This window comes from Falsirhodobacter xinxiangensis, from assembly GCF_004959935.1.
Classification (GTDB): Bacteria; Pseudomonadota; Alphaproteobacteria; order Rhodobacterales; family Rhodobacteraceae; genus Falsirhodobacter; species Falsirhodobacter xinxiangensis.
In genome coordinates, this window is record NZ_SMYN01000005.1 from 1 (window position 1) to 55,543 (window position 55,543).

Below are 55,543 nucleotides of genomic sequence, written 5' to 3' on the forward strand. Positions count from 1 at the left end.
TCCGTCACTGTCCGATTTCAGGGGAGTAGCTCAATCATCACGGCACACAAAGAAAAAGCCCCTTGCCGAATATTTTTCGGGAACTAGCGCGCGGGCATCGTCGTTGAGACGGCAGAACCCGGGTGGGCACCGACACTGATACATGTGGCTGTGCTTCCTAACGTCAAGCGAGATGGCAACGACCATCGCGATGGCTCAAAAAACTGAGGGAGTGCCGGATGCCACTTGATGCTTTCAGCGACCAGACGATGTCCCGCAAGGCCATGAAGGCCGAATTGCTGGATGCCGAAACCGAGCTTCGCCTTGCCTATGCGTGGCGCGACCAACGCGACGAGGCGGCGCTGCATCGCCTCATCACCGCCTATATGCGACTTGCGATTTCCATGGCGTCGAAGTTCCGCCGCTATGGCGCGCCGATGAACGATCTGATCCAGGAGGCGAGCCTTGGGCTGATGAAGGCCGCCGACAAGTTCGACCCCGATCGCGGCGTGCGATTCTCGACCTATGCCGTATGGTGGATCAAGGCGTCGATCCAGGATTACGTCATGCGGAACTGGTCGATGGTCCGCACCGGGTCCACGTCCAGCCAGAAGGCGCTGTTCTTCAACCTGCGCCGCGTTCAGGCCAAGCTGGAGCGCGAGGCCGAGAGCCGGGGCGAGACGCTGGACGCACATCAGTTGCGCCACATGATCGCCACCGAAGTGGGCGTGCCGCTGGCCGATGTCGAGATGATGGAAGGCCGCCTTTCGGGCACCGACTTTTCGCTCAACGCGACGCAATCCGCCGAGGATGAAGGCCGCGAATGGATCGACGCGCTGGAAGACGACAGCGCGCAGGCCGCCGAGACGGTCGAAGGTGCCCATGACGCCGCGCATCTGCGCAACTGGTTGATCATCGCGATCCAGGGGCTGAATCAGCGCGAGCGGTTCATCGTGACCGAACGCAAACTGCGCGAGGCGCCCCGCACGCTGGAATCGCTGGGCGAGGAGCTTGGACTGTCAAAGGAACGCGTCCGCCAGTTGGAAGCCGCCGCCTTCGGCAAGATGCGCCGCAGCCTTGAAACCCAAAGCCGGGAGGTGCATCACTTCCTGTGATGCGCATCCTTGCCTTGCTCTTGCTGGCGACCCCGCTCCGGGCCGAGGAAATTGGGCCGGAGCGTTTGCATTCCCTGCCCGCCGCCGACGTGGTGATCCTGGGCGAGGTGCATGACAATCCCCTCCATCATCGGCATCAGGCCGCCGCCGTCGCGGCGATACAGCCCGCCGCGCTGGTGTTCGAGATGCTGACCCCCGCGCAGGCAGGGGCCTATGACGGCACATGGGACAGCCTTGGCTGGACATGGCCGAATTCCGACATGTATCGGCCAATCTTCGACGCCACCGATGCGCCGATCTTCGGCGGCGATCCGGGGCGCGAGGTGATCCGCCGCGCGATGACCGAAGGCGCCGCGTCCGTGTTCGGCGAAGATTCCGCGCGGTTCGGGCTTGCCCGCGCTTTGCCGGATCAGGCGGCGCTGGAGGCGGAACAGCAGGCTGCCCATTGCAACGCCCTGCCGGACGAGGCGTTGCCCGGCATGGTCGAGGCCCAGCGTCTGCGGGATGCGGAGCTTGCCCGCGCGGTGATCGCGGCCCATGTCGAAACGGGCGGGCCGGTGGTGCTGATTGCCGGGTCCGGCCATGCGCGGCTGGATGCGGTGCCGGCGGTTCTGGCCGAAGCCGCCCCCGATCTGCGCGTGCTGTCCGTCGGGCAGGTCGAAGGCGAGGGCGATCAGCCGTTCGATCTGTGGCTGACCGCGCCCGCGCCGGACCGCGAGGACCCCTGCGCCGCCTTTGGCGGTTGAAGCGCCGCGTCGCCACGCCTAAAGCTTGGGAAAACGAGAGGCTCCTATGCGCGGCAAACGTATCCTTCTGGTGATCGGCGGCGGCATCGCGGCCTTCAAGGCGCTGGACCTGATCCGGCGGCTGCGTGAACGTGGTGCATCCGTGACCCCGGTGCTGACCCGCGCGGCCGAGGAATTCGTGACCCCGCTTTCGGTGTCCGCACTGGCGGCGAACAAGGTTTACCGTGACCTGTTCGACCTGACGGACGAGGCCGAGATGGGCCATATCCAGCTTTCGCGTTCGGCGGACCTGATCGTGGTGGCCCCGGCCACGGCGGATCTGCTGGCTAGGATGGCGCAGGGGCGGGCGGACGACCTTGCCTCGACCCTGCTGCTTGCCACGGATACGCGGGTGCTGGTGGCCCCGGCCATGAACGTGCGGATGTGGAACCACCCTGCGACGCAGCGCAACCTCGCGGTGCTGCGCGGCGACGGCGTGCTGTTCACCGGCCCGAACGAAGGCGATATGGCCTGCGGCGAATACGGTCCGGGCCGCATGTCGGAACCGCTGGAGATCGTCGCAGCGGTGGAGGCGGCTTTCGCGGCGGGGCCGCTGGCGGGGCGGCATGTGCTTGTCACCTCCGGCCCGACGCATGAGCCGATCGACCCGGTGCGTTATATCGCCAACCGATCTTCGGGGGCGCAGGGGACGGCACTGGCGCGGGCGCTGCTGGCGCTGGGCGCGCGGGTGACCTTCGTGACCGGCCCCGCCACCGTGCCGCCGCCCGAGGGCGCGCATGTCGTGCGGGTGGAAACGGCGAGCCAGATGCTGGCCGCCGTGCAGGCGGCGCTGCCTGCGGATGCGGCGGTCTTTGCGGCGGCGGTGGCGGATTGGCATGTCGCCAATGCCAGCGAATCCAAGATGAAGAAGCAGGCGGGCAATGCCCCGGCGCTTGAATTTGCCGAAAACCCGGACATCCTCGCCACCATTTCCAAGGGGCCGCAGCGGCCCGCGCTGGTCGTCGGCTTCGCGGCCGAAACCGATGACGTGATCGCCCATGCCACGGCCAAGCTGGCCCGCAAGGGCTGCGACTGGATCGTGGCCAATGACGTCTCGCCCGCCACCGGGATCATGGGCGGGACCGAGAATGCCGTGACGATCATCCGGCAGGACGGGTCGGACACATGGCCGCGCATGACCAAGGATCTGGTCGCCCGCCGCCTTGCCGAAGAAATCGCAAAGACATTGTAAGGAGATGACGATGGCACCGCTTCTGCGCGTGATGTGGGACGAGGGCGCAGACCGCGCCATCCCGCTGCCCGAATATGCGACCCATGGCGCGGCGGGGGCGGATCTGCGCGCGAACCTTGCGCCCGAACTGCGCCATGGTGGCATCTTCCTTGCGCCGATGCAGCGCGCGCTGATCCCGACCGGGCTGCGGCTGGAAATTCCCGAAGGGTTCGAGGTGCAGATACGCCCGCGTTCCGGCCTTGCGCTGAAATACGGCATCAGCCTGCCGAACACGCCCGGCACGATCGACCATGACTATCGCGGCCTGCTTGGGGTGATCCTCATCAACCTTGGCTATGACCCCTATACCGTCGCGCATGGCGAGCGGATCGCGCAGATGATCGTTGCCCCCGTGGTGCAGGCCCGGTTCGAATTGGTGGACAGCCTGTCCGAAACGGTGCGCGGCGCGGGCGGCTTCGGGTCCACCGGCACGAAATGATCGCCGTCATCGCCCTTGCCGCGGCGCTTTGGGGGCTGGGCCGTCTGGTCGGGGCGCCGACTCGGCTGCGCTGGGCGATGGTGGGGGCGGTCTGGCTGGGGGCTGTGCTGCTGCATCTGGTGCTGCCGCCGGATGCGCCCTTGCGGCTGGCAACGGGGGGCGATGCGCGGGTCTGGCTGGCGCTGGGCGTGGTGGGCGCGGGCATCGCGGGGTATCGCGCACTGCTTCTGCGCCTGCGCGCGCGGGCGCGGCCTGCCGAGGCACCGCGCCGCGGGCTGTTTTCCGACACGGAGCTCGACCGTTATTCCCGCCATATCCTGCTGCGAGAGGTTGGCGGCCCCGGCCAGCGTGCGTTGAAACAGGCGAACGTGCTGGTGGTGGGCGCGGGAGGGCTTGGCGCGCCCGTGCTGCTTTACCTTGCGGGCGCGGGGGTGGGGCGGATCACCGTGATGGATGGCGACGCGGTGGAGAACTCCAATCTTCAGCGGCAGGTCATCCACGCCGATGCGCGGATCGGAATGAACAAGGCAGAGTCCGCGGCAATGGCGATGCGGGCGCTGAACCCGTTCGTCGCGGTCACGGCGCTGGCGCGGCATCTCGGGCCGCAGGATGACCTGTCCGCCTATGACCTGATCCTCGACGGGACCGACAACTTCGACACGCGATACCTTGTGAACCGGCTTGCGGCACAGGCGGGGCGTCCGTTGATCGCCGGTGCGATCACGCAATGGGAAGGGCAGATCGGGCTTTACGATCCTGCGCGGGGCACGGCCTGCTATGAATGCGTCTTTCCGGTCCGGCCCGCGCCCGGACTGGTGCCTTCCTGTGCCGAGGCGGGGGTCGCGGCCCCGCTTCCCGGCATCCTCGGTGCGATGATGGCGACCGAAGCGGTGAAGCACCTGACCGGCGCGGGGCAGGGGCTCGCGAACCGCCTGATCCTGCACGATGCGCTCTATGCCGAAACGCGGTCGATAACCGTGCGCTCACGCGCGGAATGTCCGATCTGCGGGGAACATGGGATGGTTTCGCGCAGTTGAGGGGCTGCAAGCAAGGAGCCCCCGATGACAGAAGTCTCCGTTCCCGAAGGTCTTGTTTACGTCGAAGACAGGATGCCGGGTATCCGACGAAAGCGGTCGGGGCGGGGATTCACCTATATCGGTCCGAACGGACGCCGCATCGATGACACGGAGCGCGCCCGCGTGCTCGCCCTTGCCGTTCCACCCGCCTATGAGCGCGTCTGGATCTGCCCTTTGCCCAACGGCCACCTTCAGGCGACGGGATACGATGTGCGCGGTCGCAAGCAGTATCGGTATCATCCCGACTGGGGCCTTTGGCGGTCGGGAGCGAAATACGACCATCTGCCGCAATTCGGGCAGGGGCTGGGCCGCCTGCGCCGCCGCGTGCTGCGCGATCTGAAGGGCGAGGCTGGCGATCTGGACTTCAGCCTTGCCGCGATGACGATGCTGATCGACCGCGCGTATCTTCGCATCGGCACCCCGGCCTATACGTTGGAAAACAAGACCTTCGGCGCAACGACGCTGCTGCCGCGCCATGTCTCGTTGTCCGATGGGGCGGTGCGGCTGAAATTCCGCGCCAAGGGCGGCAAGCCGGTCACGCAGATCCTGCGCGACAAACGGCTGCACCGGATCATGCAGGAGATCGGCGATCTGCCCGGCCGCCACCTTTTTTCGTGGATCGACGAGGAAGGCGAGCCGCGTCCGGTCTCCTCGCAGCATCTGAACAGCTATATCGCGGAAGGGTCGGGCGTGGTGGGGGCGACGGCGAAGACTTTCCGGACATGGGGCGGATCGCTGGCAGCGTTCGGCGCGGCACGGGCGGCGGAAGGGGCGCTACCGATCCGGATGATGGCGAATGCCGCCGCCGACGTTCTGGCCAATACCGCAGCCATCGCGCGCAAATCCTACATCCACCCCCGCATCCTTGCACTTTCGACGCTGACCCCCGAGGACCGCATCACCCTTTTGGAAGGCGTGACCCCCGAGGGCGATGCGGAATTGCGGGCCGAGGAACGGCGGATGCTGGGCTTTCTTACCTCTTGACGTGGTCGGGCTTGCCCTTGCGGCTGGTGGAGGCCATCTCCTCCAGCTCTTTTTCCGACATGGACTGCGCCATCTGCTTCGACGCGCCCTTCAACTCGCTTTTCTTGGTGTCGCCGCGTTTTGCCGACAGGGCGGCGCCAGCCGCCTTTTGCTGGGATTTCGATTTTGCGGGCATGATGCACTCCTTTCATCGCTGGACAACTGCGGACGGGGCGGGGTGTTCCGGGAACCCTCGCCCATGCCCGGCGTTGATCGGCAAAAGGGGAGAAGAACGATGAGCCAACCCGAATCCGACCTCGACCGCCAGAAAAGACGCCATGCGGGGCCGTTGATAGGCATCACGGCGGTTCTGATCTTCGTTGCGATCATCCTGACATGGTGGTTCGGCCAGGAGGCGACCGAGGGGAATGCCCCCGCCGGGGCCGAAACGCAGATCGACGGGCGCACCGGTGCCGAGGAGCCGCAGAGCGGCGGCACCGCAGGCGCGCCCCGGGTTACGCCCGAGGCCGAGGTGACGCGTCCGGAGACCAACTCTGCCGAACCCGCCGCGCCGAACGCCACGTCGCCGAACAGCCCGGCGGATGCCGATGCGCCGCCCGCAGGCAGCACCAGCCCATAGCGAAAGGCGCGCCCACAAGGGGCGCGCCATGCGTCAACCGTGGATGGGCGGGATCACCTCGCCCGGCTGGGGCAGGTTGGGGTCCTCGCCCGGTGGGATCGGGTCGGGGTCCGGCATCGGATCGGGATAGGTGTCGGGGTCCGGGCCGGGTGCCGGATCGCCGGGTTGGACGGGGTCGCGCGGGCCTGTCATTGGGGCCTCCTTTCCTTGCATGGATCAACGGAGTGCCCTGCCGCTATGTTCCCGGAACGGGCGGCTGAGGAAGGGCGAGCCTTTTTCGCCGAAGCGCCACGGGACGTCGACCGCGCGGGTGATGCCGATGCGGGGACCGGCGATCACGGCGCAGGGCAGGCCAGCATCGATGCACAGATCGCCGCCGTCATCATCCAGCCCGATGCCAAGCGCCTGACCGAGTTTTCCCGGCCCGGAACACAGCGCGCGCAAGGCATCCGTGCCGCGCCGCGCGGCCATTTCAGTCACCCCATGCGTTGGCTCCATCGCGCGGATCAGCACCGCCTCGCCGGCGCGGCAGACGACATTCAGGCACCAGTGGATACCATACGATCGGTAGACATAGGCGCGCCCAGGCGGCCCGAACATCGAACGGTTGCGAAGCCCCGGCCCGCGAAAGCTGTGCGAGGCAGGATCGGTCTGCGTATAGGCCTCCGTTTCCACGATGCGGCCGCCCGCACCGCGTAGGGTCAGCACCGCGCCCACAAGATCGCGGGCCACGGCGGGGGCGTCGCGGTCGAACCATTCGGGGAGAAGACAGGTCATCGGGCATCCTTTGCAACCGGGGGGAACAATGAAGGCGGCATCGTTGTTCCTTCGGCAGCGCAAGGAGGATGTGCCATGGCCCATATGCATGACCCCGAGGAAACGCCGCTTTACCGTGGCCAACGGCTTCGGACCGGCGGATACGACGATTTCGGCACCAGCCGTATTGCGGATTACGGCGACAGGCGGGCGGGCTATGGGGCCTATTACAACGACCGGGACGGCTTTGCCGCGCGCCATCCGCGAAAGGACCGGGGGATGATCCAAAGGGCTGCGGACGAGGTCGCGTCGTGGCTCGGCGATCACAATGCCGAATTGCGGCGGGTGGACGACATCTCGGCTCCAAGCGGCGCGCGGGATGCGGCGCTGCTGGATGCCGTTGCCGCGCGGTTGTCGGATGCGGACGGGATCGCGATCGGCGGAATAGAGATACGTGCCGACCGCGGCATCGTCACGCTGACCGGGCGGGTCGCGAGCCTTGCCGAACGCGAAAGGGCCGGGCGGCTGCTGGCAGAGATCCACGGGCTTCGTGCCTTGCGGAACGAGTTGACGATCGGGTCTTCGATCTGATGCGCGCGCTGCTGATCCTGCTGCTGACCACAGGCGCCGCATCTGCCGCGCAATGGCCCGAATCGGTAACGACGGCTCTTTTCTCGGACGCCGATTTCACCACCCTGCGCCCGGCTGAGGAGGTCGCGCAGAACTGGGCACTTCTGACCGAAGAAGACCGCGCCACCGTGCGCCGGGATTGCGCCGCCGATCCGACCGAAGGCACCCCCGGTCCCGAGGCGGTGCGGCAAGCCTGCGCGGCGTTGCCCGCCGAGTGATGTCCGAAATGGACGCCGGAATGTCGAGTTCCGGCACGTCGGCGCCATCCGGCAGCCTATCCTGATCCCATCCACCGCGGGCCTTTCGCGGCAGATGTCGCGTCCCGACCGGCAAATGTCGCCCCAAAGCGCAAGTCCCGATGCGGCGCGGATTATGTCAGGCGAAAGGCTTACGCCTGCTGCAACCCACTTCGGCCCTTGTGGCCTTCGGAGGCAAAGATGCTGGACGGACATGAGATGCTTTCGGCCCTGAACCGGCGCAAGCCGGCCCATGCGCTGGAACGGGATCTGTATTGCGATCCCGGCGTGTTCCAGCTGGACATGGAGAACCTGTGGTATCGTGAATGGCTGTTCGCCATTCCGGCCTGCGAAATCCCCAAGACCGGCAATTTCGTCACGCTTCAGGTCGGCGCCTATCCGGTGGTCATCACGCGCGGGTCGGACAAGCAGTTGCGCGCCTTCCACAACGTCTGCCGTCACCGCGGGCAACGGCTGTGTTCGAAACTGGTGGGATCAACGCCGAAGCTGGTCTGCCCCTATCACCAGTGGACCTATGAACATGACGGGCGGCTTTTGTTCGCCCGCGACATGGGGCCGGATTTCGATCCCTCCAAATACAGCCTGAAGCCGATCGCCCTGCGCGAAGTCAACGGGATGGTCTTCATCTGCCTGAACGAGACGCCGCCCGATTTCGACACCGTGGCAGGCAAGCTGACGGAATATGTCGCGCCCTCGGGTCTGGCGGATGCCAAGGTGGCGTTCTCGTCCACCATCGTGGAGAACGGCAACTGGAAGCTGGTGTTCGAGAACAACCGCGAATGCTACCACTGCGGCGGGGCGCATCCGTCGCTGTGCCGGACCTATTCCGACAACCCGAACATGACCGCGATGGAAGGCCCCGACAGTGCCAGCCCCGACATTCTGGAACATTGGCACCGCTGCGAAGCGGCGGGTCTGCCGTCGCGTTTCGTCAACGATCCGGGGTTCCAGTGGCGTCTGGCGCGCATTCCGCTGCTGAACAACGCCGAAAGCTATACCATGAGCACGAAGGCGGCGGTGAAGAAGCGCATGGGCGCGATGCCCTTCAACGACGCGGGCGCGCTGCTGTTCTATCACTATCCCAACACCTGGAACCACTTCCTTGGCGATCATGCCATCGTCTTCCGCATCGTGCCGCTGTCGCCCACCACGACCGAGGTGACAACGAAATGGCTGGTCCACAAGGACGCGGTCGAGGGCGTGGACTATGATCTGACGGATCTGACCACCGTCTGGTTGAACACCAATGACGAAGACCGGCTGGTGGTCGAGGAGAACCAGAAGGGCATCCTGTCGCCCGCCTATGAACCCGGCCCCTATTCCAAGCTGCAAGAGGAAGGCGTGATCCAGTTCATCGACTGGTATGCGAACACGATGACCGACCGTCTGACCCCGCGCACGGCGATGGCCGCAGAATGAACGCGACATTCGGCCCCGCCCGCACCGCCCCCTGGCGCGACAGCGAAGAAATTGAATGCGTGATGGTGGTGCCGGAGGCGCCGAACGTCGCGACCTTCGTCTTCCGCGCCCCTTCGGGGGCGTGGTTCGACTATCTTCCCGGCCAGTTCCTGACGTTGGAGATTCCGGCGGAATCGGGGACGGTCTGGCGGACCTACACGATCTCGTCCTCGCCCTCGCGCCCGCTGTCGATCTCGATCACGGCCAAGGCGCAGCCCAATACCAGCATCGGCACGCGCTGGATGCTGGACAATCTTGCGCCCGGCGTGCGGCTGAAGGCGGTGGGGCCGGGTGGGCTGTTTTCGACCGCCCATCACCCGTCGCCGAAATACCTGTTCATCAGCGCAGGGTCGGGCGTGACGCCGATGTATTCGATGTCCACCTTCCTGTGGGATCAGGGGACCGAGCCGGACATCGTCTTCATCAACGCGGCCAAGCGCCCGTCCGAGATCATCTTCCGCGAACAGCTTGAACATATGGCGACGCGGGTTCCCGGCTTCGTCGTCCGTTTCGTGGTCGAGGAACCCGACCGCTGGCGCGCATGGACCGGGTATCGCGGCTTCTTCAACCAGCTGATGCTGGGCCTGATGGCGCCAGACTATCTGGAACGCGAGGTGTTCTGCTGTGGCCCCGAGCCGTTCATGCAGGCCGTGCGCGACATGCTGAACGCGCTTGGCTATGACATGAGCCGGTATCACCAGGAAAGCTTCCAGGCCCCGATCGAGACGGACGGCGATTCGCCGCTTCTGGACGATGTGGTGCCCGATGCCGATACCAGCGCCGAGATCACGTTCAGCGCCTCGGGCAAGACGGTGTCCTGTGCGCAGACCGACACGGTGCTGGCGGTGGCGCGGGCCAGCGGGTTGAACATTCCGTCCGGCTGCACCTTTGGTTTGTGCGGCACCTGCAAGATCATGAAGACCGAAGGCGAGGTCCACATGGTCCATAACGGCGGGATTTCCGACGAGGATATCGAAGAAGGCTATATCCTCGCCTGTTGTTCCAACCCGATCGGGAAGGTCGTGGTCGAGGTCTAATCACTCGGCCGGGATGGCTTTGGGATGCAGGATGGCGGCGTATTTCACCGCCGTCATCCGCGCGATCGTGATACACAGCATCCAGTAGCACAGAAGCTCCAACGCTTCCTCGGTGCGTCCTGCGAACATGTCGATGTTCTGCGGCACCGCGACGCCCAGCGGTTCCAGCTTGCGGGCCAGACCGTCCAGCCCCTTGGCCAGAACGCCCGTCAGGAACGCACCAAGGATCAGGAACGCATCGGCATGTCCTTCGCGCAGCCGCACCCACCAGAAGGGCAGGTTGCGACGAAGCAGGCGATAGCTGGCCACCAGCACCAGAAGGATGATCGCGCCGCCCACCAGTTTGGTCATCATCGGCGCATCGCCGGTATAGGTGCGCAGCTTCAGCAGGCCCGCATCGGTGAAGCGTTTGTCGAAATCCAACTCGCGCGCGGCCATCAACGTCAAAAGTGCCGGGATCTGCCATTCGGACAGGGCATAGCGTCCAGCCAGCGTGAACCACAGCACCACGCCCACCGCCAGAAGCAGGACCGAGACGACTTCGATGGAATGGTCTTCCTTGAAGATCAGGGCGATGTCGTCCAGCCGCGACGCATCCCAGATCAGCAGGGCCAGCGGAAGGATGACGAGAAAGACGGCGAGCGACCGAAAGCTGGGGCGTGGCATGGCGACGATCCTGATGGTTGAGGACCTAAGATATATCCGAACGTTCGGACTGCAATTATTTTCGTTACATTTCCGTCGTGGTGTTGTCATCCTGCCACGGCTGGTATCGGCGCCCCGTGGCGCTATGGTTGCGGCATGAAGCGCGCACTCATCATCGCCCACGGGCAGCCCTCGGACCCCGGGCCCGCGGCGGCAGAGATCGCCCTGCTTGCGGGCAAGGTGCAGGACCATCTGACGGGGTGGGATGTCCGCTCGGTCACGCTGGCCGAAGGGGAGGCTTTGCGCGAAGCTGTCGCGGGGGCGGGGCTGGTCTATCCCCTGTTCATGGCGGGCGGCTGGTTCACGCAGGTCCATCTGCCGCAACGCCTTCGCGATGCCGGGGGCGAGGGATGGCGCATCCTGCCGCCCTTCGGCACCGATCCGGCGATCGAGGCGCTGACGCTGGATCTTGCCCGTGGCGCGGGGCGACCGATCCTTTTGGCTGCGCATGGGTCGTTCCGCAGCAAGGCCCCGTCGCAGATCGCCCATGACATCTGCGCCAAGATCGAGGCGATGGGCGTTCCCGCCCGCGCCGCCTTCATCGACCAGCAGCCGCAGATCGCCGAAGTGGCCGCCGCGATGCCGGACGCCGCCTGTCTGCCCTTCTTCGCCGCGCGGGGCGGTCATGTGATCGAGGATCTGCCCAAAGGACTGGCGGCGGGCGGCTTTCGCGGGCCGCTGCTGGACCCCGTCGGGCTGCACCCATCCGTGCCGGGCATCATCGCCGCGGCGCTAGACGGTGTGCAGGTATAGGTCGAAATCGAGTTCAGGGATCGTGCGCGACACGCGCGCCAGTTCCGCCGCCTTGATGGCGGTGAAGGTGCGGTGCAGATCATCGCCCAGCGCATCCTTCAGAAAGGCCGAGCCTTGGGCCGCCCGGATCGCCTCGCGCCAGTCGGTCGGCATGGTCGGATCGGGCGCGGCTTCATAGCCGTTGCCGACGGTTTCCGCCCCCGGATCGATCCGGTTCGCGATGCCGTGGCGAATGCCCGCCAGCACCGTCGCTGCCACCAGATAGGGGTTCGCGTCCACCCCGGCGGGCCGATGTTCGATCCGCCGGGCGCGCACGTCGCCCGCAGGAATACGCAGTGCGACGGATCGGTTGTTGACCCCCCATGTCGGCGAGACGGGGGCATAGCTTTGCGAAGCGAACCGGCGCCACGAATTTGCATGGGGCGCGAAGACCAGCATGGACTCCGCCATCGTCTCGCGCAGCCCGCCGATGGCATGACGGATCGTGTCGGACCAGCCTTTGCCTGTTTCGGCAAAGACGTTACCTCCATCGCCCTGAAGCGAGACGTGGAAATGCATCCCCGATCCCGCGAACTGTTCGAACGGTTTGGCCATGAAGCAGGCGGTCACGCCATGCGCCCGCGCCTGCGCCCGCACGATGCGTTTCAGCCGCACCAGATCGTCGGCAGACTGCATCACGTCGGTGCGGTAATGCAGCGTCAGCTCGTATTGCCCCGGCGCGAATTCCGAGATCATCGTCTCGGCCCTGATCCCCGCCTTGGCCGCCCCGGCATAGATGTCGTTAAACAGCGGCAGCATCCCGTGCAGGTGATCGACGGAATAGACTTCGGTCCGCGTCGTCGCGCGCCCGTCCAGCACGTCGCGGGCGGGCTGGATGCGGCCATGGGCGTCACGCTCGTTCGCCAGCAGAAAGAACTCCAGCTCGAACGCACCTGCGGGGCGCAAACCTTCGGCGGCGAAGGCATTCACCTGTCGTTGCAAGGCATGACGCGGGTCCGATCCGGCGGGGGTGCCGTCCAGCTCGTGCACCGACATCAGCACTTCGGCCCGGTTGGTGCCGTGCAGCGGAACAAGCGTGCCGGGAATGGGCCATGCGCGCTGATCGCCGTCGCCCTTGTCCCAGATCAGCCCCGTCTCGTGCACATCCTCGCCGCAGATATCGAGGCCCAGGATCGAGACCGGAAGATGCCGCCCCTGTTCGTAAAGCCCCGCCAGTTCGTGCCGCCGGATGATCTTGCCACGCCCGACGCCGTTCGCATCGTGCAGGACGATGTCGATGGCCTCGATATCGGGATGGGCGGCAAGGAAGGATTCGGCTTCGCTCATCTTGCGACGTCCTTGTGGATGATGACATCGGCCTGCGGATAGGCCAGCAGGATCGTGCGTTTCAGCCCCGCGCCGATCTCATGCGCCTCGCGCAGGGTCAGATCGCCGTCCAGCTCGATATGCAGATTGATGAATACGCGGCTTCCGGCAGTGCGGCTTTTCAGGTCGTGAAACCCGCGCACGCCGGGCCAGTTATCTGCCAGCGTGTGGATGCCGCGCAGCAGTTCGGGGTCGGCCTGACGGTCCATCAGCGCGTCGAACGCCCCGCGCCCGATCCGCAGCGCGCCGATGGCCAGCATCGCCGCCGCGCCAAGGGCCACCACGCTGTCGATCTGCGCAAGCCCAAGGCGGCTGGCCGCGAACAGCGACACGATGGCCCCGATATTCGGCACCAGATCGCCCAGATAATGCAGACGGTCGGCGGCCACGACCTTGCTGCCCGTGGCCCGCGCGATGCGCCCCTGCCACCAGACCAGCGCCAACGTCAGCAGGATCGACACGCCCATGACGGCCATGCCGCGCGCCTCGGATTGCAGCGGCGCCGGATCGTCGGACAAAAGCCGCAGCACTGCGGCGACCGCGATCACGGCGGCCGAGATCAGGATGAACACCGCCTGACCCAAAGCCGCAATATCCTCGGCCGAGGAATGGCCGAAGGCGTGATCGTCATCGGCGGGGCGGGCGGCATAGAAGATGGCCGCCATCGCGCCCAGCGACATCATCAGGTCCATCGCACTGTCGGCCAACGAGGCCGCGATCGACAGCGCCCCCGTCTCGCCCATCGCCCACAGCTTCAACCCCACCAGCGTGGAGGCGACCAGCAGCGAGGCAAGACCGGCCTGAAGGTTCAACTTGGTGCGCGATTCCATGGCGGCAGGTTACTCGACGATCTCGCCCGGATCGACACCCCAAAGCGCGGCCTTGCGGACCCAGCCGCGCGTGCCTTCGATGTTCAGGCGGCACCAGTCGGGATCGCATTCCATCAGCCGCGCCAGCACGTTGTGTTCGGCCTTCATCACCACCGGGGCATCGTCGCCGGGGCGGGAGTGCAACTCGGCCAGATCGACCGCGATCAGGACGGACCGAACGCCGGACAGCAGCGCGTAATGCATCCAGCCCCCCGCACCCTCGGCATCCTCGACCCGGCGCCAGTGGCCGTGTTCGGCGGTCAGCTTCAGCGGCATGCCGTCGCGCTTGAACACCCAGTCGATGCGGTGGGTCAGGCCGGGGCCGCGCCGGGCATTGCCCTCGTTCGTCTTCAGCGTGACATAGCGGGGCAGGGGCAGGTTGGTGACCGCGCCCCGGTTCGGGTCATGCTCGGCCCCTTCGGTGGGCGGGTCCTCGGCCCCGGTTTCCTGCGCCAGCGCCGCGCTGCCCATCAGCGCCGCCAGCGCCGCGATGCGAAGAAAGCGTTTCATCGGTCTGCCCTTTGCCTTCGCGGGTCTTATGCCCGCCTTTCGCGCGTAACTAATCACCCTGCGGGCGATCTTTCCAGATCAATACCCGCGCGTGCGATCCACCAGATGCAGGAATGGCTCGCCCGCCTCGCCGCGCCGGATGTTTTCGGCGATGCTGTGCGACACGCCGGACGCGCGGGTCGAGGCCGCGACATGCGGCGTCACGGTGACGTTCGGGTGGTGCCAATAAGGGTGCTCCGCTGGCAGGGGTTCCTGGCGGAACACATCCAGCGTCGCATGGGCGACCTGCCCGCTTTCCAGCGCCGCCAGCAGCGCGTCATCGTCGATCAGCGGGCCGCGACCGGGGTTGATGACGGCCGCACCGGGGGCAAGCCGTGCCAGCGTTTCGGCATTCAGCACGTTCTGCGTATCGGGCGTGTTCGGCAGAAGCAGGACGACGATCTGCGCGCCGTCCAGCGCATCGCCGACATCGCCCGACAGGCAACGGATGCCCGGCACATCGCGCGGGGTGCGAGACCAGCCTGTGACGGGAAAGTTCAGCCCGGCCAGCACCTGCCCGCAGGCCGCGCCCAGCTCGCCCATACCCAGCACTGCCACCGGACGCTCGCGTGCCAGCGGTGGGACATGTTGGTCCCAATGCGGCGCGCGGGCGATGAAACGGTCCAGCCCCAGATGGAACCGCAGCACTTGGCCCGTCACCCATTCAACCATCCCCTCGGTCAGCGAGGGGTCCACCATGCGGCACAACGGCTGCGTCAGGGTCGGGTTGCCGACGATCTTTTCCACTCCAGCCCAAAGGTTCAGCACCGCCTTGGCGCGGGTGAAGGGGGTGAAATCCTCGATATCGCCGCCGGGGGCGAAGATGATGTAATCCACCGCCGCGGGATCGGGTGCCTCGGTCACGATGGTCGCGCCGGTGCCCGCCAGCGCCTTTGTCAGCGGGGCTTCATATTCGGGCCACGCCTTGGCCCCTGCTGCGAAGTAAACGATCATCTCGGCCTGTGGACATGGGCGCTCTGCACGATGCCGAACGCGGTCAGAAGCACCATCATGGCCGATCCGCCATAGCTTACAAGCGGCAGCGGCACGCCCACGACCGGGGCAAAGCCCATCACCATCAGCATGTTCACCGCAAACAGGAAGAAGAAGCTGGCCGCGATGCCCAGCGTCACGAGCGAGGCGAAACGGTCCTTGTTCTGGATCGCGGACGAGATGCAGAAGGCGATGATCAGCGCATAAAGCACCAGAAGCGAGCAGGCACCGACGAAGCCGAACTCCTCGGCCAGCGACGTGAAGATGAAGTCGGTGTGTTTCTCGGGCAGGAAGTTCAGCCGGCTTTGCGTGCCCTGCATGTATCCGCGCCCCGTCCAGCCGCCCGAGCCGAGCGCGATCTTGGCCTGGCTGATATGGTATCCCGCGCCCAGAGGGTCGGTCGAGGGGTCGAGGAAGGTGTCGATCCGCTTGTATTGGTAATCGCGCAGCATCTGCCACGGCGTGCCCCGGCTGGCCAGCACGGCGGCGATCAGCCCCGCCGCGCCGCCAATGACCACCGCGAAATAGATCCAGCTGACCCCCGCGCAGAACATGACCACCGCCCCGCCGCCCATCAGCAGGATCGCGGTCCCAAGGTCCGGCTGCACTAGAACCAGCGCCACGGGAAGCAGGATCAGCAGCACCGGGATCATCACCCAAAGCGGGCGCGAGGTCTTCTGCGTCGGCAGCCAGTCGTAATAGGCCGCCAGCATCATAACCAAGGTGATCTTCATCAACTCGGACGGTTGCAGCATGATGAAGCCAAGGTTCAGCCAGCGCTGCGCCCCCATCCCCACATGGCCCATCAGGTCCACCGTCACCAGCAGCCCGACCGAGATCAGGTAGGCCACCGCGGATATGTTGCGCCAGAACCAGATCGGCACGAAGCCCACCGCGATCATGATGGTCAGGCCCACGGCGAAACGCTTCATCTGCGGCTCGGCCCATGTGGACAGATCGCCCCCCGCCACGGAATAGAGCATCAGCCAGCCGACTGAACAGACGGCGGTCAAAAGCAGGATCAGCGCCCAGTTCAGGTGCAGGACCTTGCGCAGCCCCGTCGGCACGGTCTGAAGGCGATATTCAAGAAAGCTCATGTCACGCCCGCGAGTTCGAGGCCACGGTGGCCAGAGGCCCGCCGAAATCGCGCAGCTTCAGCTCCGACAGCGCGGTTTCGATCCGCGCGCGCTGGCTTTCGGGATAGGCGGTCAGCGGCGGCATCTTTCCGGCCAGAATACGGATCAGAACGTCGCGCACGATCGGCCCCGCGACGGTGGACCCGCCGCCGCCATGTTCCACCACACAGGCCACCGCGACCTTGGGGTTGTCATAGGGGGCATAGCCGACGAACAGCGCGTGGTCGCGCCGGTTCCACGGAAGCTGGTCGTTGGAGATCACCCCCCGCGCGCGTTCGGCGGCGGTGATGTTGCGGACCTGACTGGTGCCTGATTTGCCGGCCATGATCATGGTGGGGTCCACGATCCGGTTGGAATAGCCGGTCATGTGCTGTTTGTTCGACACGGTGTGCATCCCCTCGCGCACGGCGCGCAGCCATGCTGGGGCGATGTCCAGCGGGGCGGCTTCCGGGGCAGGGACCTCCTGATCGCCGATCATGCGCACCAGACGCGGCAGCACCTGCCGTCCCGAAGCGATCCGCGCCGTCATCACCGCCAGTTGCAGGGGCGAGGCCAGAACGTAACCCTGCCCGATGGAGGCGTTGATCGTATCGCCGATCCGCCATTCCTGACCGTAGCGCTCCGATTTCCACGCCTTGTCGGGCATGATGCCTTCGGTGATCGCGGACATGGGCAGGTCGTGCCGTTCGCCCAGCCCCAGCTTGCGCCCCACCTCGGCCATCTTGTCGATGCCGACCTTTTGCGACACGTCATAGAAATACACGTCGCAGCTTTTGCCCAAGGCGGTGTCGAGGTTCACATGCCCGTGCCCGCCACGCGAATGGCAGTGGAACCGCCGCCCGCCCAGTTCGTAATATCCGGGGCAATAGACGGTGGTATTGGCGTTGATGATCCCCGCCTCCATCGCCGCGATGGCGGTGACCATCTTGAAGGTCGATCCCGGCGGATAGGCCCCCTGCACCGATTTGTTCGACAGCGGGCGGTGGTCGTTTTCCGTCAGCACGGCATAGTCGCGATAGCTTATGCCGCGCACGAAAAGGTTCGGATCGAAAGACGGGGCCGAGGCGACGGCCAGAAGATCGCCGTTGGTGACGTCGATGGCCACAACGGATGCGCTTTCGCTGCCCAGACGCGCCTGACAGAAATTCTGCACCTCGGCGTCGATGGTCAGGCGCAGGTCGGCCCCTGCCTGTCCCTCGATCCGGTCAAGCTCTCGCATCACGCGGCCGACGGCGTTCACCTCGATCCGGCGGTTGCCTGCGGACCCGCGCAGGGTGTCCTCCATCCAGGTTTCCACCCCGATCTTGCCGATCTGGAACTGCGGGATCTGCAAAAGGGGATCGGGCGCTTCCTGCGCGGCAAGGTCGCGGTCCGACACCGGGCCGACATAGCCGACGATATGCGCGAAATCGGTGTCCAGCGGATAGGCGCGCGACAGGCCCACCTCGGGCGTGACGCCGGGAAGCGAGGGGGCGTTGATCGCGACCTTGGACATGTCGTCCCACGAAATCCGGTCGGCCACCACGATCGGCACGAAGGCGGACCGTTTCTTCGATTCCTCGATGCTGTGACGGATGCTTTCGGGGGGCAGCGGGATGACCTGCGCCAGACGGTGCATGACCTCCTCGACATCGCCCGCATCCTCGCGCGTGATGACCACGCGGTAGTTCTGTTCGTTCCCCGCGATCAGCCGTCCGTTGCGGTCGAAGATCTGACCCCGGTTCGGCGGGATCAGCCGGATGGACACGCGGTTTTCTTCGGCCAGCATGCGGAACTGGTCGGCCTGATCGACCTGCATATACCGCAGCCTTGCGCCCAGAACGGCCACCACGGCGGACATCGCGCCCCCCATGAACAGGGCGCGGCGGGTGATGGTGCGGCTGCTGTCGTCGGTGTCGCGGGCGCTGCGTTTCACATCCGTCTCCCATAGGCGTCGACCTCGCCGGTGGCGGGCTTGTGGAGTTTGAGGACCATGACCGAAATCCAGACGACGAAAGGATAGCACAGGATCGACGCCACGACCTGCATCATCGCAAAGCCGAAGGGCGGCTGCGGCAGGAAGGCGATGCCGAAGGCAAAACGATAGGCCAGCGCGACGGCGATCATCGTGCCCGACATCAGCACCCATTCCGCGGGAAAGGTCAGCTCGCGCGTGAATGCGGTGCGGCTGCGCAAGAATTCGGTCGCCAGCACCACGACGGCGGTCCACAGCCCCGGCGGGCGCATCAGCAGCAGATCCTCTGCCAGCACGATCAGCGCGATCAGCCACGGCGCCATGTAGTCGGGCCGCCGCAGCATCCATGCCAGCGTGAAGCACAAAAGCACGTCCGGCCCCGGCCACGCGCCCGGCGCCTGCCCCAAGGGCAGCAGCCGCGCAACGACCAGAACCAGCGCGATCACCACATAGGCCGACCGGAACAGCCACAGCCTTGCGTGCGCGCCTTCAACCATTTCCCGCCTCGGCGGTGACGGGCGGGGCCACGAGGCCGCCCGGATCGGTCAGGGGTGCAAGCTCGTGGCTGCGCAGGACGCGCAGGAATTCCAGCCGTCCGTAATCGGCGGCAAGGCGCACGCGCAGACGGCGGTCGGGGGATTGCGCGACCTCTCCCACCAACAGGTCGGCGGGCAGCACCTCGCCATCGCCCGAGGTTACGACGCGATCGCCCGGACGCACCAGATCGGGCTTGTCGAGGAACTCCAGCAGCGGCCCGGTCGAATTGTCGCCCGTCAGCAGCGCGCGTTGCCCCGAGGGCTGCACCACCACCGGCACGCGGCTGTTGGAATCCGTCAGCAGGATCACGCGGCTGGTCTGGCTGCCGACGCCTGCGATGCGGCCCACAAGACCGATACCGTCCATCGTCGCCCAACCGTCGCGGATGCCGTCGCGCTGGCCCACGTTCAGCAGCACCGACTGGCGGAAGGGCGAGCCGGAATCCGCCAGAACCACGCCCGTCACATGCGTCAGCTTGGCGTCCAGCCGCACCTGATTCAGCTCCAGCAGGCGCGCGTTCTGCTGTTCCAGTTGCAGCGCGGCTTCCTTCCACGCGCGCATCTGCTGCAATTCGCGCCGCAGTTCCTGGTTCTGTTCATAGATGCGGGTATAGGACTGGAAGTTGTCCACCATGTCGGTGGCTTTGGTCACGGGCACCATGACCCAGCCGAAACCCGGCACGAAACGGTCGATCAGCGCCGCGCGAAGCTGTTCCACGCGCGGGCTGTCGATACGCCAGATCATGAAGATCGCCAGAAGCAGAAGAACCATCCCGCCGACAAGGATGCGGCGCAGCGGGCGGGTGAACTGTTCCGGTCCGTTGCGGTCCCTTGCCACGCTGGCCCTCTCAGCTGTCGTAGTCGATCACGTGGCGGAGTTGTTTTTCATACTCCAGCGCCTTGCCGGTGCCCATTGCGACGCAGTTCAGCGGCTCGTTCGCGACCGAGATGGACAGGCCCGTCTGTTCGCGCAAGGCCAGATCCAGATCGCCCAGAAGCGCACCGCCCCCGGTCAGCATCACGCCGCGGTCCACGATGTCGGCGGCCAGATCCGGCGGGGTCGCTTCCAGCGCCTGCATCACCGCGTCGCAGATCGACTGGACGGGTTCGGCAAGGGCTTCGGCCACCTGCGCCTGATTGATCTCGGTTTCCTTCGGCACGCCGTTCAGCAGATCGCGGCCCCGGATCAGCATGGACGCGCCGCGCCCGTCATCGGGCATGCGGGCGGTGCCGATCGACGTCTTGATCCGTTCGGCGGTGGATTCACCGATCAGCAGGTTCTGGTGGCGGCGCAGATAGGCGATGATCGCCTCGTCCATGCGGTCACCGCCGACGCGGACGGAACGGGCATAGACGATGTCGCCCAAGGACAGCACCGCAACCTCGGTCGTGCCGCCGCCGATATCGACCACCATGTTGCCGGTGGGATCGGTGATGGGCATGCCCGCGCCGATGGCCGCAGCGATGGGTTCCGCGATCAGGCCCGCGCGGCGGGCGCCCGCCGACAGGACCGACTGGCGGATCGCGCGCTTTTCAACCGGCGTCGCGCCATAGGGGACGCAGACGATGATCTTGGGTTTGGAGAATGTCGTGCGCTTGTGGACCTTGCGGATGAAGTGCTTGATCATCTCTTCCGCAGTGTCGAAATCGGCGATGACGCCATCGCGCATCGGGCGGATCGCCTCGATGCTGCCGGGGGTGCGGCCCAGCATCAGCTTGGCATCCTCGCCCACGGCCAGGACCTGCTTCTTGCCGTCCTTGACGTGATAGGCGACGACCGACGGCTCGTTCAGGATGATCCCGCGGCCCTTGACGTAGACCAGCGTGTTCGCCGTTCCAAGGTCGATCGCCATGTCCGACGAGAAGATTCCACCAAAAGCCATCCGGTCCTGTCCTTACGCAAAGAAGGCCCGCGACTCGCGCGGTTCGCGGGCGGTTCCTTATAGAAAGGGTGCCTTGCAAGCGGAAGTAGGGGTTCGGCGGCTGTGGTGGCGCAAACGGCCCCCCGGCAGGGTTTCGCCCAAGTCGAAAAGACGCAAGATTGCCGTATTTCCCTAGGTTTTCTACGCCAATCGTCAAGATCGGCGCAGAAAAAGTCGCAAAAAGTAAAGTCGTCACGCTTGTGCGAGCAGGTGAAAAAACCGGGTCAACCCGCGTCGCGATAGCTGACGGACTTCACATCGTGATCCGGCGCGGTCTTCTGGCGGCGCAGAATCAGACGGTTCAGCGCGTTCACATAGGCGCGGGTCGAGGCGACGACCGTGTCGGTATCGGCGGCCTGACCCGTCGCGATCTTGCCGTCTTCCTCCAGCCTGACGGACACGGTGGCCTGCGCGTCGGTGCCTTCGGTGATCGCCTGCACCTGATAAAGCTGCAGCCGCGCCTCGTGCGGGAAGATCATCTTGACCGCGTTGAAGGCCGCATCCACCGGGCCGTCGCCCGTCGCATCCACCGTATGCTCCACCCCATCGACGGACAGGGTCAGTTCCGCCTCTTGCGGGCCTTCGGTGCCGCAGACGACGCGCAGCCGCTTGATCTGAAGCGTGTCATAAGCCGCCGAGGTGTCGGCATCCTGCATCAGCGCCAGCAGGTCTTCGTCGAAGACTTCTTTCTTGCGGTCGGCCAGTGCCTTGAAGCGCACGAAGACATCGGCCAGCTGGTTGTCGGCCAGCTCGAACCCCAGATCCTTCAGCTTGGCGCGCAGTGCGGCGCGGCCCGAATGCTTGCCCATGACCAGCGAGGTTTCGGACAGACCCACATCGGCGGGGCGCATGATCTCGAACGTCTCGGCGTTCTTGAGCATCCCGTCCTGATGGATGCCGGATTCGTGCGCGAAGGCGTTCTTGCCGACGATGGCCTTGTTGAACTGCACCGGAAAGCCCGAGACGGTCGCGACCTTGCGGCTGATGTTCATCAGCTTGGTCGAATCGATCCCGGTGGCATAGGGCATGATGTCGTTGCGCACCTTCAGGGCCATCACGACCTCCTCCAGCGCGGTGTTGCCGGCGCGTTCGCCCAGACCGTTGATGGTGCATTCGATCTGGCGCGCGCCAGCTTCGACCGCGGCCAGAGAGTTCGCGGTCGCCATGCCCAGGTCGTTGTGGCAGTGGGTGGCGAAGATGATCTGGTCCGCGCCCGGCACCCGTTCCAGCAGCATGCGGATCAGGGCGGCGGATTCGCGCGGCGCCGTGTAGCCCACGGTGTCGGGGATGTTGATCGTGGTCGCGCCCGCCTTGATCGCGATTTCCACCACACGGCACAGATAGTCATGCTCGGTCCGCGTCGCATCCATCGGCGACCATTGCACGTTGTCGCACAGGTTGCGGGCGTGGGTCACGGTCTCGAAGATGCGTTCGGCCATCTGGTCCATGTCGAGGTTCGGGATCGCGCGGTGCAGGGGCGAGGTGCCGATGAAGGTATGGATGCGCGGGCGGGCGGCGTGTTTCACCGCCTCCCAGCAGCGGTCGATGTCCTTGAAATTCGCGCGGGACAGGCCGCAGATCACCGAATTCTTCGAGTTCTTGGCGATTTCCGACACAGCCTCGAAATCGCCGATGGAGGCGATGGGGAAGCCAGCCTCGATGATGTCCACGCCCATTTCGTCCAGCATGGCGGCGATTTCCAGCTTTTCGGCATGGGTCATCGTCGCGCCGGGGGATTGTTCGCCGTCGCGCAGGGTGGTGTCGAAGATGAATACTTTGTCTTGCATGGTGCTTCTCTCTGGTCAGCGGTAGGTCGGGCGCTGATACCTCTGAGCGTTCGCGCCCGGGGGCACGCTCAGAGCAGAGTAAGAAGAAGCAGGCCGCGGGTGCGGATCAGGGCGCTTGCGCCGAATGCGATATGTTGGTCCCGTGCCATGGGGCGGACTATAGGCGGCATGCGCGGCCATGCAACCCCAAATAAAGGACAGCTTTTCTGCCCTAGAGCCACTTTTTCCGGCGGAACCAGATATAGGGAAGCAGCGCCGACAGCACCATCGCGGCGATGGCCAGCGGATAGCCATAGCGCCAGTCCAGTTCCGGCATGTTGCGGAAGTTCATGCCATAGATGGTGCCGACCAGCGTGGGCGGCAGGAACAGGGCGGTCGCGACCGACAGGACCTTGATGATCTGGTTCTGCTCCACCCCGATCAGGCCGATGGTGGCGGAATGCAGGAAGGTCAGTTCCTGTTCGACCTGCGATTCATAGGCCGACAGGGACCGCAGGTCGCGTTCGATCCCTTTCAGGCGTGCGGTGCCTTTCGGGGTCGGGCGGTCGCTTTCCTTGGACCCGGCGGTGCGCAGGAACGGGATCAGCCGATCGAGCGAGAGCATGCTTTCGCGCAGGATCGACAGGGTGCGGCTTTTGCGGCCAAGGCGGCGGACCAGCGATTGCAGGTCATGGCCGGGCTTGGGTTTGCGGGCGCTTTCCTCCTCGGTGAAGAAGATCGTGTCCGACAGGTCGGACAGGTCCGCCGAGGTCTGCTCCAGCACGTCTGCGATGCGTTCGACCACGGCTTCGAGGATCGTCGCCATCAGGCGTGGGGCCGTGTCGCATTCATGCGGGGCGCGGGCGATGCGGGCGGCGACGGTGCGCAGGGGCAGGGGGTTGGTGTAGCGCACCGTGATCAGCACATGCGGCAGCAGCACGAAGGTCAGTTGCGCGCGTTTCGGGCGGCCGTCCTGCACGCCTTCGATCACCACAGCGGTCATCACCAGCGCGTCGCCTTCGACGTAAAGGCGGGACGAATCCTCAATATCGGCCATTTCCGCGCGGGTGGGAACCTGCACACCCATCCGGTCCTCGATCAGCTTTTCTTCCCAGCGGGTGGGATTGCACAGATCGACCCAGAGAATGCCTTCGGCGGAGGGCGGGGCACCTTCGACGGATTTGAGGCCCTGCGGCGTCAGGAAGTGGTGTTCGATCATGCCAAAGCCCCCGCAGGTGTTTGCGGGGGCTTCAGACCGCGTCGCGCAGATTCGCGCAAGGGGTTATCCCTTGGTGATGCGCACGATCTCGGACGATCCGGTGTCGCGATCCTCGGTCACGGCATAGATCGCGCCGTCCGGGCCGACGCGCACATCGCGAACGCGGGCATCCAGCGGGATGCGTTCCTCGAATGCCACGCTGTCGCCATTCAGATGCAGCACCACGACGCCGGTGGACACGAGGCCGCCGACAAGGGCCGCGCCGTTCCATTCCGGGAACTCCTCGCCGTCATAGAAGGCCATGCCCGACGGGGCGATGACGGGATCCCAGTAATAGATCGGCTGCTGGGTGCCTTCGCGCTGCGTGATGCCCTCGCCCACGGGATCGCCGGAATATTCGATGCCATAGGTGACTTCTGGCCACCCGTAGTTCAGGCCTGCCTCGGGACGGTTCAACTCGTCGCCGCCTTTCGGGCCGTGTTCGACCATCCAGAAGCGGCCTTCGCTGTCCAGCGCGGCGGACTGGGTGTTGCGGTGGCCGAGGGACCAGATCTCGGGCATCGCGCCTTCTTCGTTGACGAACGGGTTGCCGTCGGCCGGGGTGCCGTCGGTGTTGATGCGGATGACCTTGCCGAAATGGCTGCCCAGATCCTGCGCCTGAATGCGCGGCTCTTCGTCGGAACGCTCGCCCACGGTCAGCCAGACCACGTCGTTTTCGTCGATGTTGATGCGGCTGCCGAAATGCTTGTCGCCGTCATAGGTGGGGCGCTGGCTGAAGATCACCTCGACATCTTCGAGGCTGGCGTTGGTTCCATCCTCGACCAGCCGCGCCTTGGCCAGTGCGGTGCCGTTCCCATCCTCGCGCGGTTCGGCGAAGGAGAAGAAGATGGTTCCGTTTTCTTCGAAGTCATTGCCCAGCGCGACGTCCAGAAGGCCGCCTTGGCCGCCGAAATCGACCTCCGGCACGCCGGCGATGGCGGGGCCGGGGGTGCCGTCCGCGATGATGTGCATCGCGCCTTCCTTGGCGGTGACGAGCATCCGGCCATCGGGCAGGAACTCCATCGCCCAAAGGTGGGGCAGACCTTGGGCGACGACCTCGGTCGCGACCGTCGCGGTCTGTTCGGGCTGCGGCGCGCGGGTCTGACCTTCGAAGGCGGGCTGCTGGTCGGGGGCGTTGGGGGCCGCGGTTTCGACCGGCTGGCCCGCGGGCGTATCGGCTGCGCCCGAGGCGGGGGCGCTGCCGTCGGCCTGATCCTGCGGAACGGCATTGCCGGTCTGCTGGGCCAGAAGCGGGGAGGTGGAGAGGATGGTCGCGGCGAGCAGAAGCGCAATGCGTGACATGGAAGCTCCGGGATGTGTCGGGTCCGAGGTCAACGCGCGCGTCTGCTTTGGGTTGCGGTGGCCGATTGTCGCAGGTGGGGCGCCCTCGGGGGGCATCGAGCCCCCGCTCGGGCGCGGCCGCAGGGGCGGCTACTGCGCCTCTGCCGGAGAGGTCAGGATTCCTTCGGACCATGTGCCGCTGCTGACCTGACCGGAGGCATAGGTCAGGGTGCCGGTCCCGTGCGGGCGGTTGGCCGCGAACTCGCCTTCATAGACGTCGCCGGTGGCGTAGGTCAGCTTGCCCGTGCCGTCGAACTGCCCGGCCTTCCAGCCGCCGATGTAATGATAACCGTCCGGGCGCTTCAACTCGCCCTGGCCCTCGCGCAGGCCTTTCGCCCAGCCGCCGGTATAGATCATTCCGTCGGCATAGGTCGCGGTGCCGGTGCCCTCGCGTTCGCCCGCCTTCCAGTCGCCGTCATAGCGGTATCCGTCGGGCATGGTCATCACGCCGCGGCCTTCGTATTTGCCCTGCACGAAGGCGCCCTCATAGACGGTGCCGCCGTGATCGGCACGGCCTTGCCCTTCGATGCGCCCCTCCACCCAGTCGCCGTCATAGGTCGATCCGTCGGCATAGGTGATCTTGCCCTTGCCTTGCGGCTGACCGCCCGCGAAAGCGCCCTGATAGGTCGAACCGTCGGCATAGCTGGCGCGGCCCTGACCCTCGATCCGGCCTTCGGCCCAGTCGCCGTCATAGGAATAGCCGTCCTTGCGGGTGAAGACGCCCTTGCCCTGCCGCTGGTCATGCACGAACTGCCCGCCATAGGTGTCGCCATTGGCATAGGTCACGCGCCCGACGCCATGACGCTGGCCGTTCTCCAGCGGGCCTTCATAGATGTCGCCATTCGCCTGCGTCAGCTTGCCGGTGCCGTTGATCTGGCCGCCCGTCCAGCCGCCGACATAGCGCAGCCCTTCGGTGGTCGTCAGGCTGCCCTGACCTTCGGGCTGCCCGCCGACCAGCGCGCCTTCATAGACCGAGCCGTTGGAATAGGTGATGCGGCCATTGCCTTCCTTGGCCCCGTCCAGCCATTCGCCGTCATAGACATAGCCGTCGGGGGTCTGGATGCGCCCGCGTCCTTCCTGGCGCCCGCCCGCGAAACCGCCGGTATAGGTCGAGCCGTCGGCATAGGTCGCAACGCCCTCGCCCGTCCGCTCGCCCGCCAGCCAGTCGCCCTCATAGGTCGAGCCGTCGGCAAAGGTAATCTTCCCGCGACCCTCGGGGCGGCCGGCGACGAAATCGCCCTCATAGACCGAACCGTTGGGATAGCGGGCGGTGCCTTTGCCGCTGATCTGACCGTTTTCCCAAGTGCCGGTGTATTCATAGCCGCTGGGCAGCCGGTAGGTGCCGGTTCCATGCTGAAGCCCGTTCAGGAACGTGCCCTCATAGACCGAGCCGTCGTCATACTGTTTCGTCTCGACCGCGCCCTGCGCGGTGGACATATGGGCAAGGCCGATCGCAAGGATGCCGCCGATCCAGAACCGTTTTGCCATGCCATCACCTCCGGGAGTTTTCGGGCCAAGACCTAGTGAAATCGTCGGGTTCGTGCAACCCGTGCAGCTTTGCACAGATACATTGCGGATTTGGCGAATGGTGTTTCGCAATCGGCGGGGCTAGGTCTTCGGCCAAGGAACATCCAAAGGACAAGACCATGACGAAGCTTGCGATTCTGTTCTACTCCACCTACGGCACCAACCACCAGATGGCGGAAATCGCCGCCGAGGCCGCGCGCGCGACGGGGGCTGAGGTCCGCCTGCTGCGCATCGCCGAAACCGCGCCGGAAGCGGTGGTGAACGGCCAGGACGCGTGGAAGGCACAGGCCGAACGCACTGCCGACATCCCGGTCGCCACGGTCGAGGATATGGAATGGGCGGATGCGTATCTGTTCTCCTCGCCCACCCGGTTCGGCGGGGCGTCCAGCCAGGTGCGGGCGTTCATCGACACGCTGGGCGGCGCATGGTTCACCGGCAAGCTGGCGAACAAGGCGATCAGCGCAATGTCTTCGTCGCAATCGCGCCATGCGGGGCAGGAGGCCACGATCCTTGGCCTTTACACCACGTTCATGCATTGGGGCGCCGTGATCGTCGCGCCGGGCTTCACCGACGAATCCATCGCGAAGTCGGGCGGCAACCCCTATGGCTACAGCCACACCCAGGGCGACGAGTTCACCGAGGATGCGAAGACTGCAATCGGCCACCAGACCCGCCGTCTGATCGAGTTTGCGGGCAAGATCCGCGGCTGACGCGGGCTCTGGACCGCCACATGCCCCGCGCGTATAAGCCGGGGCATGAAATATCGCATCGCGATCCTTCGAATTAGCCGCCCGGCGCGCTGAGTAGCCTTCAGCCGCCGGGTTCGCTTGCATGGCCCCCACGCATTATTCCCGAAGGACCGACCCGAATGACGACGCCCGCCCCGACCGCCACGCCCGACTACCGCGACACCGTTTTCCTGCCAGAGACCGACTTTCCCATGCGCGCCGGCCTGCCGCAGCGCGAGCCCGAATGGCTGGCCCATTGGGAAAAGATCGGCATCTATGACCGCTTGCGGGAAAAGGCGGGCCGCGCGCCCTTCACGCTGCATGACGGCCCCCCCTATGCCAACGGGCATCTGCATATCGGCCACGCGCTGAACAAGACGATCAAGGACATGATCGTCCGCTCGCACCAGATGATGGGCTTCGATGCACGTTACGTTCCCGGCTGGGACTGCCACGGGCTGCCGATCGAATGGAAGATCGAGGAGCAATACCGCGCCAAGGGGCTGGACAAGGACGCCGTGGACATCGTCGATTTCCGTCAGGAGTGCCGCGCCTTTGCCAAGGGCTGGGTGGACATCCAGCGCGACGAGTTCAAGCGCCTTGGCATTACCGGCAACTGGGCCGACCCCTACCTGACCATGGACTTCCACGCCGAGGCGGTGATCGCCGACGAGTTCATGAAGTTCCTGATGAACGGCACGCTCTATCAGGGCTCGAAACCCGTGATGTGGTCGCCGGTCGAAAAGACCGCGCTGGCCGAGGCGGAGGTCGAGTATCACGACCATACCAGCCATACGATCTGGGTGCGGTTCCGCGGCACGGTTTCGGGCGAAGATGTGTCCGTCGTCATCTGGACCACCACCCCGTGGACCATTCCGCAGAACCGGGCCGTCGCCTTCGGACCGGGCATCGGCTATGGCCTCTATCGCGTCGGCGAGGTGGCGGAGAACGCGCTGGCGAAGCCGGGCGAGATGCTGGTGCTGGCCGATGGGCTGGCCGAAGGCGTGATGGCGCAGGGCAAGGTCGCGGCGTTCGAGCGTGTTCGCGATGTGGCGGCTTCCGAATTCGAGGATGTGATCCTTGCCCACCCCTATCGCGGGATCGAGGGCGGCAATGGCGAATGGGATTACGACGTCCCCATGCTGCCGGGCGATCACGTTACGGACGAGGCGGGGACGGGGTTCGTGCATACCGCGCCCAGCCATGGCGATGACGACTATCAGCTCGGGCTGAAATTCGGCCTGCCGATGACCTATAACGTGACCGAGGACAGCTCCTATCGCGCGGACCTGCCGCTGTTCGGCGGGCAGCACATCATCACGGCCGAAGGCAAGGAAGGCCCGGCCAACGTGTCGAACATCAAGGCGCTGGCGGCGTCGGGTGGGCTCTTGGCAAAGGGGAAGGTCAAGCACTCCTATCCGCATTCGTGGCGCTCGAAGGCGCCGCTGATCTTCCGCAACACGCCGCAATGGTTCGCGGGGATCGACCGGCCGCTGGACGATGGCATGGGCGAATATGGCGACACGATCCGCAAACGGGCGCTGGCCTCGATCGAGCGGTTGGTGAAGTTCACCCCCGTTTCGGGGCGCAACCGTCTGCATTCGATGATGGAGGCGCGGCCCGACTGGGTTCTGTCGCGCCAGCGCGCATGGGGCGTGCCGCTGACCTGCTTCACCAAGGTCGGCGCGAAGCCGGACGATGCGGATTTCCTGCTGCGCGACGCCGAGGTGAACGCGAAGATCGTCGCGGCGTTCGAGGCCGAAGGCGCGGATGTCTGGTATAAGGACGGCTTCAAGCAGCAGGTGCTGGGCGATCGGGCGGACGACTACAACCAAGTCTTCGACGTGCTGGATGTGTGGTTCGACTCTGGCTCGACCCATGCCTTCGTGCTGCGCGACCGGGCGGACGGGACGGCGGACGGAATCGCGGACGTCTATCTGGAAGGGACCGACCAGCATCGCGGCTGGTTCCATTCCTCGCTTCTGCAAGCCTGCGGGACGACCGGGCGCGCGCCTTACCGCAATGTCGTGACCCACGGCTTCACGCTGGACGAGAAGGGCATGAAGATGTCCAAATCGCTTGGCAATACCGTGGTGCCGGAGCAGATCGTCAAGGAATACGGTGCCGATATCCTGCGGCTGTGGGTGGCGCAGGCGGATTACACCGCCGACCAGCGCATCGGGAAAGAAATCCTGAAAGGCACGGCGGACAGCTATCGCCGTCTTCGCAACACGCTGCGGTTCCTTCTGGGCGCGCTGAAGGGCTTCGACGAGGCCGAGCGGGTCGAGCCTGCGGATATGCCGGAGCTGGAACGCTGGGTGCTGCACCGTCTGGCCGAGATGGATGCCGAGGTGCGCGCGGGTTACAAGGCGTTCGACTTCCAAGGCGTGTTCCAGAAGCTGTTCACCTTCTGCACGACGGACCTGTCGGCGGTCTATTTCGACATCCGCAAGGACGCGCTTTATTGCGACGGGCCGGACAGCCTGCGCCGCCGTTCGGCGCGGACCGTGCTGGATCTGATCTTCCACCGTCTGGTGACGTGGCTGGCCCCAGTTCTGGTCTTCACGACCGAGGATGTGTGGCTGTCGCGCTTCCCCGGCGATGCGTCTTCGGTGCATCTTCTGGACATGCCGGAAACGCCCGCCGCATGGCTGGACGAGGCACTGGCTGCGAAATGGCAGACGATCCGCGCCGCCCGCCGCGTGGTGACTGCCGCGCTGGAGGTGCAGCGCACCGCCAAGGTCATCGGTGCCAGCCTTGAGGCCGCGCCGGTGGTGCGGGTGGCGGACGATCTGCGCGGGGTGCTGGCCTCGGTCGATTTCGCGGAAATCTGCATCACCTCGGGTCTGGTGCTGGAAGGCGCGGGCGAGGGGTTCACCCTGCCGGACGTTCCGGGCGTCGCAGTGGAATTCCGCGAGGCGGAGGGGCATAAATGCGCCCGCTGCTGGCAGATCCTGCCGGATGTGGGCACGCACCAGCATCCCGAAACCTGCGCCCGCTGCGACAGCGTCCTGTGACGGAAAGGCCCCGCGAGGGGCCTTTTTCACACCCGCTTTTCGAAGAAGACGCGGTCGAACCCATCCTCGGTTCGGCAGCCCGTCCGCGTATAGCCAAGGCGTGGATAGATCGACAGGTTCGCCACCATCGCCGCGTTGGTGTAAAGCCGAACCGAGGCGAGGCCGCGCCGCCGCGCTTCGGCCTCGCAGAACGCCACGAGCGCCTTGCCGATGCCGCGCCCTGACGCCTCGGGCAGGACGGCGACGTTTTCCAGCAGCATGTTATCGTCATGGGGATGGAGGACGATGAACCCCAGCACATCCCCGTCCGCAGCGACATGAACCGCACCGTCCGCGATCAGCGCCGCGTAATCCGCAAGCATGGGCGCGGGCTTGCGTCCAATCGCCGGGATATAGCCGGAATAGGCCGCCTCGGCGCAGGCGCGGATGGCGGGCTCGTCCTGCGGAACGGCGGGGCGTATCATGCCCGTTTGGGGAACAGTTCCTGCACGATGCCGGCGAACAGCAGATAGACCGAGGTCACGACCAGCCCCCAATGCGCCCAGCTTTGTGGATGGAAGTCGACCCACGCCGCCCATCCCGCGAACAGCGTCCATGCGATCGCCATCGGCAGGGACAGCCAGCGCCAGCGTTCGGTCCGCACGGGGTGGATGAACTTCAGGTTCAGGAACATCGCCACCGTCAGCGCCAGCGAGATCAGCAGGATCACCATCTCGCCCGGTTTGATCGCGAACAGGACCAGCACGACCATGTTCCAGCAGCCGGGAAAACCCGCAAAGCTGTAATCCTTGGTCTTCATCCGCGTATCGGCGAAATAGATGACCGAGCCGTAGACGATCAGGATGATCGTGAGCCAGCCTTCCCACCCTTCCAGCAGCCCCGATTTGAACAGGGCATAGGCCGGAATGAACACATAGGTCAGATAGTCGATGATCAGGTCCATCAGGACGCCGTCATAATTCGGCCAGTTCCGCGTCACGTCGTAGCGCCGCGCCAGCGGGCCGTCGATCCCGTCGACGATCAGCGCCACCACCAGCCACAGGAACATCAGGGACCACTTCTCCTCGACCGCGGCAAGCATGGCCAGCATCGACAGGACCGCGCCGGTGGCGGTCAGAAGGTGGACGGAGAGGGCTTTGATGCGAAGATCCATGGCGGGGATGATGGCCTTTCGGGGCAGGGGTGGCAAGTCAGGCGCGCGGATGGGCGCGAGAATAGACTTCCATCAGCCGCGCGCTGTCCACCGAAGTATAGACCTGGGTCGAGGAAAGCGAGGCGTGGCCAAGCAATGTCTGGATGGTGCGCAGATCGCCGCCCGCGTTCAGAAGGTGGGTCGCGAAGGAGTGGCGGAAGGCATGCGGCGTTGCCGAAGCTGGAAGACCAAGCCGCGCGCGGGCCTGCGCCACCGCCTTCGCGACGATGGCCGCATTCAGCGGCCCGCCCCGCGCGCCGCGGAAGGTCGGCCCGGTCGTCAGATCGAAGGGGCACAGGCGGACGTAATGGGCCACCGCCTCGCGCGCGACGGGCAGGGTAGGGACCAGTCGTTCCTTGCCACCCTTGCCGGTCACGCGCAGCACTTCGGGCAGGGCGGTCCCGGTCAGGGCCAGCGCCTCGGATATGCGCAGCCCGCAACCATAAAGCAGCGTGACGACGGCCTGGTCGCGGGCGGCGATCCACTCCTCGGGGTGGTGGGCCACCTCGGTCATCATTTCCCGCGCGGCGGCTTCGGGCAGGGGGCGTGGCAACGAACGGCGGTATTTCGGCGCGCGGGCCGACAGCATCACGGTCGCATCGCCCCCATGCCGTTCCACCAGCCAGTCGGTGAAGTTCTTGACCGCCGAAAGCCGCCGCGCCAGCGACCGCGACCCCAGACCCGAGGCGCGTTCGGATGCCATCCATGCCCGGATGTCGCCCTGCGGCACCGCGATCAGCGCCGGGATGCCGTAGCCTTCGCCCCAATGGCGCGCAAGAAAGTCCAGCCAGCGCGTCACATCCGCGCCGTAAGCCTTCACCGTCGCCGGGGATGCGCCGTCGAGGCTGCTCAGATGCAGCAGCCACCGGCCCATCGCGTCGCGCGCGGCCGGGGGGATGGCAAGGCTCATGACAGCCAGCGGCGCATCACGCGCTCGAACACGCCGGCGAAGAAGGTCAGAAGGTCGGCGCCATGGGTCGCCTTGAACTGTTCGGGGTCTTCGGAGCCCATCGCCAGCATCCCCGGAAGCCGCCCGCGCCCAAGATCCAGCACCAGAAGCGCCTCGGACCGGATCCAGCCCGCGTGATCGCCATAGACGGCTTCGGAGCCCTGATCGGTCTGGCGCAGGGTCACGCGGCGGTCGCGCATCGACCGCCCGCCCGCGACGTAATCGGCAATGAGCCCCGGCTGCGCCATCCGCAGAACGTCCAGCTTGGTCAGCGCCGGGTCCGCATCCTGCGACGTCTCCAGCACCAGCCGCATGTGATCGACCCGCAGCGTGTCCGACAAATCGCCCGACAGCATGGTCAGCAGCGCCGGAAAGCTGTGCGGGTCCAGAAGCTGCAGGATCGCGCGGTGGATCTGGTTCGTGCCGGCAAGATTCTCGTATGCCGCCGCGATGACCGAACGGTGGGTATCCTCCAGCCGGTCCAGCCGCGTCTCCAGCCGTTCCATCGCGATGCCGCGCATGTCGATCACGTTGGTGCCGCGCGCGTTGTCCGTCGCGTCGATCAGCGCGCGCATCACGTCGCGATCCTCCAGCACCAGTTCGGGGGCCGAGATGATCCGCTCGCGCAGCTGCGCAAGGATGGGGTCTGACATGCCTGCTCTCGTTCTTTTGTTTTGGCGCAGGGTAACGGCGGAAGCCCTTTGCCGCAATGGTGGACAAGGCGGGCCTTCTGTGAAACAGGTTCGCGCGAAGAACCGGAGAGTTTTCCATGACCGTCGTCACCCGTTTCGCCCCTTCCCCCACCGGCTATATCCATGTGGGCAACCTGCGCACCGCGCTGATGAACTGGATGATCGCCCGCAAGGCCGGCGGCACCTTCATCCTGCGGCTGGACGATACGGACCAGGAACGCTCGAAACAGGAATATGTCGACGCGCTGAAGGAAGACCTCGAATGGCTGGGCCTGACCTGGGACCGCGAGGAGACGCAGTCGGCGCGGCTTGATCGGTATGCCGAGGCGGCGCAGCACCTGAAGGATGCGGGGCGGTTCTATGAGTGCTTCGAATCCCCGACCGATCTGGACCTGAAGCGCAAGAAGCTGCTGAACATGGGCAAGCCGCCGGTCTATGACCGCGCCGCCCTGAAGCTCACGGCCGAGGAAAAGGACCGTCTGCGCGAGAAGGATGGCGGCTACTGGCGCTTCCTGCTGGATCAGGAGCGGATCGAGTGGACGGACGGCATCCTCGGCCCGATCTCCATCGACGCGGCGTCGGTGTCGGACCCGGTGCTGATCCGCGCGGACGGGCAGGTGCTGTATACCTTCGCGTCTTCGGTGGACGACATCGACATGGGCGTTTCGTTCATCGTGCGCGGGGCGGATCACGTCACCAACACGGCGACGCAGATCCAGATCATGAAGTCGCTGGGCGGCACGCCTCCCGATTTCGCGCACCATTCACTGCTGACCGGCCCGCAGGGCGAGGCGCTGTCGAAACGGCTTGGCACCCTGTCGCTGCGCGATCTGCGTGCGCGCGGGGTGGAGCCGATGGCGCTTTTGTCGATGATGGCGCGTCTGGGTTCGTCCAAGCCCATCGAGGTCGCCCGCAGCCATGATGAGTTGATCGCCGGGTTCGAAATCGGTTCCTTTGGCGCGGCACCGACGAAGTTCGACGCCGAGGATCTGTTCCCGCTGACGAAGACCTGGGTGCAGGGGCTGTCCTTCGAGGAAGTCGCGCCGAAGATCGACGCGATCGGCGTTCCCGCCCCGCTGGCAGAAGGCTTCTGGCGTGTCGCCAAGGACAACGTGACGGTTCTGGACGATCTGAAGGGCTGGTGGCAGCTGTTCCACGAAGGGGCCGAGCCGCAGATCGACCCCGAGGATGCCGAATTCGTCGCTCAGGCGCTGGCGTTGCTGCCCGAGGGGCCGTTCACGCCCGCCACATGGGGCGAATGGACCGCCGCCGTGAAGGAGGCGACGGGCCGCAAGGGCAAGGGGCTGTTCATGCCGCTGCGCAAGGCTCTGACCGGGCAGGCGCATGGGCCGGACATGTCGGACGTGATGCCGCTTTTGCAGCGGGTCCGGGCGAAGGAATAAGAAAAGGCCCCCGCGGGGGCCTTTTTCATGCGCGCGACAGGATCGCCTGCGGACGGGCACGGGCCAGCGACCGGGTGATCGCCGCCGCAAGCACCGCCTTCAGGATGTCGCCCGGCAGGAACACCGCCATCGCGGCGGTCGCGGTGGCAAAGGACGTCTCTTTGGTGGCGAACAGCACCAATCCGGTGATCCCGAAGGCATAGAGCACCGGGATCGCCCCGAAGACCGAGGCGACGAAAGCCACCGTGCCGATCCCCGCGCGCCAGCGTTCCACGATCCAGCCGATGACGAAGGCCGCGACCGGGAAGCCGATCAGGAAGCCCGCCGACGGCCCGAAGAACGGTGCAAGGCCCCCGCGTCCTCCCGACAGGATCGGCAGGCCCATCGCCGCCACCGCCAGATAGAGCAGCACCGCCAGCGCCCCGCGTTTTGCACCCAGCACCGTGCCGCACAGCATGATGCCAAGCCCCTGCGCCGTGATCGGCACGCCGAAGGGCAGGTGGATCTGCGGCACAAGCGTCAGAACCGCGATCAGCGCGGCGAACAGCGCGATCATCGAAAGGTTGCGTTCCATGTATCCTCCTTGCGACGGTTTCATGACAGCCCGCCGCGTGCGCGCAATGCTTCCGACACCTGCTCGGCATCGTCAAGCGCGGCGAGCGCGGCGGGCATGACGATCCGCCAGCCGGGGCGGCGGCGCGAGCGGGCGCGCCATGCGTCGCCGATCTGCGCGACACGGGTGGACATGACGGGGATGAAGCGGATCATCAGCGCGATGGCCAGCGCCAGAGCCTCGGGGCGCAGGCCGATATGGCGCAGGGGGGCGGCGACGCGCTGCACAACGGCGATCATCTGGTCCAGCCGGGTCGTCATGGTGACGAGGTTCGCCGCCACCATCGCCACCAGCATCCGCAGGATCATCACCAGCCCCGCTTCGGGCGCGCGAAGCCACAGGTGCCACGCCATCAGCACCGCCACCAACGGCAGGACGGGCCGCATCACCCGCAGGCCGTGCCGCGCGAAACCCGCGCCCCCCGCCGCGAACAGCACCGCCACTGCCAGCAGCAGCGCCGCCAGCGGCACCGGGTCCGCCAGCGCCATCGTCCCCCCCGCCACCAGCAGCAGCGCCAGCAGTTTCGGCCCTGCCGGGATGCGGTGGAACGGCGTGCGGATCGGCGAGGTGAGGCTCAGCACAGCAGCGCGTCCGAATCTTCGGACAAACGCGCCATTTCGGCGGAGAAGGCGGGCAGGACGGTGCCCGGCGGGCCATCCATCCTCAGCCGCCCCTCGTCGATCCAGAGCACCCGCTCGCATCCCGCCGTCGCCGCCGGGTCGTGGGTAATGGTGATCAACCGCTGCGGCAGCGCCGCCAGACGCCGCGCCAGCCGCGCCTGCGTCGGCAGGTCCAGCCCCGCGAACGGCTCGTCCAGCAGGATCGTCTCCGGCCCCATCAACAGGATCGACATCAGGCACAGATATTGCTTCTGCCCTTGCGACAGGCTTTGCGTCGGGGCGTCCGCCCAGTGGCTGCGGCCTTCGGCAGCCAGAAGCGTCGTCACGGCGGCGGTGTCCCGGCCCATCTGGCGCAGGCCGAAGGACAGTTCCTCGGTCACGGTGGGGAAAAGGATCTGGTGGTCGGGGTTCTGGAACAGGATTCCGATGCGCGACAGCATCGCGCGGCGATTGTCCGGCGCCGTGCCGTCCACCGTCACCCGCCCCGAAGTCGGTGCGATCAGCCCCGCCATCAACCGCAGCAGCGTCGTCTTGCCCGATCCGTTGCGTCCGATGATCGCGATGCGGCTTTCGTCCAATCGGGCCGAGATGCCGTGCAGGATCGTCCGGCCCTGTATGGCGAAGGTTGCGTCTTCGAGGTGGATCATCTTCGGGCCCTGCTGCGATCCGGGCATATTCCCCTTTACGTCGGGCGGGTTCAAGCGGGCGGGCGTTAACGCCGGGTTAACCTTCGCGCGGGAATGAAAGGCGATGGAACAGAATGCGCTGAACATGCTGCGGTTGATTCGCTCGCGCCGGGTGGGGGCGGTGACGTTCCACCGGCTGCTGGCGGAACATGGCGGTGCGGCGGCGGCGCTGGACGCGCTGCCCGGCATCGCGCGGGCGGCGGGGGTGTCGGGATACGAGGCCTGCCCCGAGGGCGTCGCGCGGGCCGAAATCGCCAAGGGTCACGCGGCGGGGGCGCGGCTTTTGTGTTTCGGGGATGCGGATTATCCCGGATCGCTGGCGGACCTGCCGGATGCGCCCGCGGTGCTTTGGGCGATCGGCGATGTGTCGCTGTTGTCGCAGCCCATGGTGGCGCTGGTGGGCGCGCGGAACGCCTCCAGCCTTGGCATCCGCATGGCGCGGAAACTGGCGTGGTCCTTGGGCGAGGCGGGGCATGTCGTCGTCTCCGGCCTTGCGCGCGGCATTGATGCCGAAGCGCATGAGGCGGCGCTGGACAGCGGCACGGTCGCGGTTCTGGGCGGCGGGGTGGATGTCGTCTATCCGCAGGAAAACGCGGGGCTGCATGCGCGGATCGCCGAAAAGGGCTGCCTGTTGTCCGAACAGCCGCCGGGGACCGAGCCGCAGGCGCGGCATTTTCCGCTGCGCAACCGAATCGTGTCGGGGATTTCCCGCGCCGTGGTGGTGGTGGAGGCGGCGGCGCGGTCGGGCAGCCTGATCACTGCGCGCAACGCCTTGGATCAGGGGCGCGACGTGTTCGCCGTGCCGGGCCATCCGTTCGATGCGCGTGCGGCGGGCTGCAACCTCTTGATCCGCGAAGGGGCGATCCTTGTCCGGTCCGCTGCCGACGTGATCGAGGGGACGGGCCATGTGCAGCGCCCGCTGCCGCTGGAGCAGCCCGCGCCAAAGGTCGATCCCGGCCCACTGGACGGGCGCATCCTGTCGCTGCTTGGTCCCAGCCCGGTGGCCGAGGATCAGCTGATCCGCGACCTTGGCCTGCCTGCCGAAACGCTGGCCACGGCACTGCTGTCGTTGGAACTGGACGGGGTGATAGAACGTCAGGCCGGAGGGCTGCTTGCGCGGGTCGGTTGACAAACCCGTGGCTTCATCCCCATGTAGCCGCGCTGTCGAGCAAAGAAAAATGGGTGGGTGAATGGCCGTCGTCGTCGTCGAATCTCCGGCCAAGGCCAAGACGATCAACAAATATCTGGGGTCGGACTTTACCGTTCTGGCATCCTATGGCCATGTGCGCGATCTGCCGCCCAAGGACGGATCGGTCGATACGGATGCCGAATTCGCCATGAAATGGGAGGTCGCGGCGGACAGCAAGAAGCATGTCCGCGCGATCGCCGAGGCGCTGAAGACCGACGACACGCTGATCCTTGCCACCGACCCCGATCGCGAGGGCGAGGCGATCTCGTGGCACCTGCAGGAGGCGCTGGCGTCTTCGCTGAAGAAGGGCAAGACGGTCCAGCGCGTGACCTTCAACGCCATCACCAAGGCGGCGGTGCAGGAGGCGATGAAGAACCCCCGGCAGGTCGATGCGCCGCTGGTGGAGGCATATCTGGCCCGCCGCGCGCTGGATTATCTGGTGGGATTCAACCTGTCGCCCGTGCTGTGGCGCAAGCTGCCCGGCGCGAAATCGGCGGGGCGGGTGCAGTCGGTCTGTCTGCGCCTGATCGTCGAGCGGGAGATGGAGATCGAAGCCTTCCGCGCGCGCGAGTTCTGGACCGTCAAGGCGCTGATGGCGACCCCGCGCGGCGCGGAATACGAGGCGCGGCTGACCGTGCTCGGCGGCAAGAAGCTGGACAAGTTCGACATTGCCACGACCGAGGCGGCGGAGCTTGCGGTGCAGGCCGTCAACTCGCGCGATTTCACCGTCAAGGCGGTGGAGGCGAAGCCCGCCTCGCGCAACCCGTCGGCGCCCTTCATGACATCCACCCTGCAACAGGAAGCCAGCCGAAAGTTCGGCATGGGGGCCAAGGCCTGCATGTCGGCGGCCCAGCGGCTGTATGAGGCGGGGCACATCACCTATATGCGGACCGACGGCATCGACATGGCCCCCGAGGCCGTGATGTCCGCGCGGGACGAGATCAAGCGCCGCTTCGGGGCGGATTACGTGCCGGACAGCCCGCGCATGTACAAGAACAAGGCCAAGAACGCGCAGGAAGCGCATGAGTGCATCCGCCCGACCGAGATGTCCGCATCGCCCGAAAAGCTGCGGCTGGAGGCGGACCAGTTCAAACTGTATGACCTGATCTGGAAACGCACGATCGCGTCCCAGATGGCGGCGGCGCGGCTGGAGCGGACGGTGGTGGACCTGACCAGCGCGGACGAGCAGGTGGTGCTGCGCGCCACGGGTCAGGTCGTGCTGTTCGACGGGTTCCTGAAGATCTATGAGGAAGGCCGCGACGACGAGGGCGAGGATGATGGCCGCCTGCCGCAGATCATGCAGGGCGAGAAAACCGACAAACGCGACGTCACGCCCGAGCAGCATTTCACCCAGCCCCCGCCGCGTTACACCGAAGCGACGCTGGTCAAACGCATGGAGGAGTTGGGGATCGGGCGTCCGTCCACCTATGCCTCGGTGCTGACCACGATTCAGGACCGCGAATACGTCCGCAAGGACAAGAACCGCCTGTTCCCCGAGGACAAGGGGCGACTAGTGACGGCCTTCCTGACCAACTATTTCCGCCGCTATGTCGAATACGATTTCACCGCGGATCTGGAGAATGAACTCGACGATGTGTCGGCCGGGGACCGCAGCTACAAGGAAGTCCTTGCGCGGTTCTGGCGCGATTTTTCCGCCGCCATCGCCGAAACCGCCGATCTGCGCATCGGAGAGGTTCTGACGACCATCGACGAATTCCTTGCGCCGCATCTGTATCCTCCGCGCGAGGATGGGTCCGATCCGCGCATCTGTCCGACCTGCGGCACGGGGCGGCTGCATCTGAAGACGGCGCGGGGCGGCGGGGCCTTCATCGGCTGCGGCAACTATCCCGAATGCCGCTTCACCCGCCCGATTTCGGGCGGCGATGAAGGCGGCACGGCCGAGCGTATCCTTGGCGACGATCCGAACGGCGTTCCGGTCTGGCTGAAGGCCGGGCGGTTCGGCCCCTATGTGCAGCTGGGCGAGGCGACGGCGGATGTGCCGAAACCGCCGCGGTCCAGCCTGCCCAAAGGCTGGTCGCCCGAGATCATGGATCTGGAACGCGCCCTGCGTCTTCTGGCCCTTCCGCGCCCCATCGGCCCGCACCCGGAGGATGGCGAGCTGGTCGAGGCCGGGATCGGGCGGTTCGGCCCCTATGTGAAGCATGGGTCCAAATATGCGAACCTGCCGGATGTGGAGGAAGTGTTCGAGATCGGCATGAACCGCGCGGTTGAGGTTCTGGCATCCAAGGTCGTGCGCGGGCAGCGGGCGGCGACCGAGCCGCTGCGCGCCCTGGGCGATCACCCCGATGGCGGTGCGATCTCGGTCATGCCGGGGCGCTATGGGCCGTATGTGAAGTGGGAGAAGGTCAACGCGACCCTGTCCAAGGATCAGACGCCCGAGACGATCACGCTGGAAGATGCAATCGCACTGGTGAACGAGAAGGCGTCGAAAGGCGGCAAGAAGAAGGCCGCCCCCAAGAAGGCGGCGGCCCCGAAGAAAGCTGCGGCGAAGAAACCGGCGGCGAAGAAGCCCGCCGCCAAGAAACCCGCGGCGAAGAAGGCCTCCTCTACCCCCGAGGGTTGAGGAGCTTTGCCATCACCGCTTCCGAACGGATGGTGCCGATCTTGGCGCCATTCTCCAGCACGGCAAGCTCGTCCGCGCCGGTTGCGAACATCTCCATCACCTGTTTGACGGGCATTTCGGCATCGACGCCCCGGTCGGCGGTCGATGCGCCGGGCACCATCACGTCCCGCGCCGTCAGCACCGACAGCGGATTCATGTGCCCGACGAAATCGGCGACGTAATCCGACACGGGGTTCGCGATGATCTCGCGCGCGGTGCCGCATTGGACGATCCGCCCGCCTTCCATCAGCGCGATGCGGTTGCCGATCTTGAACGCCTCGTCCAGATCGTGCGACACGAAGATGATCGTGCGTTTCAGCTTCTTTTGCAGGTCCAGAAGCTCGTCCTGAAGCCGGGCGCGGATCAGCGGGTCCAGCGCCGAGAACGGCTCGTCCATCAGCAGGATCGGCGCCTGGGTCACGAAGGCGCGGGCAAGGCCGACGCGCTGCTGCATCCCGCCCGACAGATCCCCCACCTTGCGGTCGGCCCATTGCTTCAGGTTCACCAGCGTCAGCTGTTCGTCCACCTTGTCGCGGCGGTCCTTGGCGGACATGCCGGCCAGTTCCAGGCCAAGGCCGACGTTTTCCCGCACCGTGCGCCATGGCAGCAGGCCGAACTGCTGGAACACCATGGCGATGCGCGACAGGCGCAGGCGACGCAGCTCGGAGGACGATGCCTTGGTGACGGACACCATTTCCTTGCCGTTATGGACCCGCACATCGCCCCGCACGACAGGGTTCAGCCCGTTGACGCCGCGCAGCAGCGTGGACTTGCCGGACCCGGACAAACCCATCAGCACGAGGATCTCGCCCTCGTTCACCGTCAGCGAACAATCGTGCACGCCAAGGATCTGGCCGGTTTCCTTCTGCACCTCGGTCCGGGTCTTGCCCTGATCCATCAGCGGCAGCGCGCGTTCGGGATAATCGCCGAAGACGATGGAGACCTTGTCGAAAATCACTGCGGTCATTTGCGGTGCACCTTCAGCATGCGGTCAAGGATGATCGCCACGACGACGATGATGAAACCCGATTCGAAGCCCAGCGCGGTGTTCACGGTGTTCAGCGCCCGCACGACCGGAACGCCAAGCCCATTGGCCCCGACCAGTGCCGCGATGACCACCATCGACAACGACAGCATGATCGCCTGCGTCAGCCCCGCCATGATCTGCGGCAGCGCATAGGGCAGCTCCACCTTCCACAGCCGCTGGCGTGGCGTCGCGCCGAAGCTTTCGGCCGCCTCCATCAGCGCGGGCGGGGTCGAGGCGATGCCAAGCGTCGTCAGCCGGATCGGCGCCGGCAGCACGAAGATCACCGTTGCCAGCAGCCCCGGCACCATCCCCAGGCCGAAGAACACGATGGCCGGAATCAGATAGACGAAGGTCGGCAGCGTCTGCATCAGGTCCAGCAGCGGCGTGATCGCTGCTTGCAGCCGCGGGCGGTGCGCGGCGGCGATGCCGATGGGAACGCCGATGGCCATGCAGGTCGCGCAGGCGATCAGGATCAGCGTCAGGCTTTCCATCGTCGGCTTCCAATAGCCCTGATTCAACACGAACAGGAATCCGACCAGCACGAAAAGGCAGGTCTTCCAGTTGCGCTGGAACAGCCATGTCAGCGCGACCATCGCCGCGATGATGACGAAGGGATGCGCGCCCTGAAGCACGAACATCACGCCGTCGATCAGCCCTTGCATCACCCAGCGGATCGCTTCGAACACCGGGCCGCCATTGGCGTTAAGCCAGTCGAAGGCGATCTTGGCCCATCGGCCCACGGGAATCTTGTAATCTGTAAACCAGTCGAGCATTCGGGCCCCTTGCTGTGGATGGACGCGGGCGGGGACGCCCTGAATGGCCCCGCCGCCTCATGCGGCGGGGCGGCGTGGGATCAGAGCCCGAGAGCTTCCTTCACCACCGGCAGGCCTTCTTCGCCGTCCACGGTGGTCACGCCCGCCAGCCACGGATCGACGGTGCCCGGGTGTTCCTGCAGCCATTGCAGAACGGCGGCGTCCGGTTCCATCCCGTCATCGAGGATCAGACCCATCATCTCGTTCTCCATCGGCAGGGTGAACATCTGCTGCGACAGAAGCTTGGCCACGTTCGGGCATTCGTCTGCGAAACCCTTGCGGATGACGGTGTTGACGACGCCTTCTTCGCCGAAGAACTCCTCGCCGCCCTTCAGGTATTTGATGTCATAGGTGGCGTTCATCGGATGCGGCTCCCACGCAAGGAAGGCCACGGCCTGTTCCTGCGGATAGAAGCGGCTGACCTGCGCCAGCATCCCCTGTTCCGAGGACTGCACGATCTCCCACCCTTCGAGGATCTGGCCCGGCTGCGTCAGGCTGGTCAGAAACTCGTTCGCCTCGTTGCCCGGCTCGATGCCATAGACGGTGGATTGCAACTGGTCCTTGAACTTGGGCAGGTCTTCGTAGGTCTGAAGCCCCGCGTCATAAAGATAGGTCGGCACGGCGATGTTGTATTTCGTGCCTTCGAGGTTGACCTTCAGCGTCTCGATGCTGCCCGAGTCGAGATAGGGTTGCAGCGCGCCTTGCTGCGCTGGCATCCAGTTGCCGAGGAACACGTCGATATCGCCCGAATCCATCGAGGCATAGGTGACCGGCACGCCGATGATGTCGACCTCCACGTCATAGCCCAGTGCTTCGAGGATCTGGCGCGTGGCCGAAGTGGTCGAGGTGATGTCGGTCCAGCCCACATCCGAAAAGGTCACGGCGGTGCATTCGGACTGCGCCAGCGCCGGGGCGGCAAGGGCCAGAGTGCAGGCCGTGGCGAGGAGGGTTGTCTTCATTGGAATCTCCCTGAGAGTTTTTTGTTGATTGACTGATCAATAAACTTCACGCTAGGCCCGGCATTGCAAGAAAAATTGGGGGCGCGATGCCGAAACTTGGTATGGAGCCTATTCGAAAGGCAGAGCTTATCAAGGCGACGATCATCGAGATCGGCCATCGGCGGAGCCTTGACGTGACGGTGGGGCAGATCGCCAAGCGCGCGGGAATGTCCACCGCGCTGGCCCATCACTATTTCGGCGGCAAGGAAGCGATCTTTCTGGCCGCGATGCGCCACATCCTGACGCTTTACGGCGCCGAAGTCCGGGACGAGCTGGCCCGGGCCGCCGGGCCCGAGGAACGTCTTGTCGCAATCCTTCGGGCCTCCTTCTCGGCGGAGAATTTCCGGCGCGAGATCATCAGCGCCTGGCTGAATTTTTATGTGCTGGCCCAGACCGTGCCGGAGGCAAAGCGACTGCTGATGATCTATCAGCGACGTCTTCACTCCAATCTGGTGGACTGTCTGCGCCCCATGGCCGGCGCAAGGGCGACTTCGATAGCCGCTGGTGTCGGTGCTCTGATCGATGGCGTTTACTTGCGGCACGCCTTGGCCGAGGTCAACCCCGATCCCGCCGCATCGGTCGCGCTGGTGCGAAGCCACATCCAATTCGAACTGAAGGGAATTCCGAAATGAAGGCGCAACCGCAGGGAAGCCATTTCATCGACGGTGCTTATGTCGAGGACGAGGGCGGTGCGCCCATCGAGGTGATCTTCCCCGCCACCGGCGAAGTGATCGCGCGGCTGCACGAAGCGACCCCGGCGCTGGTGGACCGCGCCCTTGCATCCGCTGCGCGGGCGCAGAAGACATGGGCGGCGCTGCGCCCGGTGGATCGCGCCCGCATCCTGCGCCGCGCCGCCGACATCATCCGGGACCGGGGCGACGATCTGGCCCTGCTGGAGACGCTGGACACCGGCAAGCCCATTCAGGAAACGACGGTGGCCGACTGGCCTTCGGGGGCGGACGCGCTGGAATATTTCGCGGGCCTTGCGCCTTCGGTGACGGGTGAAACCGTGCCGCTTGGGCAGGACTTCGTCTATACCCTGCGCGAGCCGATTGGCGTCTGCGTCGGGATCGGCGCGTGGAACTATCCCAGCCAGATCGCCTGCTGGAAGGCCGCGCCCGCGCTGGCGATGGGCAATGCGATGGTGTTCAAACCGTCCGAGACGACGCCGCTCGGCGCGCTGAAGCTGGCCGAGATTCTTGTCGAGGCGGGGCTGCCGCCGGGGCTGTTCAACGTGGTGCAGGGGTTCGGCAGCGTCGGCGCGGCGCTTGTGACCGATCCGCGCGTGGCAAAGGTGTCGCTGACGGGATCGGTGCCGACCGGGCGCCGCGTCTATGCCGCCGCCGCCGAAGGCCTGCGTCATGTGACGATGGAGCTTGGCGGCAAATCGCCCCTGATCGTGTTCGAGGATGCCGACCTTGATTCGGCGGTCGGCGCGGCGATGCTGGGCAACTTCTATTCCGCGGGGCAGGTCTGTTCCAATGGCACCCGCGTCTTCGTGCAGGCGGGGATCAAGGAGGAGTTCCTGTCGCGTCTGAAAGCGCGCGCGGAAAAGATCGTGATGGGCGATCCCCTGGACCCGGCGACGCAGATGGGGCCGCTGGTGTCTGCCGCGCAGGCCGACAAGGTCATGGCCTATGTCAGCGCTGCGACGGGGCGGCTGGTGACAGGGGGCATGCGCGACGGAAACTTCGTGCAGCCGACCGTGTTCGCCGATGTGACCGACGACATGCAGCTTGCCTCCGAGGAGGTCTTCGGCCCGGTGATGGCCGTGCTGGATTTCCAGACCGAAGAGGAAGTCGTCGCGCGCGCCAATGCCACCCAGTTCGGGCTGGCGGCGGGGGTGTTCACGCGCGATCTGGCGCGCGGCCACCGGGTGATCGCGGCGCTGGAGGCGGGAACCTGCTGGATCAACGCCTATAACCTGACGCCGGTGGAAAGCCCGTTCGGCGGGGTGAAGATGTCGGGCGTCGGGCGCGAGAATGGGCGCGCGGCGATCGAGCACTATTCGCAGGTGAAATCCGTCTATGTGGGGATGGGACCAGTCGATGCACCCTACTGATTACGTCATCATCGGCGCGGGGTCGGCGGGCTGCGCCATGGCCTACCGGCTGGCCGAGGCGGGCAAGACCGTCACCGTCATCGAATATGGCGGCACCGACTGGGGGCCGTTCATCCAGATGCCGGGGGCGCTGTCCTTTCCGATGAACATGGCGCGATACGACTGGGGGCTGCATTCGACGCCGCAGCCCAATCTGGGCGGGCGCAGTCTGGTCACGCCGCGCGGCAAGGTGATCGGGGGGTCGTCATCGATCAACGGCATGGTCTTTGTCCGCGGCCATGCCTGCGATTTCGACCATTGGGCGGATCAGGGGGCGGACGGGTGGTCCTATGCCGATGTGCTGCCCTATTATCGCCGGATGGAAAGCTGGCACGGGGGTGGCGCATCCGAATGGCGTGGCGCGGACGGCCCATTGCACATCACGCGAGGGCCACGCCGCAACCCGCTGTTCAACGCCTTCATCGAGGCGGGGAAGCAGGCGGGATATCCGCTGACCGAGGATTACAACGGCCAGCAGCAGGAAGGCTTCGGTCCGATGGAGGCGACGATCTGGAAGGGTCGCCGCTGGTCCGCCGCCAACGCCTATCTGCGGCCCGCGATTCAAACGGGCAAGGTGCGGCTGGTCCGCGCATTGGCCCGGAAGGTCGTGATCGAGGACGGCCGCGCCGTGGGGGTCGAGGTCTCTCGTCACGGGCACGTCGAGGTGATCCGGGCGGGGCAGGAGGTCGTCGTCGCCGCGTCGTCGATCAACACGCCGAAGATCCTGATGCACTCGGGCATCGGCGATGGGGAGCAGTTGGCGCGGCACAGCATCCCGGCGGTGGCCGACCGTCCGGGCGTGGGCGCGAACCTTCAGGACCATCTGGAGGTCTACATGCAGTTCGCGGCGCTGCAACCGATCACGCTGTTCCGCTATTGGAACCTGCCGGGCAAGCTGCGGGTGGGGCTGCAATGGGTGTCGTTGCATACGGGTCTTGGCGCGTCGAACCAGTTCGAGGCTTGCGGGTTCATCCGGTCGAGCGCGGGGGTGCAATATCCCGACATCCAGTATCATTTCCTGCCGCTGGCGGTGCGCTATGACGGCAAGGTGGCGGCGGAAGGGCACGGTTTCCAGGTTCATGTCGGGCCGATGCGGTCGAAATCGCGCGGGGCGGTGACGCTGGCATCCAGCGATCCCGAAGCCGCGCCGCTGATCGACTTCAACTATATGTCGCATCCGGACGACTGGGCCGAGTTCCGCGCCTGCATCCGCCTGACGCGCGAGGTCTTCGCCCAGCCTGCCATGGCCGCGCATGTGAAGCACGAGATACAGCCGGGCAGGGGCATCGAGACGGATGCCGAGATCGACGCCTTCATCCGCGACCATGCCGAAAGCGCCTATCACCCCTGCGGAACGGCACGGATGGGGCGGCGGGACGATCCCATGGCGGTGGTCGATCCCGAATGCCGGGTCATCGGGGTGGACGGGCTGCGTGTGGCGGACAGCTCGATCTTCCCGAGGGTCACGAATGGCAATCTGAACGCACCGTCGATCATGGTGGGCGAAAAGGCCGCCGATCACATCCTTGGCCGCGCGATGCTGGCACCGATGAATCAGGAGCCGTGGATAAATCCGGCATGGCAGGTGGCACAGCGTTGATTCGGCGCGGGAAGCGGATAAACCTTCGGTTGAAATGTCGGAGGGCCGAATGGACGATCCCATCCCCGTGCCGTCGGGACAGACGGTGACGCTGATCGACACGGTCAGCGATGCCGCCGGCCCCGCTGGGCTGACGCTGCGCTTCCGCTTTCTTGCGCCGGACCTTGCCGGGGTGGATTTCGATCTGGCAGCCGAAGACATGCGGGCGCTTTGCGAAAGCTACGCCCTGCCGCGCGTGTCGCAAACCGGACCGACACCACAGCAAATCGTGATTTCGCTGGCGGATATCAGCCTTCCATTCGGTGATTCCAACCCCGACGCAACCCAGTTTTTCGAGGCTTTCAGCATCGAGGATGACCACTGCATCTGGGAGCCGTTTTAGGCAAACCACTATAGATGGTAGGATTTGCAAAATGATGGCGCCCACCTGATGTAAGCCCGCCACAGGGGCACGGGCCGCTCACATTCCAGTGTCAAACCGTTTCGGATTGGGCTAGGATTCGCACAGGCCGAACCCGAGCGGTCTGCGCCTCGCAGTGGGGGGCGGCCGCGGAATGGTCTTGCGAGCCGACTTCCCAAGAATACAGGAGAGAAAAATGTCGAAAGTTGTTTTCGCAATGTGCATGGTTGCTTTCGTTGCCGCTTGCGCAAAGAAAGAAGAAGAAGTCACCTACGTCGAGCCCGTCACGACCGAGCCGGTCTACACTGGCAAATACAAGTGATTTGAAAGGGCGGGTTGCGGGCCTTTGGGCCCGGCCCGCCCTTTTTCTTTCCATCCGGAGGAGGTGCACTTCATGCTGAAGCACCGCGGCTTTCCCAGCCGCCTGACCGGAACCGACTTCCAGTTCACGATCCGTCGCGCCTCCAAAGAGGGGCCGACCAAGATCATCCGGCGCGAAAGATTCCGTGATCGCAAGAGCATGGACCGCGCCGCCGACGAAGGGTTTATGGCCGCACTGTGGTATCAGTTCGGCGAGGAAACATTCGAACGGGGCAACCTTGACGCCGGACGCCTGTCCTGGCTGTTCGGGCGCGAAGTCGTTCCTGCCGAGGATCCTTTCGATCCGCAAAGTTACGACGCCTTGATGCGCATCGACCGTGCCAAGGCCGAGGCATCCTTTCCTGCGGTTTTCGCGGGCGATGTCGAATTGCCCGAAGAAGACGACGACGATGACTGGGACGAGTGACCGGCATCTGTAACATTCTGGGCCGGGAACCGCCGATCATCACGGCGGTTCACGTAAATCTCTCTTTTCCCTGCCGACCGTTCGGATAAAATCGCCTCATAATAAAACACGAACGGAGGCCGAGCATCATGGTCAAAGCGAAATTTCTGGTTCTGGCGGCAGTCATGGCGACGGCGGTTGCCGGCTGCACCGACCCCTATGGCAACAACTATGGCGGCGGCTACGGCAATGCTGGCTATGGCAATGCCGGTTACGGCGGCGGTTATGGCGCTGCGAACAGCCCGACCAACAGCGCGGCGATCCGCACGCTGGGCGGCGCGGCGGCTGGTGCTGTGATCGCGGATGCGACCGGCGGCAGCAAGACGCGCGGCGCGATGATCGGCGCCCTTGCAGGCGGCGTGTCCTGCGGCGTCCCCGGCCTTCCGGCCTGCCACTGAACCGAAAGGCCGCCTTCGGGCGGCCTTTTCAATACCGCCCGGCGTCCTCGATCTCTTGACGGCGCAGCGGGAACTTGTCGATGGCGCGAACGATCTCGCGCACATGCCAAGGCATCGGTTTCCGCAGCGCGACCTTGCCGTCCTTTTCCAGAATCACCAGCGAAAACCCACGCGGGCGCAGCTTTTCGCGCACGGCGCTGCGGGCGGCGGGGTCCGTGTCGGTGATGATCACGACGTCGCGATCCTCCAGCGACTGCGCATCGCGGGCAAGATAGTCCATCTGCGTGCGGAAGGCCGGGTCTTCGGCGCTGTCGGCAAAGACGACGACCGGGCGCTTCTGCCACAGATAGTCGTCCAGCGTCACGCCGCTTGCCGGAACTTGGGCCAATGCCGCCGCTGGCAGCAGCCAAAGGATCATGAACAGAAATTTCATCGCGCCTCCCAAAGGCAATATAGGGGCGGATGGGGCAGGACCGAAGCCTAAGCCGCCTGCTTGGCGTTGATTTCTTCCCAGGCGGTGTTGATGTCGATCAACCGACGCTCGGCCAGCCGGATCGCTTCGGGCGGAACGCCGCGGGCAATCATCCGGTCGGGATGGCTTTCGCGCACTGCCTTCTTCCACGCATTGCGCACCTGCGAGATCGGCGCACCGTGATCCACCCCCAGCACGTCATAGGGATCGCGCGGCGCGCCCGGCACGACGCGGGCCCGGATCGCGCGATGGCAGGCGTCGCCCAGCCCGAAGATACGCGCGACTTCCGTCAGGAAGGCATCCTCGGCCGGGTGGAAGCCGCCATCGGCGACGGCCACGTGGAACAGCCCTTCAAGGATGTCGATACGCACCTGTTTCTGATGGTCGAACATACGCGCGATCTTGCGGGCGTAATGCTCGAACCCGGCGACGTCTTGCCGCGCAAGGTTGAAGACGCGGGCGGCGTTCGCTTCCTCTCCCGGCGGGATGGCGAAGATGCAGCGGAAGGCGGACACCTCGGTGCGCGAGACCTCCCCATCCGCCTTTGCCATCTTGGCGCCGAGGCTGATGATCGCGATGGTAAAGGCGACGGACCGTTCGGGGGGGGATTTCAGGCGACCGAACACATCCGACAGCGACTCGCCGCTGGCCAGCGCCGCAAGGGCCTCGGATATGCGTGTCCAGATCGACATTATGCAACCATAGCGCGAACGCGCCCTAAAGAAACTTCTGCATCAGGACCAGATCGAGCCACTGGCCCCATTTGAAGCCCGAACGCGGCACCACCGCCGTGTGCTCATAGCCCAGAGCGGCATGGAATGCGAGGCCTTCGGGGTTCTGCGCACTGACGCCGGCGATCATGGAATGCGCGCCCATGGTCCGCGCGTGATCCTCGACCGCCGTCATCAATGCGCGCCCGATCCCGCGCCCCTTGGCGGCGGGCAGCAACGCGACGGTGTTCTCCATCGTGAAGCGATAGCCGTAACCGCCCCGAAACTGGGCATAGGTGGCAAAGCCGAGGATGCCGTCCTCTTCCTCGGCCACGAAGAAGGCAAATCCCTGTTCGGGCCGTTCGCGGATCGCTGCTTCCACCTCGGCTGCGGTCTTCTCGATCTCGGAGAAATTTGCCAGCGAGTCGCGGATCATCGTGTTCCAGACCTCGCGCACCTGCGGGGCATCGGCAAGCGTGGCGTGGCGGATCATCGGCGGCTCCGTGGGGAAGGGCGGGGGGCCAATGATTAGGCCCGCCGCCGCGCCGCCGCAAGCCTAGTCGGCAACGATTTCGCTGGAGGCTTTCAGCGCCGAGACCAGTGACTTGAACCGTGCCTGCGCCACTTCGCCGAACAGGCCCTGACCTTCGCGCGTCAGTTTCAGCGTCAGGATGCGCTTTTTCGGCTTCCAATGCAGCGATCCGGCGTCGGATGGATCGTCCATGGTGAACATCGCACCGAAGCGCATCGCCTTGCCCAGAACCTCGGCCTCCTGAACTTCCTCGTCGGGCAGCAGCTTGAACAGCGGCTCCAGCCGCGATCCGGCGCGGTTGTTCTTGTAACGGTGCAGCAAGGCGAGGCCCAGAAACACGCGCCCCGGATGATCCAGCCCGCCAAGGTTGGCGCGGGTGGCATTGTCGAAGCAGACCTCGGCCCGGTAATCGGGGTGGGCGCGCCAAGTGGTGTCGTGCAGCAGGCAGGCCGCGCGGATCAGCCGTTCGCGTTCAGGGCTCGCGCCATCGAAGATCGGCGACAGGAAGTGGAACAGCTTCTTTCCGAAACCGGGAATGCGGGCCGACGTCATCTCGGCCGCCCGCGCCGCTTCGATCAGCGGATCGCGCGCACGCAGTTTCGCGGGCATGACCTCATAGAGCAGACCCTCACGGATGCCATAGGAGGAAACGTCGATCTCGGATGGTTTGAAGATGCGGACCAACTCGCGCAGAACCTCGCAAGCCAGCGGCACAAGTTCCATCCGTTCGGCCGAGGTGCCGGTCGCGCTGCGCAGGGCGGACAGGTCGGATTGGCCGATCCAGTCCAGCGTCTCCAGCAATTCCTTGGGCTGCATCCGGTATTCGTGCAGCACGGTCAGGGGATAGCCGCGCCGCTCCATGTCCAGCCGCGCGATCACCCGCCACGAGCCACCGACAAGGAAGATGCGGTCGCCATCGGGCTGGATGATCTCGCGCAGGTCCTTCAGGATGCGTTCGATATGCGCCAGCCGGTCCTTGGCGCTGCCCGGCACCTGTTGCAGTCGGAACGGCCCCAGCGGCGACGTCGCTCGCGCGCCCACCGTGCCGCCGCCGATCCGCGCAAGCTCCATCGAGTTGCCGCCGATGTCGCAGGCAATCCCCGAGGCGTCCGGCCAGCCCAGTAGCACGCCCTGCGCCGAAAGCCGTGCTTCCTCGTCGCCGTCCACGACCCACAGCTTCAGCCCGGTTTCGCGCAGCACAAGCTTCTGGAATTCGGGCCCGTCCTCGGCCTCGCGCACGGCGGCGGTGGCAACGACGGTCAGCGGTGCGATGCCCATGCCCTTGGCCAGCAGCGCAAAGCGTTTCAGCGCAGCCAGCGCCCGCTCGCGCCCCTGCGGGTGCAGGCGGCCCGTTTCCGCCAGCCCTTGTCCCAGCCCGCACATGACCTTTTCGTTGAAGAAATAGGCCGGGCTGCGCGCCGCCCCGTCGAACACGACCATACGGACCGAGTTCGATCCGACATCGACGACTCCCACCCGGGTAAGTGCGCGGATCGACGGATCGTCGAACAGATGCCCCCCGAAAAGCTCGTCGCTGTCCTTTGTCTTGGTTGGCGTCATGGCTCCTCCGGGACGCAGTCTGGCTTTGCGCGCCCGCCATGTGGCGGAAAGCACTATTCTTCCTCCGGTCCGCGCGCGTCGTCGCGGGAATGGGCAAGGCGCGGCACGTCCTTGGCCCCGGCGCTGCCACGGCCCGACAATGACGGGTTTTCCATGAAGAACCTATGGCATGAGAAAGGTTCGTCCCCGTCGGATTTCGGACGGATGAACCGCCCATCGGCCTGCAAGATCCAGCTTTGCGCCTCGTCCGCCATGTTGGCGGCCATGATCTGCCCGGTGATCTGCGCCTTCACGGTGGGGTTCATCGCCTCGACCAGCGTTTCGACGCGGCGGTTGAGGTTGCGGCCCATCCAGTCGGCAGAGGAGAAGAACACCCGCGCCTTTTTCGACGGCAGGCCCATCCCGTTGCCGAAGCAGACGATGCGGCTGTGTTCAAGGAACCGGCCCACGATGGATTTCACGCGGATGTTTTCCGACAGCCCATTCACGCCGGGGCGCAGGGCGCAGATGCCGCGGATCACAAGGCTGATCTTCACCCCCGCCTGCGACGCGGCATAAAGCGCCTCGATCACCTCGGGTTCGACCAGCGAGTTCATCTTGGCCCAGATTTCCGCCGGACGGCCCACCTTGGCGTGTTCGACCTCGGCGGCGATCATCTCCAGCAGGCGCGGTTTCAGCCCGCTGGGCGCGATGGCAAGGTTTTCCAGCCCCTGCGGCTGGACATAGCCGGAGAGGTAGTTGAACACCTTGGTCGCATCCCGGCCCAGCGCCGCATCGCAGGTGAAGAAGGACAGGTCGGTATAGATCCGCGCCGTGATCGGGTGGTAGTTGCCAGTGCCGTAATGGGTATAGGTGACCAGCTGGTCCCCCTCGCGCCGGACGACGGTGCTGATCTTGGCATGGGTCTTGTAGTTGACGAAGCCATAGACGACATGCGCGCCCGCCCGTTCAAGGCGGCGGCTTTGCCGGATGTTCGCAGCCTCGTCGAAGCGGGCGGCAAGTTCGACCAGCGCGGTCACGGATTTCCCGGCCTCGGCCGCTTCGCACAGGGCGGCGACGATGGGGCTGTCGGTGGATGTGCGATACAGCGTCTGCTTGATCGCCAGCACGTTCGGATCGGTCGCTGCCTGTTGCAGGAAGCGGACGACCATGTCGAACGTCTCGTAAGGGTGATGCAGCAGCATGTCCTTCTGCCGGATCGCGGCGAACATGTCGTTGTCGTGATCCAGGACCCGCTCCGGCACGCGCGGGGTGAAGGACGGCCACAGCAGGTCCGGGCGGGAGGACAGCACCAGTTCCTTCACGTCGGCCATGCCGATCAGGCCGCGCACCTCGACCACCTCGTCGTCGGAAACGCCGAGTTCTTCCTTGATGATGTCGAACAGCTCGTCCGGGGCGCCGGCGCTGATCTTCAGGCGGATCACGTCGCCGCGGCGGCGGCGTTTCAGTGCCGTCTCGAATTCGCGGACCAGATCCTCGGCTTCCTCCTCGACCTCCAGATCGCTGTCGCGCAGCACGCGGAAGGTGCAGTGGCCGCGGTCGGTATAGCCGGGGAACAGCATGTCCAGATGCAGCAGCAGCAGTTCTTCCAGCGGAACGAAGCGGTTTTCGCCCGCGCGGCCCGGCAGGGCGACGAAACGCGCGATCTGCGCCGGGATCGGCAGGATGGCCTGCAGACGGCGGCGGTCCGTCACCCGCTCCAGCTCCAGCCCAAGGCAGAAGCCGGTGTTGGGAATGAAGGGGAAGGGGTGCGCCGGGTCGATCGCCAGCGGCGACAGCACCGGGAACACCTTGTTCAGAAAGTGATCCTCAAGGTGCCGATGGTCGCGCTGCGTCAGCTTGGACCGGGTCAGCAGGGTGATCCCCTCGGCCTCCATCAGCTTCTTCAGCTTGTTGTAGACCGTTTGCTGCGTGTGCATCAGCTTGCGCGCGTCGGCGTTGATCAGCGCAAGCTGCTCTGCCGGGCTGCGGCCATCTTCGGACAGACCCGGATTGGACCGCCGCGCCAATGCGCGCAGCCCCGCCACCCGGACGGTATAGAATTCATCGAGGTTCGTGGCCGAGATCGACAGGAACCGCAGCCGTTCCAGCAGCGGAACCGAGGGGTTGGACGCCTCCTCCAGCACACGCCAGTTGAAAGCCAGCCAGCTCAACTCGCGATTGAAGAAACGGCGCGGACCGGCAACTTCCGCCATAGGCAGCGTAACCGGTTGAGGAAACGGGGATTTGAGGAAGTCAGCGAGGGTCATGCGCCGTGCCTTAGTCACGCCAAAGATGAATGTCTTGTGAAGTTATTGTAACAGGCCGTTTGTGACACTGTCATATTCCAGAACCTCGGCGGCAAGTTGCCGGGTGATGGGTCGATGCTCCTGCAACGAGCGCGAATCCAGCGCCGCGACAAGCGCGCGGGCCGCTCCGATGGATCGATCCATCCGCGCCACCAGATAGGGCACGAGCGGGGGCGGGACGGCGATCTGGCGATCCGCGAACAGCTTCACCAGAACGGCGGACAGCATCGCGTCATCGGGCGATTCGATCCGGGCCACCGATGCGGCCATCATCCGGCTGAGCACGTCCGGCACCATCAGCCCCCAATCGCGCGGCGGGGCCGAAGCGGTCAGCAGGAAGGGTTTGCGCGCGGCGGCCATGAGGTTGTGCAGGTGGAACAGCGCCTCTTCTGCCTCCCGCTCGCCCGCCAGACGGTCGGCGTCCTCCAGCACGACGGCATCTTCGCGGGTCAGCGCCTCCAGATCGGCGCCGGGCATCGCACCGCTGTCCACCAGCACCGCATTCGCCTCGGCGGCCCAGACATGGGCCAGATGCGTCTTGCCCGCCCCACGGGGGCCGACCAGCACCATCTTGCCCCCCGGCCATGCGCGCCAGCCCTCAAGGCTTGCCAGCGCCAGCGCATTGGACGGCGCGACGAACAGATCGTCGCGGCCAAGCGCAGGCCGTGCCGGCAGGTCGAAGGCCAGCTGGCGGATCAACCCTGCTCTTCCCGATAGGGGGCTGCCTCGATCCCGTGATAGAGGCGGCTGGCCTTGTATTGCGCGATGCCGAAGCGGGCGACCACGCCGATCGCGGCGGCAACCGGCACGGCGATCAGCATTCCGACGAAGCCGAACAGCGCCCCGAAGGCCGACAGCGCGAACAGCAGCCAGACCGGATGCAGGCCCACCGAATTGCCGACGAGGCGGGGCGTCAGGATGTTGCCCTCGACGAACTGGCCGGATTGGAAGATCGCCCAGATGATGATGATCGACCACCAGTCGCCCCAGAACTGGAACAGCGCCAGACCGATGGCCAGACCGCCGCCCACCAGCGCGCCGACATAAGGAATGAAGGTCAGGAACCC

The 55,543-nt window shown here is 65.6% G+C and carries 58 protein-coding genes (1 of these 58 cut by a window edge); 24 read left to right on the plus strand and 34 right to left on the minus strand.

From position 1 onward, the window contains the following. Positions 1-218 precede the first annotated feature (218 nt). Genes E2K76_RS07630 through E2K76_RS07655 form a run of 6 tightly spaced genes read left to right on the plus strand, consistent with a single transcriptional unit; the run spans position 219 to position 5,609 of the window. Positions 219-1,094: an RNA polymerase factor sigma-32 gene (locus tag E2K76_RS07630; protein ID WP_136683706.1), complete on the plus strand. Its 876-nt coding sequence runs from the start codon at positions 219-221 to the stop codon at positions 1,092-1,094. After that, positions 1,094-1,840 carry a ChaN family lipoprotein gene (locus E2K76_RS07635; protein WP_136683707.1) on the plus strand — a complete coding sequence of 249 codons (747 nt, stop codon included), beginning with the start codon at positions 1,094-1,096 and terminating at the stop codon, positions 1,838-1,840. Before E2K76_RS07630 ends, E2K76_RS07635 begins: the two co-directional genes overlap by 1 nt. A 46-nt stretch (positions 1,841-1,886) precedes the next feature. Then, positions 1,887-3,071 carry a bifunctional phosphopantothenoylcysteine decarboxylase/phosphopantothenate--cysteine ligase CoaBC gene (gene coaBC, locus E2K76_RS07640; RefSeq protein WP_136683708.1) on the plus strand — a complete coding sequence of 395 codons (1,185 nt, stop codon included), beginning with the start codon at positions 1,887-1,889 and terminating at the stop codon, positions 3,069-3,071. A 10-nt stretch (positions 3,072-3,081) separates the two neighbouring features. Further along, entirely contained in the window at positions 3,082-3,549 is a 468-nt protein-coding gene (gene dut, locus E2K76_RS07645) for a dUTP diphosphatase (RefSeq protein ID WP_136683709.1), read from the plus strand. Further along, positions 3,546-4,586 (plus strand): HesA/MoeB/ThiF family protein, encoded by a 1,041-nt coding sequence (locus E2K76_RS07650; RefSeq protein ID WP_136683710.1) that lies wholly within the window; start codon positions 3,546-3,548, stop codon positions 4,584-4,586. Before dut ends, E2K76_RS07650 begins: the two co-directional genes overlap by 4 nt. A 24-nt stretch (positions 4,587-4,610) precedes the next feature. Next, complete coding sequence (locus E2K76_RS07655; RefSeq protein ID WP_136683711.1) at positions 4,611-5,609, plus strand: DNA topoisomerase IB; 999 nt, start codon at positions 4,611-4,613, stop codon at positions 5,607-5,609. Here the strand turns inward: E2K76_RS07655 and E2K76_RS07660 are convergent. Beyond that, on the minus strand, positions 5,599-5,784 hold the full coding sequence (locus tag E2K76_RS07660) for a DUF3008 family protein (RefSeq protein ID WP_136683712.1): 186 nt from the start codon (positions 5,782-5,784) through the stop codon (positions 5,599-5,601). The two genes, E2K76_RS07655 and E2K76_RS07660, sit on opposite strands and share 11 nt — an antisense overlap. Before the next feature lie 99 nt (positions 5,785-5,883). Between E2K76_RS07660 and E2K76_RS07665 the strand changes: the two genes are divergently transcribed. Continuing rightward, positions 5,884-6,228, plus strand: a complete 345-nt coding sequence (locus E2K76_RS07665) for a hypothetical protein (RefSeq protein ID WP_136683713.1) — start codon at positions 5,884-5,886, stop codon at positions 6,226-6,228. A gap of 33 nt (positions 6,229-6,261) precedes the next feature. Here the strand turns inward: E2K76_RS07665 and E2K76_RS20290 are convergent, their stop codons facing one another. After that, positions 6,262-6,420 carry a hypothetical protein gene (locus E2K76_RS20290; RefSeq protein ID WP_169053239.1) on the minus strand — a complete coding sequence of 53 codons (159 nt, stop codon included), beginning with the start codon at positions 6,418-6,420 and terminating at the stop codon, positions 6,262-6,264. Between the two features lie 24 nt (positions 6,421-6,444). Then, on the minus strand, positions 6,445-7,005 hold the full coding sequence (locus E2K76_RS07670; protein ID WP_136683714.1) for a DNA-3-methyladenine glycosylase: 561 nt from the start codon (positions 7,003-7,005) through the stop codon (positions 6,445-6,447). Positions 7,006-7,080: 75 nt separating this feature from the next. Here E2K76_RS07670 and E2K76_RS07675 point away from each other — a divergent pair, with 75 nt between their 5' ends. The 4 genes from E2K76_RS07675 (at position 7,081) to E2K76_RS07690 (ending at position 10,366) form a co-directional block, all read left to right on the plus strand. Beyond that, on the plus strand, positions 7,081-7,575 hold the full coding sequence (locus E2K76_RS07675; protein WP_136683715.1) for a BON domain-containing protein: 495 nt from the start codon (positions 7,081-7,083) through the stop codon (positions 7,573-7,575). After that, on the plus strand, positions 7,575-7,832 hold the full coding sequence (locus E2K76_RS07680) for a hypothetical protein (RefSeq protein WP_136683716.1): 258 nt from the start codon (positions 7,575-7,577) through the stop codon (positions 7,830-7,832). Before E2K76_RS07675 ends, E2K76_RS07680 begins: the two co-directional genes overlap by 1 nt. 219 nt (positions 7,833-8,051) lie before the next feature. Then, on the plus strand, positions 8,052-9,290 hold the full coding sequence (locus E2K76_RS07685) for an aromatic ring-hydroxylating oxygenase subunit alpha (RefSeq protein WP_136683717.1): 1,239 nt from the start codon (positions 8,052-8,054) through the stop codon (positions 9,288-9,290). Continuing rightward, complete coding sequence (locus tag E2K76_RS07690; protein ID WP_136683718.1) at positions 9,287-10,366, plus strand: hybrid-cluster NAD(P)-dependent oxidoreductase; 1,080 nt, start codon at positions 9,287-9,289, stop codon at positions 10,364-10,366. The genes E2K76_RS07685 and E2K76_RS07690 overlap by 4 nt, the downstream gene beginning before the upstream one ends. Here the strand turns inward: E2K76_RS07690 and E2K76_RS07695 are convergent, their stop codons facing one another. After that, entirely contained in the window at positions 10,367-11,032 is a 666-nt protein-coding gene (locus E2K76_RS07695; protein WP_136683719.1) for a hypothetical protein, read from the minus strand. It lies immediately after the preceding gene. 135 nt (positions 11,033-11,167) lie between these two features. On the opposite strand from E2K76_RS07695, the gene E2K76_RS07700 reads away from it, so the two are divergent. Continuing rightward, positions 11,168-11,824 (plus strand): CbiX/SirB N-terminal domain-containing protein, encoded by a 657-nt coding sequence (locus E2K76_RS07700; protein ID WP_136683720.1) that lies wholly within the window; start codon positions 11,168-11,170, stop codon positions 11,822-11,824. Here E2K76_RS07700 and E2K76_RS07705 read toward each other — a convergent pair. The 13 genes from E2K76_RS07705 to E2K76_RS07765 all read right to left on the minus strand — a co-directional run bounded on the left by E2K76_RS07705 (position 11,804) and on the right by E2K76_RS07765 (position 27,001). After that, on the minus strand, positions 11,804-13,150 hold the full coding sequence (locus E2K76_RS07705) for a glutamine synthetase family protein (protein ID WP_136683721.1): 1,347 nt from the start codon (positions 13,148-13,150) through the stop codon (positions 11,804-11,806). The two genes, E2K76_RS07700 and E2K76_RS07705, sit on opposite strands and share 21 nt — an antisense overlap. Then, entirely contained in the window at positions 13,147-14,019 is an 873-nt protein-coding gene (locus E2K76_RS07710) for a cation diffusion facilitator family transporter (protein WP_136683722.1), read from the minus strand. The genes E2K76_RS07705 and E2K76_RS07710 overlap by 4 nt, the downstream gene beginning before the upstream one ends. A gap of 9 nt (positions 14,020-14,028) precedes the next feature. After that, positions 14,029-14,568 carry an SH3 domain-containing protein gene (locus E2K76_RS07715; RefSeq protein ID WP_136683723.1) on the minus strand — a complete coding sequence of 180 codons (540 nt, stop codon included), beginning with the start codon at positions 14,566-14,568 and terminating at the stop codon, positions 14,029-14,031. Between the two features lie 78 nt (positions 14,569-14,646). Further along, on the minus strand, positions 14,647-15,561 hold the full coding sequence (locus E2K76_RS07720) for a 2-hydroxyacid dehydrogenase (RefSeq protein WP_136683724.1): 915 nt from the start codon (positions 15,559-15,561) through the stop codon (positions 14,647-14,649). Continuing rightward, positions 15,558-16,697, minus strand: coding sequence for a rod shape-determining protein RodA (gene rodA / locus E2K76_RS07725; RefSeq protein WP_136683725.1), 1,140 nt, complete (start codon positions 16,695-16,697; stop codon positions 15,558-15,560). Before rodA ends, E2K76_RS07720 begins: the two co-directional genes overlap by 4 nt. Before the next feature lies 1 nt (position 16,698). Further along, positions 16,699-18,651 carry a penicillin-binding protein 2 gene (gene mrdA, locus E2K76_RS07730; protein ID WP_136683726.1) on the minus strand — a complete coding sequence of 651 codons (1,953 nt, stop codon included), beginning with the start codon at positions 18,649-18,651 and terminating at the stop codon, positions 16,699-16,701. Continuing rightward, positions 18,648-19,187, minus strand: a complete 540-nt coding sequence (locus E2K76_RS07735) for a rod shape-determining protein MreD (RefSeq protein ID WP_136683727.1) — start codon at positions 19,185-19,187, stop codon at positions 18,648-18,650. Before E2K76_RS07735 ends, mrdA begins: the two co-directional genes overlap by 4 nt. After that, a complete protein-coding gene (gene mreC / locus E2K76_RS07740) occupies positions 19,180-20,064 on the minus strand; it encodes a rod shape-determining protein MreC (RefSeq protein ID WP_136683728.1) in 885 nt (294 codons plus the stop codon). Before mreC ends, E2K76_RS07735 begins: the two co-directional genes overlap by 8 nt. A gap of 10 nt (positions 20,065-20,074) precedes the next feature. After that, entirely contained in the window at positions 20,075-21,109 is a 1,035-nt protein-coding gene (locus E2K76_RS07745; RefSeq protein ID WP_136683729.1) for a rod shape-determining protein, read from the minus strand. A gap of 263 nt (positions 21,110-21,372) precedes the next feature. Next, positions 21,373-22,935: a 2-isopropylmalate synthase gene (locus E2K76_RS07750; protein ID WP_136683730.1), complete on the minus strand. Its 1,563-nt coding sequence runs from the start codon at positions 22,933-22,935 to the stop codon at positions 21,373-21,375. 211 nt (positions 22,936-23,146) lie between these two features. Then, positions 23,147-24,133, minus strand: a complete 987-nt coding sequence (locus E2K76_RS07755) for a magnesium transporter CorA family protein (protein WP_136683731.1) — start codon at positions 24,131-24,133, stop codon at positions 23,147-23,149. A gap of 63 nt (positions 24,134-24,196) precedes the next feature. After that, on the minus strand, positions 24,197-25,474 hold the full coding sequence (locus E2K76_RS07760) for a PQQ-dependent sugar dehydrogenase (RefSeq protein WP_136683732.1): 1,278 nt from the start codon (positions 25,472-25,474) through the stop codon (positions 24,197-24,199). A gap of 129 nt (positions 25,475-25,603) precedes the next feature. Beyond that, positions 25,604-27,001, minus strand: coding sequence for a 2-isopropylmalate synthase (locus E2K76_RS07765; protein WP_136683733.1), 1,398 nt, complete (start codon positions 26,999-27,001; stop codon positions 25,604-25,606). Between the two features lie 158 nt (positions 27,002-27,159). Between E2K76_RS07765 and wrbA the strand changes: the two genes are divergently transcribed. Together wrbA and ileS are read left to right on the plus strand one after the other, a co-directional pair. After that, entirely contained in the window at positions 27,160-27,750 is a 591-nt protein-coding gene (gene wrbA / locus E2K76_RS07770) for an NAD(P)H:quinone oxidoreductase (RefSeq protein WP_136683734.1), read from the plus strand. 158 nt (positions 27,751-27,908) lie between these two features. Further along, the gene (ileS, locus tag E2K76_RS07775; protein WP_136683735.1) at positions 27,909-30,785 is read left to right on the plus strand and encodes an isoleucine--tRNA ligase; all 2,877 of its coding nucleotides are present in this window, start codon (positions 27,909-27,911) and stop codon (positions 30,783-30,785) included. 26 nt (positions 30,786-30,811) lie between these two features. On the opposite strand, the gene E2K76_RS07780 is transcribed toward ileS, so the two are convergent. From E2K76_RS07780 to E2K76_RS07795, 4 genes are read right to left on the minus strand one after another with little or no spacing between them, the layout of a single operon-like run. Continuing rightward, entirely contained in the window at positions 30,812-31,249 is a 438-nt protein-coding gene (locus E2K76_RS07780) for a GNAT family N-acetyltransferase (RefSeq protein WP_136683736.1), read from the minus strand. Beyond that, on the minus strand, positions 31,246-31,938 hold the full coding sequence (locus E2K76_RS07785) for a CDP-alcohol phosphatidyltransferase family protein (RefSeq protein WP_136683737.1): 693 nt from the start codon (positions 31,936-31,938) through the stop codon (positions 31,246-31,248). The genes E2K76_RS07780 and E2K76_RS07785 overlap by 4 nt, the downstream gene beginning before the upstream one ends. Positions 31,939-31,975: 37 nt before the next feature. Further along, positions 31,976-32,887 (minus strand): tyrosine recombinase XerC, encoded by a 912-nt coding sequence (locus E2K76_RS07790; protein WP_136683738.1) that lies wholly within the window; start codon positions 32,885-32,887, stop codon positions 31,976-31,978. Beyond that, on the minus strand, positions 32,884-33,579 hold the full coding sequence (locus E2K76_RS07795) for a DUF484 family protein (protein WP_136683739.1): 696 nt from the start codon (positions 33,577-33,579) through the stop codon (positions 32,884-32,886). The genes E2K76_RS07790 and E2K76_RS07795 overlap by 4 nt, the downstream gene beginning before the upstream one ends. Before the next feature lie 116 nt (positions 33,580-33,695). On the opposite strand from E2K76_RS07795, the gene gltX reads away from it, so the two are divergent. Further along, complete coding sequence (gltX, locus tag E2K76_RS07800) at positions 33,696-35,021, plus strand: glutamate--tRNA ligase (RefSeq protein ID WP_136683740.1); 1,326 nt, start codon at positions 33,696-33,698, stop codon at positions 35,019-35,021. Positions 35,022-35,046: 25 nt separating this feature from the next. Here gltX and E2K76_RS07805 read toward each other — a convergent pair whose 3' ends face one another. Genes E2K76_RS07805 through E2K76_RS07815 form a run of 3 tightly spaced genes read right to left on the minus strand, consistent with a single transcriptional unit; the run spans position 35,047 to position 36,901 of the window. After that, the gene (locus tag E2K76_RS07805) at positions 35,047-35,595 is read right to left on the minus strand and encodes a biotin transporter BioY (RefSeq protein ID WP_136683741.1); all 549 of its coding nucleotides are present in this window, start codon (positions 35,593-35,595) and stop codon (positions 35,047-35,049) included. 20 nt (positions 35,596-35,615) lie between these two features. Further along, the gene (locus tag E2K76_RS07810) at positions 35,616-36,215 is read right to left on the minus strand and encodes an energy-coupling factor transporter transmembrane component T (RefSeq protein ID WP_136683742.1); all 600 of its coding nucleotides are present in this window, start codon (positions 36,213-36,215) and stop codon (positions 35,616-35,618) included. Then, the gene (locus E2K76_RS07815; protein ID WP_246032919.1) at positions 36,209-36,901 is read right to left on the minus strand and encodes an energy-coupling factor ABC transporter ATP-binding protein; all 693 of its coding nucleotides are present in this window, start codon (positions 36,899-36,901) and stop codon (positions 36,209-36,211) included. The genes E2K76_RS07810 and E2K76_RS07815 overlap by 7 nt, the downstream gene beginning before the upstream one ends. A 103-nt stretch (positions 36,902-37,004) precedes the next feature. Between E2K76_RS07815 and dprA the strand changes: the two genes are divergently transcribed. Continuing rightward, positions 37,005-38,069 (plus strand): DNA-processing protein DprA, encoded by a 1,065-nt coding sequence (dprA, locus tag E2K76_RS07820; RefSeq protein WP_136683744.1) that lies wholly within the window; start codon positions 37,005-37,007, stop codon positions 38,067-38,069. A 61-nt stretch (positions 38,070-38,130) separates the two neighbouring features. Continuing rightward, positions 38,131-40,713, plus strand: a complete 2,583-nt coding sequence (topA, locus tag E2K76_RS07825; protein ID WP_136683745.1) for a type I DNA topoisomerase — start codon at positions 38,131-38,133, stop codon at positions 40,711-40,713. Here the strand turns inward: topA and choV are convergent. From choV to choX, 3 genes are all read right to left on the minus strand, one after another. Beyond that, positions 40,697-41,719 carry a choline ABC transporter ATP-binding protein gene (gene choV / locus E2K76_RS07830; protein WP_136683746.1) on the minus strand — a complete coding sequence of 341 codons (1,023 nt, stop codon included), beginning with the start codon at positions 41,717-41,719 and terminating at the stop codon, positions 40,697-40,699. The genes topA and choV overlap by 17 nt on opposite strands. Continuing rightward, entirely contained in the window at positions 41,716-42,552 is an 837-nt protein-coding gene (choW, locus tag E2K76_RS07835) for a choline ABC transporter permease subunit (RefSeq protein WP_136683747.1), read from the minus strand. Before choW ends, choV begins: the two co-directional genes overlap by 4 nt. Before the next feature lie 80 nt (positions 42,553-42,632). Next, a complete protein-coding gene (choX, locus tag E2K76_RS07840; RefSeq protein WP_136683748.1) occupies positions 42,633-43,550 on the minus strand; it encodes a choline ABC transporter substrate-binding protein in 918 nt (305 codons plus the stop codon). A gap of 86 nt (positions 43,551-43,636) precedes the next feature. On the opposite strand from choX, the gene betI reads away from it, so the two are divergent. From betI to E2K76_RS07875, 7 genes are all read left to right on the plus strand, one after another. Continuing rightward, the gene (gene betI, locus E2K76_RS07845; protein WP_136683749.1) at positions 43,637-44,221 is read left to right on the plus strand and encodes a choline-binding transcriptional repressor BetI; all 585 of its coding nucleotides are present in this window, start codon (positions 43,637-43,639) and stop codon (positions 44,219-44,221) included. Next, complete coding sequence (gene betB, locus E2K76_RS07850) at positions 44,218-45,651, plus strand: betaine-aldehyde dehydrogenase (RefSeq protein ID WP_136683750.1); 1,434 nt, start codon at positions 44,218-44,220, stop codon at positions 45,649-45,651. Before betI ends, betB begins: the two co-directional genes overlap by 4 nt. Then, positions 45,638-47,290, plus strand: coding sequence for a choline dehydrogenase (betA, locus tag E2K76_RS07855; RefSeq protein ID WP_136683751.1), 1,653 nt, complete (start codon positions 45,638-45,640; stop codon positions 47,288-47,290). Before betB ends, betA begins: the two co-directional genes overlap by 14 nt. 49 nt (positions 47,291-47,339) lie before the next feature. Further along, positions 47,340-47,672: a DUF6497 family protein gene (locus tag E2K76_RS07860; protein WP_246032920.1), complete on the plus strand. Its 333-nt coding sequence runs from the start codon at positions 47,340-47,342 to the stop codon at positions 47,670-47,672. 214 nt (positions 47,673-47,886) lie between these two features. Next, positions 47,887-48,012, plus strand: coding sequence for a hypothetical protein (locus E2K76_RS20980; RefSeq protein WP_136683753.1), 126 nt, complete (start codon positions 47,887-47,889; stop codon positions 48,010-48,012). Between the two features lie 72 nt (positions 48,013-48,084). Then, a complete protein-coding gene (locus E2K76_RS07870; protein WP_136683754.1) occupies positions 48,085-48,477 on the plus strand; it encodes a hypothetical protein in 393 nt (130 codons plus the stop codon). Positions 48,478-48,605: 128 nt separating this feature from the next. Next, entirely contained in the window at positions 48,606-48,914 is a 309-nt protein-coding gene (locus E2K76_RS07875; protein ID WP_136683755.1) for a hypothetical protein, read from the plus strand. A gap of 28 nt (positions 48,915-48,942) precedes the next feature. Here E2K76_RS07875 and E2K76_RS07880 read toward each other — a convergent pair whose 3' ends face one another. From E2K76_RS07880 to E2K76_RS07910, 7 genes are all read right to left on the minus strand, one after another. After that, positions 48,943-49,347 (minus strand): DUF4174 domain-containing protein, encoded by a 405-nt coding sequence (locus E2K76_RS07880; RefSeq protein WP_136683756.1) that lies wholly within the window; start codon positions 49,345-49,347, stop codon positions 48,943-48,945. A gap of 47 nt (positions 49,348-49,394) precedes the next feature. After that, positions 49,395-50,078 carry a molecular chaperone DjiA gene (locus tag E2K76_RS07885; protein ID WP_136683757.1) on the minus strand — a complete coding sequence of 228 codons (684 nt, stop codon included), beginning with the start codon at positions 50,076-50,078 and terminating at the stop codon, positions 49,395-49,397. Between the two features lie 25 nt (positions 50,079-50,103). Then, positions 50,104-50,589, minus strand: coding sequence for a GNAT family N-acetyltransferase (locus E2K76_RS07890; RefSeq protein WP_136683758.1), 486 nt, complete (start codon positions 50,587-50,589; stop codon positions 50,104-50,106). Positions 50,590-50,652: 63 nt separating this feature from the next. Further along, positions 50,653-52,188, minus strand: a complete 1,536-nt coding sequence (locus E2K76_RS07895) for a Ppx/GppA family phosphatase (RefSeq protein WP_136683759.1) — start codon at positions 52,186-52,188, stop codon at positions 50,653-50,655. Between the two features lie 53 nt (positions 52,189-52,241). Beyond that, positions 52,242-54,437, minus strand: a complete 2,196-nt coding sequence (locus E2K76_RS07900; protein WP_136683760.1) for an RNA degradosome polyphosphate kinase — start codon at positions 54,435-54,437, stop codon at positions 52,242-52,244. A gap of 42 nt (positions 54,438-54,479) precedes the next feature. Continuing rightward, entirely contained in the window at positions 54,480-55,175 is a 696-nt protein-coding gene (locus E2K76_RS07905) for a DnaA ATPase domain-containing protein (protein WP_136683761.1), read from the minus strand. Then, a protein-coding gene (locus E2K76_RS07910) for an AI-2E family transporter (RefSeq protein WP_136683762.1) crosses the window boundary here: on the minus strand, positions 55,172-55,543 show its 3' end. 708 nt of this gene lie beyond the right edge of the window; only the last 372 of its 1,080 coding nucleotides appear in the window; the start codon falls outside the window, past its right edge; the stop codon is at positions 55,172-55,174. The genes E2K76_RS07905 and E2K76_RS07910 overlap by 4 nt, the downstream gene beginning before the upstream one ends.

Coding starts and splice junctions, on each gene's coding strand:
- E2K76_RS07630 (WP_136683706.1), top strand. CDS start 219: ATGCCACTTGATGCTTTCAGCGACCAGACGATGTCCCGCAAGGCCATG.
- E2K76_RS07635 (WP_136683707.1), top strand. CDS start 1,094: ATGCGCATCCTTGCCTTGCTCTTGCTGGCGACCCCGCTCCGGGCCGAG.
- coaBC (WP_136683708.1), top strand. CDS start 1,887: ATGCGCGGCAAACGTATCCTTCTGGTGATCGGCGGCGGCATCGCGGCC.
- dut (WP_136683709.1), top strand. CDS start 3,082: ATGGCACCGCTTCTGCGCGTGATGTGGGACGAGGGCGCAGACCGCGCC.
- E2K76_RS07650 (WP_136683710.1), top strand. CDS start 3,546: ATGATCGCCGTCATCGCCCTTGCCGCGGCGCTTTGGGGGCTGGGCCGT.
- E2K76_RS07655 (WP_136683711.1), top strand. CDS start 4,611: ATGACAGAAGTCTCCGTTCCCGAAGGTCTTGTTTACGTCGAAGACAGG.
- E2K76_RS07660 (WP_136683712.1), bottom strand. CDS start 5,784: ATGCCCGCAAAATCGAAATCCCAGCAAAAGGCGGCTGGCGCCGCCCTG.
- E2K76_RS07665 (WP_136683713.1), top strand. CDS start 5,884: ATGAGCCAACCCGAATCCGACCTCGACCGCCAGAAAAGACGCCATGCG.
- E2K76_RS20290 (WP_169053239.1), bottom strand. CDS start 6,420: ATGACAGGCCCGCGCGACCCCGTCCAACCCGGCGATCCGGCACCCGGC.
- E2K76_RS07670 (WP_136683714.1), bottom strand. CDS start 7,005: ATGACCTGTCTTCTCCCCGAATGGTTCGACCGCGACGCCCCCGCCGTG.
- E2K76_RS07675 (WP_136683715.1), top strand. CDS start 7,081: ATGGCCCATATGCATGACCCCGAGGAAACGCCGCTTTACCGTGGCCAA.
- E2K76_RS07680 (WP_136683716.1), top strand. CDS start 7,575: ATGCGCGCGCTGCTGATCCTGCTGCTGACCACAGGCGCCGCATCTGCC.
- E2K76_RS07685 (WP_136683717.1), top strand. CDS start 8,052: ATGCTGGACGGACATGAGATGCTTTCGGCCCTGAACCGGCGCAAGCCG.
- E2K76_RS07690 (WP_136683718.1), top strand. CDS start 9,287: ATGAACGCGACATTCGGCCCCGCCCGCACCGCCCCCTGGCGCGACAGC.
- E2K76_RS07695 (WP_136683719.1), bottom strand. CDS start 11,032: ATGCCACGCCCCAGCTTTCGGTCGCTCGCCGTCTTTCTCGTCATCCTT.
- E2K76_RS07700 (WP_136683720.1), top strand. CDS start 11,168: ATGAAGCGCGCACTCATCATCGCCCACGGGCAGCCCTCGGACCCCGGG.
- E2K76_RS07705 (WP_136683721.1), bottom strand. CDS start 13,150: ATGAGCGAAGCCGAATCCTTCCTTGCCGCCCATCCCGATATCGAGGCC.
- E2K76_RS07710 (WP_136683722.1), bottom strand. CDS start 14,019: ATGGAATCGCGCACCAAGTTGAACCTTCAGGCCGGTCTTGCCTCGCTG.
- E2K76_RS07715 (WP_136683723.1), bottom strand. CDS start 14,568: ATGAAACGCTTTCTTCGCATCGCGGCGCTGGCGGCGCTGATGGGCAGC.
- E2K76_RS07720 (WP_136683724.1), bottom strand. CDS start 15,561: ATGATCGTTTACTTCGCAGCAGGGGCCAAGGCGTGGCCCGAATATGAA.
- rodA (WP_136683725.1), bottom strand. CDS start 16,697: ATGAGCTTTCTTGAATATCGCCTTCAGACCGTGCCGACGGGGCTGCGC.
- E2K76_RS07735 (WP_136683727.1), bottom strand. CDS start 19,187: ATGGTTGAAGGCGCGCACGCAAGGCTGTGGCTGTTCCGGTCGGCCTAT.
- E2K76_RS07745 (WP_136683729.1), bottom strand. CDS start 21,109: ATGGCTTTTGGTGGAATCTTCTCGTCGGACATGGCGATCGACCTTGGA.
- E2K76_RS07750 (WP_136683730.1), bottom strand. CDS start 22,935: ATGCAAGACAAAGTATTCATCTTCGACACCACCCTGCGCGACGGCGAA.
- E2K76_RS07755 (WP_136683731.1), bottom strand. CDS start 24,133: ATGATCGAACACCACTTCCTGACGCCGCAGGGCCTCAAATCCGTCGAA.
- E2K76_RS07760 (WP_136683732.1), bottom strand. CDS start 25,474: ATGTCACGCATTGCGCTTCTGCTCGCCGCGACCATCCTCTCCACCTCC.
- E2K76_RS07765 (WP_136683733.1), bottom strand. CDS start 27,001: ATGGCAAAACGGTTCTGGATCGGCGGCATCCTTGCGATCGGCCTTGCC.
- wrbA (WP_136683734.1), top strand. CDS start 27,160: ATGACGAAGCTTGCGATTCTGTTCTACTCCACCTACGGCACCAACCAC.
- ileS (WP_136683735.1), top strand. CDS start 27,909: ATGACGACGCCCGCCCCGACCGCCACGCCCGACTACCGCGACACCGTT.
- E2K76_RS07780 (WP_136683736.1), bottom strand. CDS start 31,249: ATGATACGCCCCGCCGTTCCGCAGGACGAGCCCGCCATCCGCGCCTGC.
- E2K76_RS07785 (WP_136683737.1), bottom strand. CDS start 31,938: ATGGATCTTCGCATCAAAGCCCTCTCCGTCCACCTTCTGACCGCCACC.
- E2K76_RS07790 (WP_136683738.1), bottom strand. CDS start 32,887: ATGAGCCTTGCCATCCCCCCGGCCGCGCGCGACGCGATGGGCCGGTGG.
- E2K76_RS07795 (WP_136683739.1), bottom strand. CDS start 33,579: ATGTCAGACCCCATCCTTGCGCAGCTGCGCGAGCGGATCATCTCGGCC.
- gltX (WP_136683740.1), top strand. CDS start 33,696: ATGACCGTCGTCACCCGTTTCGCCCCTTCCCCCACCGGCTATATCCAT.
- E2K76_RS07805 (WP_136683741.1), bottom strand. CDS start 35,595: ATGGAACGCAACCTTTCGATGATCGCGCTGTTCGCCGCGCTGATCGCG.
- E2K76_RS07815 (WP_246032919.1), bottom strand. CDS start 36,901: ATGATCCACCTCGAAGACGCAACCTTCGCCATACAGGGCCGGACGATC.
- dprA (WP_136683744.1), top strand. CDS start 37,005: ATGGAACAGAATGCGCTGAACATGCTGCGGTTGATTCGCTCGCGCCGG.
- topA (WP_136683745.1), top strand. CDS start 38,131: ATGGCCGTCGTCGTCGTCGAATCTCCGGCCAAGGCCAAGACGATCAAC.
- choV (WP_136683746.1), bottom strand. CDS start 41,719: ATGACCGCAGTGATTTTCGACAAGGTCTCCATCGTCTTCGGCGATTAT.
- choW (WP_136683747.1), bottom strand. CDS start 42,552: ATGCTCGACTGGTTTACAGATTACAAGATTCCCGTGGGCCGATGGGCC.
- choX (WP_136683748.1), bottom strand. CDS start 43,550: ATGAAGACAACCCTCCTCGCCACGGCCTGCACTCTGGCCCTTGCCGCC.
- betI (WP_136683749.1), top strand. CDS start 43,637: ATGCCGAAACTTGGTATGGAGCCTATTCGAAAGGCAGAGCTTATCAAG.
- betB (WP_136683750.1), top strand. CDS start 44,218: ATGAAGGCGCAACCGCAGGGAAGCCATTTCATCGACGGTGCTTATGTC.
- betA (WP_136683751.1), top strand. CDS start 45,638: ATGCACCCTACTGATTACGTCATCATCGGCGCGGGGTCGGCGGGCTGC.
- E2K76_RS07860 (WP_246032920.1), top strand. CDS start 47,340: ATGGACGATCCCATCCCCGTGCCGTCGGGACAGACGGTGACGCTGATC.
- E2K76_RS20980 (WP_136683753.1), top strand. CDS start 47,887: ATGTCGAAAGTTGTTTTCGCAATGTGCATGGTTGCTTTCGTTGCCGCT.
- E2K76_RS07870 (WP_136683754.1), top strand. CDS start 48,085: ATGCTGAAGCACCGCGGCTTTCCCAGCCGCCTGACCGGAACCGACTTC.
- E2K76_RS07875 (WP_136683755.1), top strand. CDS start 48,606: ATGGTCAAAGCGAAATTTCTGGTTCTGGCGGCAGTCATGGCGACGGCG.
- E2K76_RS07880 (WP_136683756.1), bottom strand. CDS start 49,347: ATGAAATTTCTGTTCATGATCCTTTGGCTGCTGCCAGCGGCGGCATTG.
- E2K76_RS07885 (WP_136683757.1), bottom strand. CDS start 50,078: ATGTCGATCTGGACACGCATATCCGAGGCCCTTGCGGCGCTGGCCAGC.
- E2K76_RS07890 (WP_136683758.1), bottom strand. CDS start 50,589: ATGATCCGCCACGCCACGCTTGCCGATGCCCCGCAGGTGCGCGAGGTC.
- E2K76_RS07895 (WP_136683759.1), bottom strand. CDS start 52,188: ATGACGCCAACCAAGACAAAGGACAGCGACGAGCTTTTCGGGGGGCAT.
- E2K76_RS07900 (WP_136683760.1), bottom strand. CDS start 54,437: ATGACCCTCGCTGACTTCCTCAAATCCCCGTTTCCTCAACCGGTTACG.